Raw genomic sequence first — 57,257 nt, forward strand, 5'->3', positions numbered from 1 at the left:
CGCAGCCGCTGAGCACGAGGGCGAGCGCGGCGAGGATCGCGATGAGCCTATTCGGTCCCATGCTCGGCCTCCGCGGTGTCGACGACGATGGGGATGCTGCCCGTCTGGATCCGGACGGAGCCGTCCGAGCTGCTCGGTCCGGCGACGAGCGCCGCGCCGCGGGGCACAGCGTCCGCCGGCGGCAGCGGCAGCGGCGAGGACGGGATCTCCTGGCCCTCGCGGCGCGGCAGGGTGAGCCGGAAGCATGCACCCTCGCCCTCGCGCCCCCAGGCCTGCAGCCACCCGGAGTGAAGGTGGGCGTCCTCGAGGGAGATCGCCAGGCCCAGCCCGGAGCCGCCGAGCGTGCGGCGGCGCGAGGGGTCGGCGCGCCAGAACCGGTCGAACACGTGCTCGACGTTCTCCTCGCTCATCCCGATGCCGTGATCGCGCACGCTCACCGCGACCGCCTCGGCGTTGGCGGCGAGGTGGATGTCGATCCTCCGGCCCTCGCCGTGCTCGATCGCGTTGACGACGAGATTGCGCACGATGCGGGTGATGCGGACCCGGTCGACCTCGGCCATGACGGGTGAGGACGGGGCATGGAGGAGGAGCTCGGTGCCGGCCTGGGAGGCGACGACGGAGAGCGTGTCGAGCACCCCGGTGACGATCTCGCCGATGTCGGTGGGCTTCGTCACGAGGTTCGCGGCACCCGCGTCGTAGCGGGAGATCTCGAGGAGGTCGCCGAGCAGCAGCTCGAAGCGCTCGACCTGCGAGTTGAGGAGCTCGGCGGAGCGGGCCGTCGACTCGTCGAACTCGTCGCGCGACTCGTAGATCATGTCGGAGGCGATGTGGATCGTCGTCAGCGGCGTCCGCAGCTCGTGCGAGACGTCGGAGACGAACTGGCGCTGCAGCACGGTGAGCTGCTCCATCCGCGTGATCTGGTCCTGCAGGGTATCGGCCATCGAGTTGAAGCTCTCCGCGAGGGTCGCGATCTCGTCCTGGCCATGGACCGGCATCCGCTGGTCGAGGTCGCCCTGCGCGAGCTGCCGGGCGACGTCGGAGCCGGTGCGCACCGGGACGACGACGAGACGGGTGACGATCCAGGCGATCGCGCCGATGAGCACGGAGAGGACGATCGCGGCGACGATGAGGGCGCGGAGCACGAAGTCGAGGGTGTTCTGCTCCTCCTGGAGGTCGGCGATGACGAACAGCTCGAACTGGCCGGCGGCCGGGATCGTCACCGGCTGCGCGATGACGAGGCCGGGCGAGGCCTCCTCCCCCGGCAGGGTCACCGACTGGTAGAGCTGCTCGCCGGGCTCGGCGCGGTCGACCGCGGCGAGGAAGGCGTCGGGCAGGTCCGACACCGGGATCGACTCCTCGCCGCTGACGAGCGTGAGCAGCGGCGGAACCGCGGTCGAGCGCTCCTGCGGCTCGAGCGCGACGGACCGCAGCGGCGTCGGCGAGCGCGACAGCATGGATCGGAGCTGGGAGTTGAGCGTCTCCGACAGCGCCTCGTCGTCCTCGCCGGCCGACAGCGACTGGAGCTCGGCGGCGTAGCCGGCGGTCTGCACCGACACCGAAGAGAGCTTGGACTCGAAGAGCCCGCGCGAGATCTGCTGGGACATGTACGCGCCCACCCCGAGCACGGCGACGATGGTGAGCGCGATGGTGAGGACGACGATGCGGAACTGGAGCGAGCGGGTGAAAGCCGAGACCACCCAGCTGCCGGCTTCGCCGAGCAGCCGGACGACCGTCTCGAGGATCCCGGCGAGCGCCGGGGTGCGGCTCACGTCGCCTGACCGGCCTTGTAGCCGACGCCGCGCACGGTGACGACGATGTCGGGGGTCTCCGGGTCCTTCTCGATCTTCGACCGCAGGCGCTGCACATGGACGTTGACGAGCCGGGTGTCGGCCGCGTGGCGGTAGCCCCAGACCTCCTCGAGGAGAGTCTCGCGGGAGAACACCTGCCAGGGCTTGCGGGCGAGCGCGACGAGGAGGTCGAACTCGAGCGGGGTGAGCGAGACCGGCTCCCCCGCCTTCGTCACCGTGTGTCCGGCGACGTCGATGCTGACGTCGCCGACGGAGAGGATCTCCGGCGCGCTCGGCTCGGCCATCCGCAGCCGGGCGCGGACGCGGGCGATGAGCTCCTTGGGCTTGAAGGGCTTGGGGACGTAGTCGTCGGCCCCGGACTCGAGTCCGAGCACGACGTCGACGGTGTCGGACTTCGCGGTGAGCATGATGATCGGGACCCCGGACTCCTCCCGGATCTCGCGGCACACCTCGAGGCCGTCCTTGCCGGGGAGCATGAGATCGAGGAGGACGAGGTCCGGGTCGACCGCGCGGTAGGCGTCGAGAGCCCCGTCACCGGTGGCGCAGAAATGCGGCTCGAAGCCCTCGCTCTTGAGCACAATGCCGATCATCTCCGCGAGCGCGGTGTCATCGTCCACAACCAGAATCCGAGCATTCATGGATCCATTCTCGCCCATCGATCGGGATCGGGGGAATCCGACAGGCCGGTGGCGGGCGCCCCGGCGCGCCCGCGCGCTCCTGTTGGTATCCGGACGGGCCTTTGGAACAATGGCGGACGAGCCCGGCCGCGTCGACACCGCGTCCGGACGGAGGACACGGAGGTGGCGGCGATGGTCGATGCGCACGGCGCCGCCTGGACCGTGCGCACGGACTGGCGGACCGGGGCCCGCGTCCCCGCTCCGGCCGTGCGCCCCCGCCCGCAGTGGCAGGCCCCGCCGACCCCGGGGGTGCTCTCGCGCCGACCGCTGCGCTTCTTCGAGGGGCTCGACGGCGGCTTCCGCCTCATCCGCTTCGCCCCGGCGCTCACCGTCGGACTCTCCGCCATCGTCTTCACCCTGTGGACGCTCGCCATCACCGCGGCGATCTCCGGCATCGCGTGGGCGGGCTCCGGCTTCCTCACTGCGGTGTTCAGCGATCCCGACGCCTCGGCGGGCTTCTCGATCCTCGCCCAGTTCGGCGCCGTCGCACTCTCGATCTCCTCGCTCTCGCTCGTCCACCTCCTCGCCGGGGCGACGACGGTCGGCACCCGCGCCGCGTTCGACTCCCGCCGGATGACGCTGCGCGAGGGATGGCGGGCGCTCGCCGGGGTACGGTGGCGGCTCGTCCTCACCACCGCGCTCCTCGCCGCGGCCCATCTCGGCGCGCTCGTCGTGCTCCTCCTCCCCGCGCTCCTCGTCGCCGGGCTCGGATCCGCCACCGGCGCGCTCGTGCTCACCGGCTTCGGGCTGCTCGGCTGGATCGCCTTCACCGTCTACTTCGCTCTCCGCACCGCCTTCGTCGGGTGCGCGATCGCCCACGAGCGCCTCACCGTCCGCCGCGCCTTCGCGCGCTCGTGGCGGCTCACCGCGTCCGGGTTCTGGCGGACGCTCGGCCAGCTCCTCCTCGGCTGGTACCTGTCGAACCAGCTCGTCTCGATCATCATCAGCCCGCTCATCGTCGTCGCCTACGTCGTCCTCATCGCCATCGTCATCATCGGGGTGTCGAGCGGCGGCTCGACGACGGCGCTCCTCATCACGGCTCTCGCCGGGCTCGCCATCGCCGTCTCCTTCATCACGCTCGCCGCCACCGCCGTACTCTTCGCCTACCTCGCAGGCCTCGTGTCGGTCGTCTACTTCGACCGGCTCATGCGCGTCGAGGGCTACGATCTCGTGCTCCTCCGCCGCGCCGAGGGCGGCCCATGACCCCGGGAGCGCTCCGGGCGGCGCTCACCCCCGGGCGCGACGAGGCCCGCCGCTGGGCCGAGGAGGAGCTGTCGCGGCAGGAGTACCAGGAGGCCGATCTCACCCTCCTCCAGCGCCTCGGCGAGGCGATCTCCCGGTTCCTCTCCGATCTCGTCGCCCCCGTCGCCGAGTTCGAGTCCGCGTGGCTCTTCGTCGTCGTCGTGCTCGTCGTCGCGGCGCTCGCGGTCCTCATCGTGTGGCGGGTGCGCCGCGGGTCCGGCGGCAGCCTGAGCGATCCGTACCGCCCGCTCGACCTCCAGGTCGCCGGCATCGACCCCGCAGAGCTCCGCGCCCGCGCGGACCGGGCGGCGGCGGCGAAGGACTGGAACCGCGCGGTCCAGGAGCGGGTGCGCGCCGTCATGGCCGAGCTCGACCGCGCCGGGCTCGTCGAGATCACCACCGCGAGCACCACCGCCGAGCTCACCGCCTCCGCGGCCCGTGCCCGCCCGGACGAGGCCGCCGACCTCACCTGGGCGGGCGCCGCCTTCGACGCGGTGACCTTCGGCGACGCCGCCGCCGACGCCGCCGACCACCGGCGGATCGCGGACCTCGATCGGCGCCTGCTGAGCGGGGTGCGGTCATGAGCGCCGGGCTCGACGTCGCGGTCCGCGGGACTGCGCGTGCGAGCGCACCGAGCGGCTGGCAGCGCGCGCGGAGGGGCGCGCGCTCGGCGACCGTGTGGATCGTCGCGGCTCTCGTCCTGCTGCTCGCCGCGATCATCGGCTTCCTCTCCTCGGCGGCGGACGAGGAGACCCGGCCGCTCCACTGGGACTCGGCCGCTCCCGAGGGCGGGCGCGCCCTCGTCGAGGTGCTCCGCTCCCAGGGGATCGAGGTCCGCACCACCGAGACCCTCGCCGAGGCCCGCACGCTCGCCGCGCAGCCGGACACCGCGCTCCTCGTCTTCGACTCCGACACGCTGCTCGACACCGACGACGCCGCGGAGCTGCGCCGGACGACGATCGGGGCGGGCAACCCGCTCGTCGTCGTCGAGCCGGGCGCCCTCGCCCCCGCTTGGTCCCCCGGTGTCCAGGAGGCGTTCCAGACCCTCGAGGTGCCCGCGACCCCCGACCCGATGGCCCCGGACTGCGACTGGGAGACCGCGCAGCGCGCGGGCACGGTGACCGGCACCCTCGAGCGCTATGCCGCGACCGGGGCCTCCTCGACGGTCACCGCGTGCTACCACCATCCGTGGGATCAGGTGGGATACGGGGCGGTCACGCGCGAGGACCTCGGCCCGGCGACGGCCACCGTGCTCGGCAGCCGCGCGTGGCTCGCCAACGACGGCCTCGACCTCGGCGGCAACGCCGCGCTCGCGCTCGGGGCGCTCGGTGAGCGCGACACCCTCGTCTACTACTACCCCGACATGTCCGATCCGGCCTTCGACACCGGGGACGAACCGGTGCTCGGGCCGCTCTTCGGCACCGTCCCCCCGGCATTCTGGGCGGCGTTCCTCTGGCTCATCCCGCTCGTCCTCGCCGCCATGCTGTGGCGGGGACGCCGGCTCGGCCCGCTCGCCGTCGAGCGGCTGCCGGTCGTCGTGCCGCCGGTCGAGACCGTCATCGGCCGGGCCGGCATCCTCCAGCGCTCCGGAGCCCGGGACTCCGCTCTCGCCGGCCTGCGCACCGCCGCCCTCCTGCGGATGGCCGCGCGGCTGTCCCTGCCCCGGCACGCGCGCACCGCCGACATCTGCGACGCGATCTCCGAGCACACCGGCCGCGACCCGGTCGAGGTGCACCGGATCCTCGCTGCGGACGTCGCGCGCACCGATTCCGAACTCACGTCCATCGCCACCGCAATCGCCACTCTGGAGAGCGAGGTCTCACTCCGATGAGCCACATCCCCCCGCAGCCGCCCGGACAGCCGGACGGCCGTTTCCGGCCCCCTCCCGGACAGCCCGGACCCGCGTGGACGGAACCCGGACCGCCCGCACCCGGCGGCTCCGCTCCGCCCGGCGGCGGGCAGCCCGCCCCGGGCGGAGCGGAGCCGCCGGGTGCGGGCGGGACGGACACGCCTCCTACGCGCCCCCGACGCTCGAGGCGCGGCTCGCCGAGCAGCACCGGCTCGGCGAGCGCGACCATGCGCTGCGCGCGCGGCTCGACGCCGTGCGGTCCGAGGTCGGCAAGGCCGTGGTCGGCCAGGAGCCGGCCGTCGAGGGGATCCTCCTCGCCCTGCTGTGCCAGGGCCACGTCCTCCTCGAGGGCGTGCCCGGGGTGGCGAAGACGCTCCTCGTGCGGACCCTCGCGCAGGCGCTCGAGGTGGATTCGACGCGGGTCCAGTTCACGCCGGACCTCATGCCCGGCGACGTCACCGGATCGATGATCTACGACACCCGCTCCGGCGACTTCGAGTTCCGCGCCGGCCCGGTGTTCACCCACCTCCTCATCGCCGACGAGATCAACCGCACCCCGCCCAAGACGCAGTCGGCGCTGCTCGAGGCGATGGAGGAGCGCCAGGTGTCCGTCGACGGGACGACCCGGCGCCTGCCGAGCCCCTTCCTCGTCGCCGCCACCCAGAACCCCATCGAGTACGAGGGCACCTATCCCCTGCCCGAAGCGCAGCTCGACCGGTTCCTGTTCAAGCTCGTCCTCGACCTCCCGGGCCGCGGCACCGAGCTCGAGATCCTTCGCCGCCATGCCGAGGGCTTCGATGCGCACGATCTCGCCGAGGCCGGGGTGCGGGCGGTCGCCGACGTGCCGACCCTGCTCGAGGCGGCCGAGCGCACCGGGGACGTCCACGTCGCCCCCGAGGTGCTCGAATACGTCGTCGACATCGTGCAGGCCACCCGCATGGCGCCCTCGCTCGCTCTCGGCATCTCGCCGCGCGGCGGCACCCGCCTGCTCGCCGCGGCCCAGGCCCGGGCGTGGCTGTCGGGGCGCGGCTACGTCACCCCCGACGACGTCAAGTCCCTCATCCCGATGACCTTCCGCCACCGCGTGCTGCTGCGGCCCGAGGCGCAGATGGACGGCATCGGGGTCGACCAGGTGCTCACGTCGATCATCGACACCACCCGAGCCCCGCGCTGATGGTCCCGACCTGGCGCTTCGTCCTCCTCGTCGCGCTCGCCGGGGTGCCGGTCGTGCTCGTCCCCGGCTGGGGCACCGCCGGGCTCGCGCTCGCCGCCGTCGCCTTCGTCTCCCTCCTCGACTGGGCGCTCACCCCGCGCCCCGGGGCGGTCGCCGCCCAGCGCACCCCGGGACGCCGGGTGCGGCTGGGCGAGGAGACGCGGAGCACCCTCACCCTCGTCAACGAGGGGCGGCGCACCCGCCGGCTCGTCGTGCGCGATGCGTGGAGCCCGAGCGCCGGCGCCGTCGACGTGCGCTTCCGCGTCCGGCTGCGCGGCGGCGAGACGCACGAGCGGGAGCTCGTCCTCGTGCCCGCGCGCCGCGGCGTCCTCCACGCCGACCGCCTCACCCTCCGCTCGCTGTCGCTGCTCGGGATCATGGGGCGCCAGGCGAGCTTCGAGGTGCCCGCCCGGATCCGGGTGATGCCGCCCTTCCTGTCGCGCAAGCACCTGCCCTCGAAGCTCGCCCGGCTGCGCGAGCTCGACGGCCGCACGGCGGTCATGGTCCGCGGCCTCGGCACGGAGTTCGACTCGCTGCGCGAGTACGTCCGCGGCGACGACGTCCGCTCGATCGACTGGCGGGCCACCGCGCGCGCCCGGGAGCTCATGGTGCGCACGTGGCGGCCGGAGCGCGACCGGCGGGTCGTCATCGTCCTCGACTCCTCCCGTCTTGCGGCCCGGCGCTGCGGGACCGGCACGGTGTTCGATGCCGCGCTCGAGGCCGGGCAGCTGCTCGCCGCGCTCGCCGCCGGCGGCGGGGACCGGGTCGACCTCATTGTCGCCGACGCCCGGGTGCGCGCGACGATCGGCCCGATCACCGGCCGCGATCCGCTCGGCCGGCTGGCGAACGACCTCACCGAGGTCGAGCCCGAGCTCCTCGACGCCGACTGGTCCGCGATCACCTCGGCGGTCATGCGGGTGTCCTCGCAGCACGCGCTCGTGGTGCTCGTCACCGCGCTCGACCCGACGACGATCGCCGAGGACCTGCTCCCGGCGCTGCCGGTGCTCCGCGCCCGCAACTCGCTCGCGATCGCCTCGGTGGCCGACCCCGAGCTCACCGCGATGGCCGCGCGCGTCCACACCCCGGCGCAGGCCTACCGCGCCGCCGCGGCCGAGCGCGAGCTCCTCGAGATCCGGTCGATCATCCACGCGCTCGGCGAGATGGGCATCCGGTCGGTGCACGAGGACCCGGAGAACCTCGCCCCCGCGCTCGCCGATCTCTACATCGCCCTCAAGGCCGCCGGTCGCCTCTAGACATCGCAATTTCCGAAGGTTCCTGGGAACCGATCCGCAGATTATTGCGATCTCGACCGACTCGGCCGTCCGCCTCAGTCGACGGCGACGACCTGGTATCCCGCGCGGTCCTCGGAGAGGTCCCCGGTGTCCCCGGCGAGCAGCGCCGGCCTGCCGAGCACGATCGCGTAGACGACGATCCCCACGGTGAGCGCTGCCCCGATGCCGATCCGGACGACATCGGGCAGCGCCGACGGGGTGACGAAGCCCTCGATGATGCCGGAGAGGAAGAGGAGCACGACGAGGCCGAGGGCCACGGTGATGAGCGAGCGGGCGGCGCGGGCGAGGGCGGCGCGCCGGGGCAGCGGCCCCGGCACCACCCAGGAGACGAAGATCTTCAGCCCGGCCGCAGCGGCGATGAGGATGCAGGTGATCTCGGGGATGCCGTGGGGCAGGATGTAGCGGAAGAACTCGGCGCCGTGGCCGAACTCGAACATCACGGCCCCCGACAGCCCGACGTTGACCGCGTTGACGATGAGCCCGAGGATCACGGGGAACCCGAGGATCCCGAGTGCCACCCACTGGACGGCGATCCATGCGTTGTTCGCCCACACCCCGACGGTGAAGAAGCCGCTCGGATGCTCGAAGTAGTAGTCGACGAAGTCCTCCTCGGCGAGCTGCCGACGCATCTCCTCCGTCCCGAACGACTCGAGCGCGCCGGGCGTGTACAGCGCCCACACCGTGGTGAGGACGCTCAGGCCGACGAAGAACACGAACACCCCGAGGAACATCCAGCGCAGCGAATACAGCGCCGCCGGCAGGGACACGACCCAGAACTGCACGAGCGACCCGCGCAGCCCGAGCGGCACGCCGGTGAGCTGCATGCGGGAGCGGTGGATGATGTTCGACAGCCGGATCGACACCTCGGAGTCCGGGGCCACGGTCTGGATCCGCGACAGGTCCTTCGACGCCGACCGGTAGAGGAGGAGGAACTCCTCCGCCTCCGCCGCGGTGAGCGTGTTGCGCGAGGCGAGCGTCGACAGCCGGGCCCACGCCGGTCCGCGGAGCTCGGCGAGGAGAGCCGGATCCATGCCTCCCAGCCTAATCGACCTCCGCTGTGCCACGATAGGTCCCGTGAGCACACTCGTCACCGGTGAGGCGGTCGCCCTCGACGTACGCGCCGCCTCGCTGGCCGCGCGCGCGGTCTCCTGCGCCGTCGACGTCGTCGTCTACGGCATCGGGTACTCCGGGATCCTGTTCGCCGCGGGCTGGGTCCTCACGCGGACCGAGCTCATCGATTCGCTCCTCGGCCGGACCCTCGGCCTGCTGCTCACCGTTCTCACCTTCGTCCTCATCCCGTGCACCGTCGAGACGCTCACCCGCGGCCGCTCCCTCGGCAGGCTCATCTGCGGGCTGCGGATCGTGCGCGAGGACGGCGGCGCCATCACCTTCCGCCACGCCTTCATCCGCGCGCTGCTGTGGCAGTTCGAGGTCATCGCGACCGGCGGCGGGGTCGCCGCGCTCGTCGGCCTGCTCTCACCCCAGAGCAGGCGGCTGGGCGACTACCTCGCCGGCACCCTCGCGGTCAACGAGCGCGCCGGGATCCCCGCGACCGCGCAGATCCGCGTCCCGGCCCGCCTGGTCCCCTGGATCTCCCGGGCCGACGTCTCCGCGTTCCCCGCCGGCCTCCACTACCGGATGGTCCAGTTCCTCGTCACCGCCGACCAGCGGAGCCCGGAGTCCCGGCTCGAGCGGGCGATCGAGCTCGCCGAGGAGGTCAATCCCTACATCGCCCCCGCGCCTCCCCCGGGGACGCACCCGGAGGAGTTCATCGCCGCGATCATCGGGCACACCCGGTACGAGTTCGCCCGTCGGACGGAGCAGGCCGCGCGCACGACCCGGGACTTCCGCTCCCGGATCGGGACGCTGCCCTACGGGCAGCGCCTCTGAGCGATAGGGATCCCGAGGTGCCGGTCCCCGAAGGACCAGGCGCCGAGGTGCCAGGCTCCGAGGTGCGGATCCCCGAGGTGCCGACCGGGCCGCCGCGATCGGCGGCTCAGGCTCCCGCGAAGAGCTGGCGCTGGCGACCGAGCCCCTCGATCTCGACCTCGACGACGTCCCCGGACCGCAGGTAGGGGTACTCCCCCGACAGCGCGACCCCCTCCGGGGTGCCGGTGAGGACGACGTCGCCGGGCTCGAGCACGAGGTACTGCGAGAGGTGATGGATGATGGCCGGGACGTCGAAGATCATGTCGCTCGTCCGCGAGTCCTGGCGGGCCTCGCCGTTGACCCAGCTGCGGATCCGCAGATCGACGACGTCGATCTCGTCGGCGGACACGAGCACCGGCCCGAGCGGCGCGAATCCCGGCGCGCACTTGCCCTTCGACCACTGGCCCCCGGAGTGTGCCGTCTGGTGGTCCCGCTCCGACAGGTCGTTGCCGAGCACGTAGCCGGCCACGCAGGCGGCGGCGGACTCCCGGTCGGCGAGATAGGACGCGCGGGTGCCGATGACCACGCCGAGCTCGACCTCCCAGTCGACCTTCGTCGCGCCGGGCGGGATGAGCACGGTGTCGTCGGGCCCGGCGATGGTGTTCGGGGTCTTGAGGAAGAGGACCGGCTGCTCCGGGGGCGCCGCCCCGGTCTCCGCGGCGTGGGCGGCGTAGTTCATCCCGATGCACAGGAGGGCCTGCGGCTCGCTCACCGGTGACCCGATGCGGGCACCGGGGTCGAGCTCGTGCTCGGGCAGCTCCCCGGCGGCGCTCGCGGCGGCGAGCCGTCCCATGCCGCCGTCGGCGAAGAACCGCCGGTCGAAGCGCTCGGTCACCGCGGAGGCGTCGTACCACTGCACGGCGGTGCCGCGCGTGATGCCGACGAGCGGGATCTCCCGTCCGACCGGTCCGACCTGCATGAGCTGCATGGGTGTCTCCTTCCGCGGGCGAGCGTCAGTAGCGGTAGTGCTCGGGCTTGTACGGCCCGGCGACGTCGACGCCGATGTACTCCGCCTGCTCCTTGGTGAGCTCGGTGAGGTGCGCGCCGAGCGCCGGGAGGTGGAGGCGCGCGACCTTCTCGTCGAGGATCTTCGACAGCCGGTGCACGCCGGGCCGGTAGTCGTCGTGGTTCGTGAAGAGCTCGAGCTGCGCCATGACCTGGTTGGTGAAGGAGGCACTCATGACGAACGAGGGGTGACCGGTCGCGTTGCCGAGGTTGAGCAGCCGACCCTGGGACAGCACGATGAAGGAGGTCTCCGTGCGGTCGAGGCCGAGCTCGGCCGGGACGGGGATGGTCCACTCGTGGACCTGCGGCTTGATCTCGACGATCTCGACGCCGGGGGCCGATTCGAGACCGGCGAGGTCGATCTCGTCGTCGAAGTGGCCGACGTTGCCGATGATCGCTCCCGGCTTGAGGCGGGTGAGGAGGTCGGTGTCGACGACGCGGGTGTTCCCCGTCGTCGTGATGACGAAGTCCGCCTGACCGATCGCCTGCTGGGCGTCGACGACCTCGTAGCCGTCCATCGCGGCCTGGAGCGCGCAGATCGGATCGATCTCGACGATCTGCACCCGTGCGCCCTGGCCGCGGAGCGCCTCGGCGCTGCCCTTGCCGACGTCCCCGTAGCCGACGACGAGCGCGACCTTGCCGCCGATGAGCGCATCGGTGGCGCGGTTGATGCCGTCGGGCAGCGAGTGGCGGATGCCGTATCGGTTGTCGAACTTCGACTTCGTCACCGAGTCGTTGACGTTGATGGCGGGGAATGGCAGGCGGCCGGCCTCGGCGAGCCGGTAGAGCCGGTTGACGCCGGTCGTCGTCTCCTCGCTCACGCCGAGCAGCCCGTCGCGGATCCGGGTCAGGCGCCCGGAGTCCTCGGCGAGGGATTCGCGCAGCCGGGCGGCGAACACGCGCGCCTCGGCCGAGGCGTTCTCGCCGGGCTCGGGGACGCCGCCGGCCTGCTCGGCCTCGGCGCCCTCCATGACGAGCATCGTCGCGTCGCCGCCGTCGTCGAGGATGAGGTTCGCGCCCTCGGGGAAGCGGAAGATCTGGTCGGTGCACCACCAGTACTCCTCGAGCGTCTCGCCCTTCCAGGCGAACACGGGGACACCGGCGGGCTCCTCGACGGTGCCCGCGCCGACGACGACCGCGGCGGCGGCCTCGTCCTGGGTGGAGAAGATGTTGCACGAGGCCCAGCGGACGTCTGCACCGAGAGCGGTGAGCGTCTCGATGAGCACGGCCGTCTGCACCGTCATGTGGAGCGAGCCGGCGATCCGGGCGCCGCGCAGCGGCTGCTGCGCGCCGTACTCCTCGCGGAGGCTCATGAGTCCGGGCATCTCGCGTTCGGCGAGGCGGATCTGGTGGCGGCCTGCGGCGGCGAGGCTGATGTCGGCGATGCGGTGTTCGAGCACGAGTGTCCTAACGTCCGTGGGGTGTGCCACCAGTCTAGGGGCGATCCGTGCCCCTCACGAGTGCGAGGACGTCCGCGGTGAGCTCGGCGGTGCGGCCCGGGTCCGGGGTCTCGCAGTTGAACCGGACGAGCGGCTCGGTGTTCGAGGACCGGACGTTGCACCAGAAGTCCGCACCGGTGAGCGTGACCCCGTCGAGCTCGTCGACCTCGCCGGGACCGAACGCGCCGGCGCGGGCGGCGTCGCGGAACCGGGCGAGCGCGGCGGCCGGGTCGTCGACCGCGGAGTTGATCTCCCCGGATCCCGCATAGGGGTCGAGGTCGGCGAGCAGGGCGCTGAGCGTGCCGCCGCTCGCGGCGAGCGCGGCGATGACGTGGCAGGCGGCGAGCATGCCGCTGTCCGCGCCGTAGAAGTCGCGGAAGTAGAAGTGGGCGGAGTGCTCGCAGGCGAACACCGCGGAGTGCTCGCTCATCAGCCGTTTGATCCCGGAGTGCCCCACCGGGGTGCGGACCGGGACGCCGCCGGCGGCGACGATCTGCTCGGGCACCGCGCGCGAGGTGATGAGGTTGTGGAGCACGACCGGCGCGTCCTCCCCCGCTGCCCGGGCGCGGGCGATCTCGCGCCGGGCGACGAGGGCGCCGATCGCCGAGGCCGAGGTCGCCCGCCCGGTCTCGTCGATGACGAAGCAGCGGTCGGCGTCGCCGTCGAAGGCGAGGCCGAGATCGGCGCCGGTGGCGAGGACCTCGCGCCGGACGTCGACGAGGTTCGCCGGATCGAGCGGGTTGGCGGGGTGGTGCGGGAAGGTCCCGTCGAGCTCGGTGTACATGCCGCGCACGTCGAGCGGCAACGGAGCGGACGCGACTGCGGTGCCGAACACCTCGGGCAGGAGCTTGCCGGCCATCCCGCTGCCGCAGTCGGCGACGACGGAGAGGCGGCGCGGGAGGTCGAGGAGGCCGGTCTGCTCGCGGATCGCCTGCGCGTACCCGGCGGCGACGCGGGCGGCCGCGGCGGTGTCCGGGGCGGGCCCGGCCGGTGCGGGCACGGGTTCGGCGGGGGCGCGGACGGCCGCCTCGGCGATGTCCGCGAGACCCGTCGTGCGCGAGATGCCCGCGGCGCGGGGGCCGCACACCTTGACGCCGTTCCAGCCGCTCGGATTGTGGCTCGCGGTGACCATGAGCCCGGGCAGGCCGGTGCGCCCGGAGGCGAAATAGAGCTGATCGGTCGAGCACAGTCCGAGCAGCGTGGGCGTCGACCCCGCCGCGCTCACCCCGCGGGCGAGCGCCTGGGCGAAGCGGAGGGAGTCGGGGCGCATGTCCGCGCCGATGACGATGCCCTCGGCGGCGTGGAGCGCCGCCATCGTGCGCGCGGTGCCCCAGCCGAGGGCGAACAGCAGGTCGTCGTCGAGGTCGTCTCCGACCCGCCCGCGGAGGTCGTAGGCCTTGAGCGCGCGTGCGAGCCGGGAGGAGCGGTCGCTCATTCCTCGGGGTCCCCGACCACCCGCAGGTGACCATGGGTGCGCGCGTCGGCCGGGGGCGCGGCGGCGGGCTTGGGACGTGCGGCCTCGCGGACGGCGTCGGCGATCGCGAGGAGATCATCGCGGCTGCGCTCCGGCGGCTCCTCACCGGTGCCTAGCCGGATGAGCTGCCATCCCTGCGGTGCGGTGAGCCGCTCGGCGTGGCGGCGGCAGAGGTCGTGGGCTCCGGGCTCGGCGCGCATCGCGAGCGGACCGATGACGACGCAGGCGTCGGCGTGGACGTACGTCAGCGTCCACGCGGCGCTGCTCGCGCAGTTCATCTTGGAACACAGTCTCACTCCGGGCACACCACGGGAGTCTAATACAATCGGCCCCATGTCCCGCTCCCCGTCACGCGACCGGCACGGCCGCGGAATGCGCCGGGAGCTGTTCTCCGCGCCGGTGCCCGCCGCCCGCACCCGGGCCGCCGATTTCGACCGGCTCGCCGCGCGCATCATGGAACGCGTGCGCAGCAGGGCGGCCGGTGAGCTCGACGCGGTGGTCCTCGCCGTCGACCGGGTCCCGCCGGCCACCGGCGAGGTCGAGCTCGGCCGCGTGTTCCCCGCCACGCCCGCCCGACCGGCGACGATCGTCGTCTACCGACTGCCGATCTCCTCTCGCTGCACCGAGCGCTCGGAGCTCGTCGATCTGCTCGGCCGGATCATCGGCGAGCAGGGCGGACTCCTGTGCGGGCGCTCCGCCTCCGAGCTCTGGCCGGGCGCAGGCGACTGAGCACCCGGCGTCAGGAGCCGATGCGGATGTCGCGGTAGCCGATCCCCGAGGGGGCCGACGGGACGACGAGGGCGCCGATGCCCGCTTCCCCGGACGCCATCGCGGCGCCGCGCACTGCGGTGCCGTCGGGGGTGTCGATGTGGAGCGCCATGACGTCCTCGCCGAACAGCGCATCGGGGGTGATGACGCTCGTGCGGTCGGGCGACAGGTCGACGGTCCGCGCCTCGGTGCTCGTCCCGTCCTCGCGCAGTCCACTGACCGTGAGCGTGCCGTCGGCCGCGCCGAGCACGACGCTCGTCTCCGGACCGCGCGGCAGCACGAGGAGCTGGCCGGCCCGCAGCGGTTCCACGGCGGGCACCTCCGCGAAGTCGCCGTCGGCGGGGAGCCGGGCACCCGCATGGACGGGGTCCTCCCCGGTGACGCGGACGACGCCGGCGGGCACATCGCCGAGCGGGACCTCGACGACGCCCCGGGCGGGGATCGCCGCGGAGCTCTCCGCGATGTCGACGGGCCCGTCGTGGCCGAGGTGCTCGATGCGCACCGTGGTCGCCGTGTCCCCCGGGTTGACGACGCGGAGAGCTGCGCTGCCGGCGGCGGCGAGCGGCACCTCGGCCTCGGTGGCCGCCGGGGCGGTCGGGGCCCCGTACTCGATCCCGAGGGAGGTCAGGCCGTCGCGCTCGATCTGCTGGAGCACGCTCGTCATGAGTCCGTCGGCGGCGCTGAGCTCGATCCCGAGGACCGGTTCGTCCGGTGCGAGGGCGCCGAGCAGCACGGCGCGCTGCTCGCCCGGCTGGAGACCGATCGTGTCCTCTCCCGCGGCGGTCACCGGTCCGTGCGCCCCGACGAGGCCGATGCGCACGGTGATCGGCGCCTGGGAGGGATTGCCGATGAGCAGCCGCACATCCGAACCGGGCCCGCCCGAGGCGGCGGTGAACACCGCTCTCGTCGTCGGCCGGACGCAGCTGAGCACCGCGAGCCCGGCGTAGTCCCCGTCCGGCGCCGCGACGGTCTGGCCGGCGGAGACGAGCGCGGGGCTCTCGTCCTCCGCGAGGCCGGTGACCCGCACCGGTGCCTCCGCCCGGTCGTCGCCGCTGACGAAGCCGGGCGAGGCGCCGACGGTGAAGTTCTCGGCGCCGTCGAGGGAGGCCGAGCTCAGGCCGGCGGCCCGGCGGGTCCCGTCGGGAGCGGAGATCGGTGCGGTGGCCGCCTGCACGGTGGCCGGGGGTGCGGGATCGGTGGAGAACTCGGCATCGGTGCCGGCCGCCTCCTCGGCGGTCTGCCAGGGTCCGGGGCACACGGACACGGTGTCGGAGGCGGGGAGGCGGATCTGGTCCGCGCCGCGCTCGACCGAACCGCCGGCGAGCGGCGCGAGGAATCCGGTGGTCGCGATGAGGACCCCGGGCACCGCGATCCCGGCGAAGGTGACGAGCGAGCGGAGATTGCGGCGGTCGATCATGCGTCGTCCTCGGTGTCGGCGGTTCCTCCGGCGGGGGCGGCGGCACGGGCGCGGCCGCGGCCGTCGGCCGTCCGACCCGGGGTCACCGCGCGGCTGCCGGCGGTGCGCACCCGGGTGTCGGAGCGGCCGAAGGGCAGGGCGGTGAGCACGGCGAGGGCGAGCACCGCGGCGCCGACGATGACGAGCGCGGTGTGGCCGGCCGTGCGGTCCTCGAGCGTGCCCGACCCGCCGGCGGCCGGCACGGCGTAGGAGGTGCGCCAGTCCGATCCGGGAGCGGGCTCGAGCGCCCCGCCGTCGAGGCGGGCGGAGGTGAGACCGGTGCGCTCGGCGAGGACGAGGGTGCGGCCCTCCGCACCGGCCGGGACGGTGAAGGCCCCGTCGCGGACCTCGACGGCCTCGACCGTGCCGTCCGGGGAGTGGAGGGAGGCGAAGGAGATCGGCGCCCCGTCGGGCTCGACCTGCCACAGCCGCCCCTGCGCGGAGTCGCCGAGCCGGGTGAGACCGGTCGACACCGCGAGGTCGCGGCCGAGCGACTCGTCCGCCGAGGCGCTGACGACGACGAAGCCGACCCCGAGGCTGCGCAGAGCGGGTCGCGCATCGGAGCCGTCCCCGGCCGTGAGGCTGCCGATCGCAGTGGCGAGCGCGGTGTCAGCGTCGTCGAGCGCGGCGGGACGGCGGTCGAACGGCCCGCCGGTGATCCGGGAGGCGTGGTGGAGGGCGGAGTCGGTGAGGACCGTCCCGGTGCCGGCGCCGGCGAGGGTGCCGTACAGCTGGCCGTCCCGGGTGTCGAGGACGAGGGTGCGCTGACCGAGCGGTCCGGTGGCGCGCTCGGTGGCGAAGGCGGGGAGCACCGGGTCGGCGGCGCGTCCGACGGCGAGTCCGCCGAGCAGCCCCTGGGCGGTGAAGACGCCGAGGACGAGGAGCGCGCTCGCGGGCACGAGCACCCGCAGGGTCACCGAGCGCAGGCGCGAGGCGCGGTCGGGGTCCGCCGGCCACAGGGCGCCCGCGGTGAGGCCGACGGCGCCGAGGCCCATGAGGACGAGCGAGTCGCCGGTGAACGAGGCGACGAGGCGGTCGGGAGTGAGGCCGGCCTCGAGGGCGGACTGGACGATCCCGCCGGCGAGGCCCGCGCAGTAGAGCGCGGTCGAGGCGAGGAGGAGGCCGAGCGAGTTCCGCACCCGGGTGAGCGCGAGCGCCCCGGCGACGAGGAGCGGGAGCATGAGTACCAGGAGGATCCACGGCGTCAGCCCGTCGGGGAGGAGCCGGTCGAGCAGCGCCGACTCCGGGCGGGAGGGGTATCCGAGCGCGAGCTGGTAGCTCACCGGCGTCGCATAGTCGAGGGCGCGGCCCGGATTCGCGAGGAGGACGTCGAGGTGGCGCAGAGCGCCCGGCAGCCACGGGAGGAGCAGCCCGAGGGTGGGCAGCACGGTCCATACGAGGCCGGGCCGGCGGAGCACGCCGAGGAGGACGAGCAGTCCGAGGAGCACGGGAGCGATGAGGAAGGGGCTGCCGGCGAGGACGACGGCGATCGCGAGTCCCGCACCGGCCGCGGCGGTCGCCCGTCGCAGGCGGACCGCGCGCTCGAGGGCCCAGCACGCGACCGGCGCGCACAGCCAGGCGAGGACCGTGCCGAACCGCCCCTCGAGCAGGGACACGAGGAGGGCCGGGGAGCACGCCCAGATGAGCGCGAGGACGCCGCGGATGCCCGCCGGCGGGGCGATCCGGCCCGCGCACAGGTACATGATGAGCGCGGACCCCGGCATCGCCGCGAACCACAGGACGCGGAGCAGCAGGTCGAGGTCGCCGAGGACGAGCAGGGACGCCAGTCCGAGCACGGTGAGCACGGGGTCGGCCGCATGCCCTTCGCCGAGCCCCACCCGGTCCACCGGGGTGAGGATCCGATCGAGCACGGCCGCGGGGCCGACGTCGACGCGCGGCAGCGCCCCGCCCACGAGCGCGCCGGGACCGACGAGCGAATGGAGCATGAGGCCCGAGGCGAGGAGGGTGGCGACGAGCACCGCGGTCAGCGGGTGGAGGAGCAGGCTGCGCCGTCCGGTGACCTCGAGGCGGGAGAAGCGGGCGACCTCGCCGCGGGTCTCGAGGCCTCCGCCGGTCCGCTCGTTCTCCGGGGCCGGCCGGTCGTCCTCGTCCCGGAGCTCGCGCCGGGCGATGTCGAGAGCGTGGCGGGTCGCATACATCACCGCCGAGGCGTCGCGCCCCGAGCGGGTGCGGCGCAGCCGGGCGGTCGCGCGGGAGTCCGCCGGGAGCGCCGCGAGCGCGCGGAGCGACCACAGGGCGCGGCGGGGGGCGTTGGCGAGGAGGTACCCGAGGGCGGCGAGCAGGGCGAGGCCGCCGAGCCGGAGCAGCGTCCAGGTGGCCTGCGTGCGCGGGGCGAGTGCGAGCCGGTACCGGTGCTCGTCGCGCAGCGCCTGCGCGCTGACGAGCGGGCGGGCCGAGGAGCGATAGGGGTGTGCCGCGGGCACGTGGACCGCGGCCGCGGGGACGAGTTCGACCCGCCGGCCGGCGGCGCGGATCCGGCGGCAGTACTCGATGCCCCGGTAGGCCGGGGCGAGCGCCGGGGAGGGGACCCCGATCGACCGGACGACCTCGGCGGGCACGAGGAGGCCGGGGACGTCGACGGCGAGGACGTCCTGGCGGCGGTCGTACTGGCCGGCATCGGTCTCCCCAGGGGCCACGGGATTGACCCGCAGACCCTCGGGGGTGGTGGTGACCCCGGCGGAGACGAGGGTCTGCCGACCGGGCTCACCGGTGGTCAGCGTCGGACCGACGGCCCCGAGCGACTCCGCGGAGTTGAGCGCCTCGATGAGGCGCGGCAGGGATTCGGGCCCCGGTCGCGCACCCGGGGTGAGGAACCAGACGTACTGCGCGCGGGCGAGGACGGGGGCGTCGGCCGCCTCGGCGTGCGTGCTGACCCCGGGCCGCGAACCGTCGGCCGACAGGGCGAGGAAGCCGCTGACATCGGCGAACTCCCGGCGCAGGGAGGCGAGCCACTCCGGCTCGACGGGTCCGTCGTCGAGATCGACGACGACGGTGACGGCAAAGCTCACACCACCTGCTTCTTCAGCCGGCGGCGCTCCCTTTCCGACAGTCCGCCCCAGATCCCGAATCGCTCGTCGTTCTCGAGCGCGTACTCGAGGCACTGCGTGCGCACCTCGCACGAGGCGCAGACCTTCTTCGCCTCGCGGGTCGAGCCGCCCTTCTCCGGGAAGAACGCCTCCGGATCGGTCTGGGCGCACAGCGCCTGGTCCTGCCACGAGAGGACGCCGTCCTCGACGTCGCCGAACAGCACCGACAGCGAGGACACCGCTGCCTGGGACTCGGAGTGCGTGGGCACGGGGCGCAGATCGGTGGGATCGAGCGAGAGCGGGTCCGGGACGAACGACGGCGCGGGCCGGGTCGGGTCGACGAACCAGTCCTCGGCGGTGCGCTCGGTCACCGACGGATAGTGCGGTGCCCGCCATTCCTCTGCATGGTGTCGCGCTTCTGTCACGAGTCCTCCCCTGACGTCGTTTCCCGGTCCGGACGGGCGGATGATGCCCGTCGTCGACCGCTTTCCCCTACAGGAATTACACGCGTGTCATTCCCGATTCGTCAACCCCGCGAGTGCTATGGACGGGCCCTGCGGTCTCGCTATTCGAACAGGCGTTCCCCGGCGGCGCGGAGTGATCCACTAGATGTGGGGTCGCGGCGCCATCGCAACCACAACCTGTGGTGAATCGATCGCATCGTCAACTTTCTCGGGTGATTCCCGCCGCACTGCGGCCGGTGGGCCCGCGGGCGCGGACGGCGAAATCCTGCGACGATGGGACCATGCGAATCACCGTCCTGCCGATCACCGACACGTCCATCGACATCGTCGCCGACGTGCTCGCCTTCTCCGCCGACCGCCCCGACGACCGCCTCACCGTCATCGCCTCGACATTCACCGACGTCACGGTCCACGGCCTCCGCTTCACCCCCGACATCGACGCCTGTCTGCTCCCCCCGGGCACGGCGCAGCCCGGTGGCGCGGTCGAGGAGCTCGCGGCCTATCACGTCGATGCGGAGTGGTTCCCGATGACGGAGGCGAGCCTCGCCGCCGCGGTCCTCCGCACCCGACTGCTCGCCCTCGGCTATCCGATGTCCCAGGTGGTGCAGGCGATGGCGAGCCGGTTCTCCCCGGGGTTCACGCTCCTGCCGGCGTCCGACGACTCCGTCGAGACGCTCGTCGTCGTCGAGCGCGAGGGCCAGGAGGAGGCGTGGCCGGCGCGCCGCTTCCGGGCGGTCCCCCCGCAGCCGGTGACCCGCGTCGTGCGCACCGGGCTCGACAGGGCCACTGCCGCCCCCGGGGTGCTCCGCGCGCTGCGGCAGACCGATGCGATCATCGTCCGCGCCGACGAGTACGCCGCACTCGACACCGTGCCCTTCCTCGAGCTCCCCGGAGTGCTCGACGCCCTCACCGGCACCCGGGCGACGGTGCTCGTGTCCGGCGGGGAGCATCTGCCCGACGACCTCCGCACCCGGCTCGGCGGCCGCCCGATCACCGGCGGCGTCGCCGAGGCGCTCGCGACGGTGGGCCCCGCGGCTCCGGCGGGCACCTCGGTCTGGGACCGGCCGTGAACCGGGAGGCCGGCCGGCCGGCGCCCTCGCGCCTCCTCACCGCCTACGCGGTGTCCGGGATCGAGCGGATCTCGCCGGGCAGCGACCTGTGCGCGACGCTGTGCGCCGCGATCGACCGCAACCGGATCGAGATCAAGGACGGCGACGTGCTCGTCGTCGCCTCGAAGGTCGTCGCGAAGGCCGAGGGCCGGCTGCGCGAGGCCGCCGATCGCCGGGCCTTCGAATCCCTCGTCGACGCCGCGACGGTGCGCCCGGTGGCCGCTCGGAGCTTCACCGCCGCGGACGGCCCCGCCGTCGTCACGGTGGCCCGCACCGCCGCCGGCACGGTGCAGGCCGCGGCCGGGCTCGACCGGTCGAACGCCGAGGGCGCCGTCGTGCTCCACCCGGCGGATCCCGACGCCTCTGCCGCCGCGCTGCGCCGCGGGTTCGAGAAGTGGTTCGGGGTCGCGCTCGCGGTCATCGTGTCCGACTCGACTTCGCGGCCGTGGCGGCGCGGGGTGTTCGACTTCGCACTCGGCTCCGCCGGACTCGCCGGCCTCGACTCCCAGCGGGGCGAGCCCGACGACTCCGGCCGGGTCCAGCTCGTCACCGAGCGGGCGGTCGCCGACGAGATCGCCGCGGCCGCCGACCTCGTCAAGGGTGCGGCCCGCGGACTTCCCCTCGCCGTGGTCCGCGGGGTCGGCGATCTGCTCGCCGATTCCGCCCCGGGCGCCCGTACGCTCAACCGCCCCGAGTCCGAGGACTGGTTCCGCACCGGGCACGTCGAAGCCGTGCACGCCGCGCTCGACGCCGCGGGCCTCGCCCATCCCCCGGCCTCGGCCTCGGGGGACGACGACGTGCTCACCCGGGTCTCGCGTGCGCTCGCCGCGGCCCGCGGACGGACCGGCCGGACGCCGGGTCAGGACCACTGGCGGCTCCGCGTCGACGGCGCGGGCTCGCGGATCCTCGTCCAGCGCAGCGGTGCGCAGATCCCGCCGGAGGAGGACGGCCATCCGCTCGTCGAGTCCGCGATCGGCCTCGGCGCCCTCGTCGAGCGCCTCCACACCACCCTCCACGCGGAGGGGCTGCGCGCCCGCGTCCGCTACGACTGGGCCGCCGACGGCGCGCCGCGCGGCGCCGCGCTCGCCATCGAACTCGAACTCGCACCCGACCGAGAGTAGGACCCCCGTGCACGATCTCGTCTCCGTCCTGTCCGCCCGTTCCGAGCCCGTCCTCGTGTCGCTGTCCGAGGACGGCGAGCGCCTCGAGCTCACCGGTGCGGTCCTCGCCAACTGGGTGTACAAGTCCGCCGGGCTCCTCGCGGAGCTCGAGCTCGGGCCCGACCGCGCGCTCGGCGTCGTGTGCCCGCCGCCGGGCGCCCTCCACTGGCGGGCCCTCGCCGCGATGATCGCCGCCTGGTCCCTCGGCTCCCCCGTCCACCTCCTCGTGCCGGGTTCGCCGGAGCCCGCGATGCCCTGGGTCGGACTGCGACCGGAGGCCTGTCCGGACGGCGACGCCGCGGAGGCAGTGGACGACGGCTCCGCCGAGGAGGTGCTCGTCTTCGCGACGGCGGCGCTCGCGCTGCGCTCGGAGGCCGGCCCGGGCTGCATCGACTTCATCTCCGCCGTGCGCGCCCATCCGGACGTCGCCGCGCTCGCTCCGCGCACCGCCTTCGAGCTCGTCGACACCGACGGACGGGCCGCCCCGGTGGTCATGCGCGATCCGGACGCGGACCTGCCGGCACCGGGGTCCCGGATCGTCCTCGCCGGGCTGCCCGTTGCGGCCGAGGTGCCCGCGCTGCTCGCCGCTCTGCGCACCGGCTCCCTCGTGCTCACCGACATCGTCGACCCGGAGCGCCGCGGTGCACGGGCCGGGTCCGAGGGTGCGATCCATGGCACAATCGGGGCATGGACAAAGTAGTTGCATCGGCCGCCGAGGCAGTCGCGGACATCCCGTCCGGCGCGCAGGTCGCGGTGGGCGGATTCGGACTCGTCGGGGTGCCGCAGGTCCTCATCGCAGCGCTGCGGGAGGCGGGCACCGGTGATCTCGAGGTCATCTCGAACAATGCCGGCGCCGGGGACTTCGGCCTCGGCATGCTGCTCAACACCAAGCAGATCCGCCGGATGATCGCCTCGTACGTCGGGGAGAGCAAGGAGTTCGCCCGTCAGTACCTCGAGGGCGAGCTCGAGGTCGAGCTCACCCCGCAGGGCACCCTGGCGGAGAAGCTCCGCGCCGGCGGTGCCGGGATCCCCGCGTTCTACACCATCACCGGCTCCGGCACCCAGGTCGCCGAGGGCGGGATGCCGTGGAAGTACGCCTCCGACGGCTCGGTCGAGATCGAGTCCCCGCCCAAGGACACGCGCGTGTTCGACACCTTCGGCGAGGAGAAGACCTACGTCCTCGAGGAGTCCCTCGCGCCGGACTTCGCGCTCGTCCGCGCGGCCGTGGGCGACCGGCACGGCAATCTCGTGTTCCACCGCTCGGCCCGGAACTTCAACCCGGCGGCCGCCCAGTCGGCCCGGATCACCATCGCCGAGGTCGAGAAGCTCGTCGAGCCCGGGGAGATCGACCCCGACGACATCCACCTGCCCGGCGTGTTCGTCCACCGCGTGGTCGAGCTCACCGCGGAGCAGGCCGTGGACAAGACCATCGAGAAGCGCACCGTGAGGGAGGCCTGAGATGGCACTGACCCGCAACCAGATGGCCGCGCGTGCGGCCGCCGAGCTCGCCGACGGCTCCTACGTCAACCTCGGTATCGGCCTGCCCACGCTCGTCCCGAACCACGTTCCCGACGGCGTGCACCTCGTGCTCCAGTCGGAGAACGGGATCCTCGGCGTCGGCCCCTATCCCACCGACGATGAGGTCGACGCCGACCTCATCAACGCCGGGAAGGAGACGGTGACCGTGCTGCCCGGCGCGAGCTTCTTCGACTCCGCGACGAGCTTCGGGATGATCCGCGGCGGGAAGATCGACGCCGCGATCCTCGGCGCGATGCAGGTCGCCTCGAACGGCGACATCGCGAACTGGATGATCCCGGGCAAGATGGTCAAGGGCATGGGCGGGGCGATGGACCTCGTCCACGGCGCCCGGAAGGTCATCGTCGTCATGGAGCACGTCGCCCGCGACGGCTCCCCCAAGCTCCTCGCGACCTGCCTGCTGCCGCTCACCGGCAAGGGCGTGGTCGAGCGGATCGTCACCGACCTCGCGGTCCTCGACGTCACCGAGGAGGGGTTCCGCCTCGTCGAGCGCGCACCGGGGGTCACGGTCGAGGAGATCGTCGAGAAGACCGGCGCCCCGCTCGAGGTCGAGGGGGACATCCCGGAGATGAGCATCCCGGCCGGGGTGGAGTGAGCAGCACCGGCGTGGAGTGAGCAGAGCCTCAGACGAGCGAGCGGCACCGGTGATCCGGTGCCGCTCTCTCATGCCTCGCTCCGGGTCCTGCGCCCCGGTTCAGATCCGCCGTGCGGCGAGAAGCACCGCGCGGGCCGCGTTCACCGCCGCCCTCCCGCGCCCGCCGCCCCGGCGCTCGGCCGGGCGGCCGTCGCGTCCTCGGCGCCGGTGGGCAGACCGGTGGTCGCGATGAACAGCGCGCCGTCCCCGCTCACGTGCGGGAGCGGCTCGTCGGCGCCGACGAAGACGGCGTCCCCGGAGGAGAGCTCGGCAGCCTCCTCCCCGCTGCGGACGGCGAAGCCGCCGGCGGTGCAGAGGAGGATCGCCGCGCCGCTGCGCACGATCGGCCGGTCGACCGCGGAATCGATCCGCTGGAGAGCGAAGTCGTCCGTCGCCCCGCGCACGACCCCGGCGGAATCCGGCTGCGCGCGCTGCGGGGCGACGGTGTCGTAGCGGACGACGACGTCGAGCTCGGAGAGGTCGATGTGCTTGTTCGTGAGACCGCCCCGGAGCACGTTGTCCGAGGAGGCCATGATCTCGACCCCGAGTCCGCCGAGGTAGGCATGGAGCACCCCGGCGTCGAGCGCGAGCGATTCGCCGGCGGCCAGGTGCAGCCGGCGGAGCATGACGGCGACGAGCGCACCGGGGTCGGCCGGGAAGTCGGCGACGACCTCGCGCAGCGTCACCAGCGGGTCGACCGCGGAGCCGGCGCACGAGGGATCGTCGGCCGGCACCTCGGGCACGGAGAGGGCGGCGAGGCGGTCGGCGAGCGGGCCGTAGTCCTCCCCCTGCCCGAGCACGAGGTCGGTCGCGGCGCGCAGCGCATTGGCCTCGTCCCCGTCGGCGAGCGCGGCGTCCCAGGCGTCGACGAGCGCGGTGTCACCGGCCGCGCAGACGGAGCGGAGACGGTCGAGGGTGGCACGGATCGCAGGGATCGGCCGGAACCCGCACAGGGCGTGGAACTCGCCGAGCGCGTGGATGAGCTCGGGCTTGTGCCACGAGTCGCGGTAGCTCCGGTGGGGCGCGTCGAGCGGCACCCCGGCCTCGTCCTCCCGGGCGAACCCGGCGATCGCCTGCTCGCGGGAGGGATGCGCCTGGATCGACAGCGCCGTGCGCGCGGAGAGGATCTTGAGGAGGAACGGCAGCCGTTCGCCGTAGGCCTCGACCGAGGCCGCGCCGAGCCGTTCGGCGGGGGCGCGGGCGATCCACTCCTGCAGGTCGGTGTCGGCGATCCGCGACGGGGCTCCCGGATGGGCGCCGATCCACAGCTCCGCCGCCGGTGTGCCGTCCGGGCGGAGACCGAGGATCTCCGGGATCCCCGTGGGGCTCCCCCAGTCGTAGTCGCGCACCGTGCTGCTGAGGACATGCATGCCGTCGTTCCCGTCTGTCTCGCCGTTGTCGATCGCCAGCCTAGGGCAGGTGCCGCGCAGAACCGAAAACCGTCGGCCCCCGCTCCCGGCCCCGTGACCACGCCCGGGCGTCGACACGGAAGTGCGCGGTCGTCGACCGCGAACGTGCCCAGGGCCGGGCCCCGTGAAACAGCAATTTCCGGAGGATTCGTTCTCAGAATCCTCCGGAAATTGCCGGTTCAGGTTCAGATCACGCGGACGAACACCGCGCCCCGCTTGAGCATCCAGTCGTAGCTGCGCTTGCTCGTGTTGGTGCGGGTCGACCCCGCGTCGTACATCTGGCCCTTGGTCTCGGACACGATCCCGAGGTGGCCGGGGATCCAGATGAGGTCGCCGGGCTTCGCCTTCGAGGCCGGGATCACTTCCCCTGCCGCCTTCTGCGCCCCGGAGGAGCGCGGCAGCTTGATCCCGTTCTGCGCGTAGACGTACTGCACGTAGCCCGAGCAGTCCCAGCCGGTGCGCGGCGAGGTCCCGCCCCACCGGTACTTCACGCCGAGGTGCTTCTTGGCCGTCTTGATGACCGCGTCGCGCTTCTCCTTGTCGAGCTGCTCGGCGCTCTTCTTGGGCTTCTCCTTCTTCGGCTCGTCCTTCTTGGACTCGTCCTTCTTGGGAGTCTCCTTCTTCGGAGCCTCCTTCTTGGGCTCCTCCTGCTTCGGAGTCTCCTTCTTCGGCTCCTCCGTCTTCGGCTGCTCACTCGGAGCCGGTGCCGGAGACGGAGTCTGCGAGGGTGCCGGCGACTGCTCGGTCTCCGGATCTGCTGAACCTTCCCCGGGTCCAGCAGGCCCGGAGCCGGGCTCCGCGGACTCGTCGTCCGCGGAGCCGGGCCGGGACGCGTTGAGATCGCGCGTCCCTCCGGAGATCTCGCCGCGCGGTGAGAACTCCGTCACCCCGTAGCCTTCGGCCCAGACCAGTCGGGCCCCTTCGTAGAGCTGCTCGCACCGGCCGTCGGAGCACTGCGGTGCGGACTTCGGGTAGCCGATGTGGCCGTTCTCGTAGCCCTTCTGGGCCCAGTAGCCCTGGAGCACGCCCCAGGTCGGCTGGGCGCCGGACTTCGACGACCAGTGCATCGAGCCGCCCTGGAACTTCTGGAACGCGCCGCCGCCCTTGAGGCCGCCCTGCTCCCCGGTGACGGGGAGGCCGAGCTTGGTGCGGGTGGCGCCGTTCCAGGCCGAGGCGATCGCGCCGGTGATGACGCGCGGGCCGGTGGCCTTCGACCACGTGATGTAGCCGCGCTCGTAGTTCTTGACCTTGCCGCCTGCGAGGTCCCATTCCTGCGAGGTGGGCTTGCCGAGGACCTTCTCCTTGCCCTCGTAGTGCGTGTCGATCGCGCTCTTCTTGGGCGCGGGCTTCGGGGTCTCCTTCTCGGGAGACGCCGGGGCCCCGCCCTGCTGGAGCTTCTCGATGTCCTTGCGCATGCTGCCGAACTTCGAGTAGAAGGCCGCTCCCGGGCACGAGGTGGAGCCGAGGTCGCGGTGTCCGACGACGGCCGGGATGCTCCGGCCGCCCACGGTGGCGCGGTCCTTGACGGACACGCCGCTGCCCGAGAGCTTCCACGCGATCGCGTGGTTGACGGCGTTGATCGCCGCCTGCGGCGGGGCCGACTTCCCGTAGGAGCCCATGACGGAGATGCCGAAGGTCCCGGTGTTGTAGCCGGCCACGTGGGCGCCGATCACCGCGCGGTCGATGCCGCCGGCGCGGCCCTCCCAGAGGCGGCCGTACTTGTCGACGAGGACGTTGTAGCCCACGTCGGACCAGCCGCGGCCCTTGGTGTGGAAGCTGTAGATGCCGCGCAGGATGCCGGGCACGTCGCCGGCGCTGTAGCTGTTCGAGCCGGCGGTGTGGTGGACGACGGCGGCGCGGACCTTGGGTGCGTAGGACGCCTTGCCCTTGCGCAGGCGCTCGTTGGCGCCCCACGACTTGCGCGAGCCGATCTTGGGCTGCGAGACCTTCTTCACCGCGACGGTCTGCGCGGTGGCCGAACCGGGCGCTGCGGTCGCGGGGACCGCGGCGGCCGGCTGCGCGGCGTAGCCCTCGGCTCCGGCGGCGGCGCCCTCGGCGGCCGCCTCGTCCGATGCCTCGGCGCCCGGTGCCGGTGCGGCGACCGGGGCGTTCTGCTCGACGGCCTGCTGGTCGGCGGCGGAGTGCTTGGGGTCGATGACGAGCAGGCGCGCGTCGTCGGGAGCGGCGTCGCCGAGCACACGCATCTGCACCTCGCTCGCGCCGCTCACGACGAACGGCTCGGTGCCGGGGGTGCCCTCGCCGACGACGTCCTCCTCGAGCTCGTCCCAGGCGGACCAGCCCTCGCCGGTCCGGATGCGGACCTCGATGGTGACCTCGGTCTCGGTGTCGTAGGTGACGCCGACGACGGAGGACCGGGACTCGGGCACCTCGAGGACGTCGGAGATCGCGGCGATGTTCACGCCGTCCTCGGTCTTCTCGCGGACGCCGCCGGACATGTCCGGGGTCTCCGTGGGTGCCGGGGAGGTCTCCTCGGTCGGCGCGGGGGCCGCTCCGCTCGGGGTGCTCGACTCCGATTCCTGCAGCGAGACCGGCGAGATCGCCGTGCTGCCGGAGCCGAAGGTACCGAGCGGGGCCATGCCGAGCGCGTTCACGGCGCTCGGGGACCGCAGGAGGTTCGGCAGGTTGGTCGTGCTCGAGTTGGTGACCTGTGTGGTGACGGGCGACGACTCGCGCGCACCGGGCGCATCGAGACCGTCCTCGCTCACCTCGGTGAGCGCGTGTTCGTCGATGGTCGGTGTGACGGTGGCGGATCCTGCGGCAGCGGCGGGGACGGTCAACCCGAGGGTCGAGACCATCACCGCGGATGCGCACGATGCCACGATGGGCAGTGCAATTCTCATCGTTTCAGCCTTTTCGAGGAAGTCAGGGAAGAGAGGCTTCACGAGATGAACTCGTCATTGGAAGGATGACGAATCAGCTCAACATCTCAGAATTGTTACACACTTTTCGGCGTGTCGGACTGGATTTTTCGACGTCGAGCGGAGTTACACGGATGTCGTTCCGCGAGATCTCGCGGCGACACGCGGCTGAAAGTTTTTCGAGGAATCCGGGAGGAAACCTCAAGAATGCCGCGAAATCCTCACGGCACGTAACAGATGGCCCGGTCCTTCTCCTCGCCCTCGCCCTCGGCCGGGGCGGCCGCGGCGGCGACCTCCGGCACGGCTCCGGCGGCGGCTCCGGCACCTGCCGGGGCGGCGCCGGCGGCGAGCACGCTCGGCCCGTCCGGGGAGGCGGCGCGCGCCTCGGCGGGTTCGAGCGCACTCTGCACGATCGCGTGCACGGCGTCGAAATCCGGGTCGGAGGGGACGACCTCGGGCGGGGTGAGATTCACCGAGCGGATGTCCTGCGACTTCGTTTTGAGCGCTAGGTCGACGAACCGGTCGACCTGGATCTGCGGGATGTCGGTGGACACGACGTCGGGGGCGGCCCCGGCGATCGCCTGATAGCGGGTGAGCACGGTGGCCGGATCGAGCTGGGCGATCATCGCCTCCTGGACGCAGCGCTGGCGGACCATGCGCTCGTAGTCGCTCGCGAACTCGCGCGAGCGGGCGTACCAGAGGGCGTGGAAGCCGTCGAGATGGAGCTCCCCCGGCTCGATCCACCCGCGCACCGGGCCGTGCTCCCCCGTCGTCTTGTCGACCGGGGAGGAGATCGGGACCCGCTTGCCCGACACGAGGGAGATCCCGCCCATCGCGTCGATGAGGCTCTCGAACCCGGTGAGGTCGATCATCGCGTAGTAGTGGACCTCGACCCCGGTGACCCCGCTGATCGCGTCCTTCATCGCCTGCGCGCCCGCCGGCGCCCGGCCGTCGAAGCTCTCCGCGTTCTCCTCGCCGAGCTGGTAGACGGCATTGAGCAGGCACTCGTCGCCGCACGCGTAGCCGTGCGGGTACTCGGCACGGAGCGGGGAGTCCTCGGCGAAGGGGACGTTCTGCATGTTGCGGGGCAGTCCGATGATCACCGACTCCCCCGTCCGCGCATCGATCGACACGAGCGAGATGCTGTCGGGCCGGATCCCCTGCCGCCCCTTGCCCGCATCGGTGCCGAGCAGGGCGATGTTGAAGCGGCCGTCGGTGGGCCGCTGGCCGAGCCCGCCGGCGAAGATCTCGCTGATGAGCTGGCGCTGGCTGTTGAGCGTCGCGGTGCCCCACGCCAGTCCGCCGCCGACGACGAGCACGCTCACCAGCCCGGCGGACAGGACGCCCAGCCGGGTCCGCGGGGACAGCCCGACCGGTCGGATCCGGCGCACGGTGTCGACGAGGGCGACGATCCATACGACGCCGAGGACGATCGCCCACAGGGTGAGGACCGTGAGGATGACCGGGTTCGTCGCCACGGTGAGGATGAGCTGCCGCCGCACGAGGGCGGCGAGGCCGAGGAGGAGGACGAGCGCGAGCGTGGCGAGCGAGAGCCCGAGGGCGAACCGGCCGAAGCGCCGCACCCCGAACAGCGACTGCACGCTGCCGGGCAGGAGCACCGTGCACACGAGCAGGATCCAGCCCCGGACGTCGCGGGTGTCCTGGTCCGCGTACTGGGGGAAGCGGATCGGATCGGTGTACTTCGGGATGCGGGGCATGCTCACCTGTCGGATCTCGTCGGCGCGGGCGCGGTCTCTCCCGGGGAGAGCGGCTCAGGCGAGGAGCTTGCGCCCCATGACGAGGCGCTGCACCTGGTTCGTGCCCTCGTAGATCTGGGTGATCTTCGCGTCGCGCATCATCCGCTCGACCGGGTGGTCCTGCACGTATCCCGCACCTCCGAGGAGCTGCACCGCGTCGGTGGTGATCTCCATCGCGACGTCGGAGGCGAAGGCCTTCGCGGCCGCACCGAAGAACCCGAGGTCGGGATCGCTGCGCTCGCTCTTCGCGGCGGCGGTGTAGGTCAGCTGGCGGGCGGCCTCGAGCTTCATCCCCATGTCGGCGACCATGAACTGGATCGCCTGGAAGTCGGCGATCGACTTGCCGAACTGCTTGCGCTCCTTGATGTAGCCGATCGCGTAGTCGAGCGCGCCCTGGGCGATGCCGACGGCCTGCGCGGCGATCGTCACCCGGGTGTGGTCGAGGGTGGCGAGCGCGATCTTGAGGCCGGCGCCGACCTCGCCGACGATCCGGTCGCCGGGGATCCGGCAGTTCTCGAAGAACAGCTCCCGGGTGGGGCTGCCCTTGATCCCGAGCTTGCGCTCCTTCTCGCCGAAGGAGAAGCCCTCGTCGGACTTCTCGACGACGAACGCGGAGATGTTGCGGCCGCGCGGCCCGTCCGGATCGGTCACCGCCATGACGGTGTAGAACTCGCTCTCCCCGGCGTTGGTGATCCAGGTCTTGACCCCGTTGAGCACCCAGTCGTCCCCGTCGCGCACCGCGCGGGTCCGCATGCCCGCGGTGTCGGAGCCGGCCTCCCGCTCGGACAGGCCGTAGGAGAAGCCGCACTCCCCCGAGGCCACCCGCGGGAAGTACTTCTGCTTGATCTCCTCGCTGCCGCCGAGCTGCACCGGCATCGAGCCGAGCTTGTTCACCGCGGGGATGAGGGAGGACGAGGCGCAGCCGCGGGCGACCTCCTCGATGACGATCGCGGTCGCGAGCGCGTCCGCGCCGACCCCGCCGTACTCCTCGGGGATGTGCGGGGCGAAGAAGTCGGTGGCGACGAGCGCATCGTGCGCCTCGCGCGGATAGCGCGCCTCGGCGTCGACCTCGGCGGCGAACGGGGCGATCCGGTCGTCGACCACGGAGCGGACTGCGCGGCGCAGCTCCTCGTGGTCCTCGCTGAGCTGGTAGAGATCGAACATGCTGCTCCTTCGCACGGGTAGTGTCAGTTTTGCCGGCGCCGGTCCGCGAGGGCGCGGCCCTTCGCTTCGGCGACGGCACGGAGGTTCTCACGATAGTCGTCGAGGGCCGCGCGGATGCGCTGCGCCTCGGGATCCCGGCCGGTTCCCAGGATTCTCGCCGCCAGCAGTCCGGCGTTCTTCGCCCCGCCGATCGACACCGTGGCCACGGGCACCCCGCCGGGCATCTGGACGATCGACAGCAGGGAGTCCATGCCGTCGAGGTGGGCGAGCGGCACGGGCACGCCGATGACCGGCAGGGAGGTCACCGAGGCGATCATACCGGGCAGGTGCGCCGCTCCCCCGGCTCCGGCGATGACGACCGCGAGTCCGCGGTCGGCGGCCGAAGCGCCCCATTCGATCATGTCGTGGGGCATGCGGTGGGCGGACACGACCTCCGCCGAGCACGGGATCCCGAGCTCGTCGAGGACCTCGGCGGCGGCGGCCATGGTGGGCCAGTCGGAGTCGGATCCCATGACGATGCCGACGACAGGGGTGATCATGCTGTGTCCTCGCGATCGGGGTGCGGGTTCGTGTCGGTGCCGGCGATGAAGTCCGCGGCGTGCCGGGCCCGGGCGAGAACGGAGTCCGCGTTGTCGCCGGAGACGTTGACGTGGCCGAGCTTGCGGCCGGGGCGCACGGACTTGCCGTACATGTGGACCTTGGCCTGCGGGTCGTGGGCGAGCACGTGGAAATAGGCCCGGTAGAGATCCTCCTGGTCCGCGCCGAGCACGTTGACCATCGCGGTGGCCGCGGTGCGCGCGCTCGGATCGCCGAGCGGCAGGTCGAGCACCGCCCGCAGATGCTGCTCGAACTGCGAGGTCACCGAGCCGTCCTGCGTCCAGTGACCGGTGTTGTGCGGTCGCATCGCGAGCTCGTTGACGCGGTACCCGTCCGGGGTCTCGAACATCTCCATCGCCATGACGCCGGTGACGCCGAGGGCGCCGGCGACGGTGAGGACGTCGGCGGTGATGCGCCGGGCGAGCTCCGGGTCGAGGCCCGGCGCGGGCGCCACGGCCTCCTTGCACACGCCGTCCTGCTGGTAGGTCGCGACGACCGGCCACACCGCGGTCTGCCCCATCGGCGAGCGCGCGACCATGACGGCGAGCTCACGGCTGAAGTCGACCTTCTCCTCGGCGAGCAGCGCGGGATGCGCGGCGAGCCACTCCTCGGCCTCGGCGCCGCTGCTGACGACGCGCACGCCGTGGCCGTCGTAGCCGCCCCGCGGGGTCTTGAGGACGACGGGGAATCCCACCTCGGCGCCGAACCGGTCGAGGTCGGCCGGGGAGGTGATCTCGGCCCACCGGGGGTTGGGCAGTCCGAGCGTATCCATCCGGCGCCGCATGACGATTTTGTCCTGGGCGTGGATGAGGGCGTCGGGGCCGGGGTGGACCGCGTGCCCGGCCGCCTGGAGCGCTCGGAGGTGCTCGGGCGGCACGTGCTCGTGGTCGAAGGTGATGACGTCGACCTCGGCGGCGAACGCCTCGAGCGCGGCGAGGTCGGTGTGGTCGCCGACGGTGACGCGGCCGGCGACCTGGGCTGCGGACGAGTCGGCGGACTCGGCGAGGACATGGAAGCCGACGCCGAGCGCCTCTGCTGCGGGGGCCATCATGCGGGCCAGCTGGCCGCCGCCGATGACGCCGATCACGGGAAAACTCACCTCTCCACTCTACCGAGTCCGACCCCGCCCGTCCGCCGCGCACCGCCCGGCGCGCCGCCGCGGCCCGCGGAGGTCCCGGTCGGTGCCCGTGGGAGCTCCCGGCGGGCACCCGCGCCGCCCGCACCGCACGCGGAACCGGCCGGGTGCCGGGTCCGGCGCCCACCGGGATGTCTCGGCATTCGCCCAGGTGCGGTCCGGTACCGTGGAGCGGGGACTTCACCCGCGGTGCCGCCCGGCGCCGCCGGTCGCCCCATCACTGACGGACGACGGACGGGCGAGGCATGCGACTGCGCAAGGAAGCCGTGCGTGTCGCCAAGTTCTCCCTCGTCGGCGGCATCGCCTTCGTCATCGACTTCACGCTGTTCAACGTGCTCCGGCTCGAGGCCGTGGGGATCGGCCCGCTGTGGGCCAAGGTCATCTCCGTCACCGCCGCGACCACGGTGAGCTGGCTCGGCTCGCGGTACTGGACCTTCAAGGACGGGCGGAACCGCTCCGCTGGCCGCGAGGCGCTGTGGTTCTTCCTCGTCAACGCCGGCGGGCTGCTCATCGCGATGGCGTGCCTGTGGTTCTCCCACTACGTCCTCGGATTCCGCTCCGCTCTCGCCGACAACATCTCCGCCAACGTCATCGGGGTCGGGCTCGGCAACATCTTCCGCTACCTCATGTACCGCACGGTGATCTACCGGGTGACCCCGCGCAGGCCGGCGCAGCGCCGTGAGGTGCTCTCCTTCGAGGAGGACTGAGCACTCGCCTCCGAGCAGGGCCGAGCGCCCCGTCCGCGGCGAGGCCGACCCGTCCGAGGAGAGCCGAGCGCTCTCCTCCGAGGCGTACCGGGCTCAGCCGCGCAGCCGCAGGAGCGGGATGTCGAGCTCGCGCTCGGTGATCCCGCCGTGATGTCCCACGAGCGCGAGCGCGGCCGGGGAGTCGTGGGCGGAGTCGACGATCCCGAACCCGTCGTCGCACACGACGAGGAGATCCCCGATCCGCTCCCGGTTGGCCGAGCGCACCGGCCCGAAGAACCCCTGGGCGATCGCGTCGCCCCGGGTGAGGACGAGCGCTCGGTCCCCCACCGCGCTGCGATAGGCCGCGCACACCTCGTCCTGCGCGCCGGGTTCGGTGTAGAGGTGCACCGCCCGCGGCTCGCCGCCCACCGCGCGGACTCCGGAGCGCAGGTCGGGCTCGTCGGCGAGGTCGATGCGGGCGCCGTGCGGCACGTCGACCATGCCGTGGTCGGCGGTGACGAGGAGTTCGACGTCGGGCGGCAGCGCGGAGGCGAGCTCGGAGAGCTGCCCGTCGAGGTGCTCGAGCTCCTCGAGCCACTCCCACGAGTCGACCCCGTGGACGTGCCCGGTCCGGTCGAGGGCACCCCAGTAGAGGTAGACGAGGCGCCGGCCGGGCCGGCGCACCTCCTCGCGGGCATGGGCGATGCGCTCGGCCAGCGTCTGCGAGCCGCGGAAGCGTCCGCCGCGGAGCGAGGCCTGGTTGAGCCCGCGGCCGGCGAACTTGGGCTCCCCCAGGCTGACGACGTCGACCTCGGCCGCGGCGAGCCGCTCGAACAGCGTCGCGTCGGGCACCCAGGCCTCCGGGTCGACCTCGGGGTCCCAGGTGAGCTGGTTGAAGACGACGTCGCGCGACGGGTCGAGCAGCCGGTACCCCATGACCCCGTGCGCCCCGGGGAGCATGCCGGTGCCGAGCGAGGACAGCGAGTTCGCGGTGGTCGAGGGGAATCCCGCGCTCAGCGTCCCGGCACCGGACAGCAGCCCGCGGAGGAACGGCGCGTGGGCCGCGCGGTCGCGCAGCAGACGGGACCCCATCCCGTCGATGAGCACGACGACGGCGACCCGCGCCTCGGTGTCGAGGCCGAGGCGCGCGGCCCGGGAGCGCGCGCCGTCGTCGAGGATCCCGCCCGCCCCGAGCGCGATCGCGGCCGCGGGGACGAGGTCGGAGAGCAGCGCGGCGGAGGCGTAGTCGGGAGGCGCCGTGCGCATGTCAGGCGGTCGCCCGACGAGCGGCGAAGACGGCGCGGCGGAGGCGGTGGACGAAGTCCTCGGCGCGGTCGACCGCGTCCTGGCCCTCGGCCTGCGCGGACACGCGCAGGGTGACGTCCTCGGAGAACAGGGAGCCGCCGGTGCCGTGGTCGCCCTCGCAGTCGGGGTCGCCGCACGTCTCCGGATAGGTCTCGATGCGGCGCACCGCTCCCCAGCCCAGGGTGATCGCGACCTCGACCGGACGATCGGAGGGGCGGTAGTCCGCGGGGTCCTCGAAGGTGCGGCTGACGAGCACGGTGCGCAGCGCCTCGAGCGGGATGTCCTCGGTCGAGGTCACGCCGCGCGGCCGGCGCCCCGGAACGGGATCCGGCTCGTCGTCGACGTGGGCGAGGATGAGCCGGGTGGGCGTGACGAGGAACGCGGTGACGTGCCGGTGGATCGCATCGAGATCGACATGGGTGTCCATGTGCACGAAGTGGCTGAGGATGTCCTCGCCGAAGAGCGATTCGATGAGCATGCTGCCGGTGAGCTGCGGGTAGTACCCGGCCGCCTGGAGGTCGGTGGCGAGCGTTTTCGGAAGTGCCATGGACACCATTGTGCCGCAGGGCGCGGACACGGCCGATTCGCGGCCGGCAGGGGTGACCGGGACCGCCGCGGTCACTATGCTGGGCCCATGGAACCCTATCCTTCGTATTGGGAAGCCGATGTGGTGCTGCGCGACGGGGCGACGGCGCACGTGCGACCGATCCGCCCCTCCGATGCCGACGGCATCCAGGAGATGCACAGCAGGCAGTCCCCGGAGTCGATCTACCTGCGCTTCTTCGCGCCGCTGCCGGTGCTCCCGCAGAAGGACCTCGACCGGTTCGTTCACGTCGACCATCACGACCGGGTGGCGTTCGTCATGACGATCGGCGAGGAGATCATCGGCGTCGCCCGCTACGACCGGATCGACGACACCGCCGCCGAGGTCGCGTTCAACATCGCCGACGCGCACCAGGGCCGCGGCATCGGCTCGATCTTCCTCGAGCACCTCGCCGCGGCGGCGCGGGAGCGCGGGTTCGAGGTCTTCACCGCCGAGGTCCTGCCCCAGAACCGCTCGATGCTCCAGGTGTTCGCCGCCGCCGGCTACGAGGTCTCCCGCGAGTTCGATGACGGCGTCGTCGCCGTCCGCTTCGAGATCGACCCCACGGAGAAGTCGATCCAGGTGCAGGAGTCGCGCGAGCACCGCGCGGAGGCGAAGAGCGTCCGGTCGATCCTCCACCCGGGCTCGGTCGTCGTCATCGGCGCGAGCCGCAAGCGCAACTCGACCGGCAACCTCCTGCTCCGCAACCTCACCGCCGCCCGCTTCGCCGGGGACATCACCGTCGTCCACCCGGAGGCGGAGTCGGTCGCCGGGTTCCCCACCGTGCCCTCGCTCGATGCGGTGTCCGAGCCGATCGACCTCGCGGTCATCGCGGTGCCCGCGGAATCGTGCACCGAGGTCGTGCGCGACTGCGCGGCCCACGGGGTGAAGTCCGTCGTCGTCATCTCCTCGGGATTCGCCGAGACCGGCGAGCACGGCCTCGAGCTCCAGCGCGAGATGGTCGCCACCGCCCGTTCGCACGGCATGCGCGTGGTCGGCCCGAACTCGTTCGGCCTCGCCAACACCGCGCCCGAGGTCTCGCTCAACGCCTCGCTCGCACCCTTCCTCCCCGACGCCGGCACCCTGGGCCTGTTCAGCCAGTCGGGAGCGCTCGGCACCGCGCTCCTCGCCGCGGCGAAGACCCGCGGCCTGGGCATCTCGACGTTCGTCTCCGCGGGCAACCGCGCCGACCTCTCCGGCAACGACCTCCTCCAGTACTGGGAGGAGGATCCGGCGACCTCGACCGTCGGCCTCTACCTCGAGTCGATCGGCAATCCGCGCAAGTTCTCCCGGATCGCGCGGCGCGTGTCCCGCGTCAAGCCGGTCATCGTCATCAAGTCCGCCTTCACGGGGCGCGAGCTCCCCCCGGGCCACCAGGTGCGGGTGTCGAGCCTGTCGGCGACCGCGCTCGACCAGGTGCTGTCCCAGGCGGGCGTGATCCGCGCCGACACCATCCATCAGCTCTTCGACGTCGCACAGGTGTTCTCCACCCAGCCGCTGCCCGACGGCCGGCGGGTCGGCGTGGTCGGCAACTCCGCCGCCCTGTCGACGCTCATCGTCCAACGCGCCCGCTCCGAGGGGCTGCGGATCGACACCGCCCCGGTGTCGCTCCACCCGGAGGTCCAGGCCGAGGAGTTCGCCGCCGCGCTCCGGGACATGTACGCCGACCCCGCGGTCGACTCGGTGGTCGTGACCTTCGCCCCGTCCGCCGGCGCGGAGGAGCGCGAGATCGCCGCCGTCCTCGCCGACGAGGCCGCCCGCTCGGGGAAGACCACGGTCGCGTGCTTCCTCGGCGTCCACGGCGTCCAGGACGGGCTCACCGCCTACACCCGGACCGAGGACGGCTCCCGGCAGGCCCACACCGTGCCGAGCTACCTGGGACCCGAGGACGCCGTGTGGTCCCTCGCCCGGGCCACGGAGTACGCGATGTGGCGGAAGTCCGACCACGGCCGCTTCCCCGAGCTCGACACCGTCGACTCCCGGGCGGCCCGGGCGATCATCGAGCGCAATCTCGAGGGGGTCGAACCGGGCGAGACCGTGCTCCTCGAGCGCGACGACACCCGGGCGCTGCTCGGGGCCTACGGCCTCGAGTTCCTCCCCTACATCACCACGCACACCGTCGACGAGGCGCTCGCCGCGGCGGACACCCTCGGCTATCCGGTCGCGGTCAAGGCCGTGAACAAGCGGCTGCGCCACCGGATGGAGCTCGGCGGGGTGCGGCTCAACGTCGACGACCCCGACGAGCTCCGGCACGACTGGAACGGGATCGCCCGGGTCATCGAGACCGTGATCGGCTCCGGCGACGACCAGGGCATCGACGTCCAGGCGATGGCCCCGCCCGGCTCCGCGTGCGTGATCCGCGCCGGCGAGGACCCGCTGCTCGGCCCCATGGTGTCGTTCTCGCTCGCCGGGGACACCTCGGAGCTGCTCGACGACGTCGCGCACCGGGTCGCCCCGCTCACCGACCTCGACGCGGCGCGCATGGTGCGCTCGCTCAAGGCATCGCCGCGGCTGTTCGGCTACAAGGGGCTGCCGGTGATGAACATGGCGCCGGCGGAGGACGTCCTGCTGCGCCTGTCGGCGCTCGTCGAGGAGTTCCCCGCGATCCGCAACGTCGAGGTGCAGCCGATCGTCGTCACCGAGACCGATGCCCACCTCCTCAGCGTCAAGGTCGAGCTCGTCGCCTCGGCGGACCGGATGGACTCCCAGCGACGGCGGATGAGCGGGGGCTGACACCCCCGGCGCCTGCCCCGGTGAACCGCCGGACGACCGGCGGAGCGGATCCGGGGGCGACGGCGCTGATCAGTCCGCCGTCGGCTCCCACGCGTATTCGGTGAGCACCGACCCGGTGTCGGTCTCGACGTCGCGCACGCGGTCGAAGCCGGCCTTGCGGTACATCCCGATGCCGGGCGGATTGTCCTCCGAGGTGATGACGAAGAGCCGCTGTCCGAGCCCCTGGGCGTGGGCGAGCACGCGCGTCGCCACGCCCCGGCGGTGATGGTCGGGGCTGACGATGACGCGGGTGATGAAGAGTTCCGCCTGCCGCTCGGCGAGCACCACCGCCCCGCGGATCTCGGTGATCCGACCCGCCTCCTCGCCGAGGTCGACGATCCAGCGGAGCTGGGGGGCCATGATGTCCCGCACCGACTCGTAGAGGTACGGGATCCGGTCGTGTCCGAGGATCTCGGCCTCGATCCGGAAAGCAGCGAGCTGGATCCGCAGGAGCTCCGCGGCGTGGGCCGCCACCTCGACGGGGGTGAGTTCGCGCACAGTCATGGCCACCACTCTGCCACAGCACCGGCACCCGGCCGGCGGCAGGGCGCACCACGCCCCGCGGGCCCCGGAATCCCGGGCCCGGAGGCCCCTCGCGGGTAGGATGAGCCCGTTGTTCTTGTACGCGTGAGGAGATCCATGGCAGAGCCGGTCGCAGGCCAGATCGTCGACATCGACGTCTCCGAGGAGATGGAGACCTCCTTCCTCGAATACGCCTACTCGGTGATCTACGCCCGGGCCCTGCCGGACGCGCGCGACGGGCTCAAGCCCGTGCAGCGGCGCATCATCCACCAGATGGGCGAGATGGGGCTGCGCCCCGAGCGCGGCCACGTCAAGTCCTCCCGCATCGTCGGCGACGTCATGGGCAAGCTCCACCCGCACGGCGACACCGCGATCTACGACGCTCTCGTGCGCCTGAGCCAGGACTTCATCATGCGCGTCCCGCTCGTCGACGGCCACGGGAACTTCGGCAGCCTCGACGACGGGCCGGCCGCCCCGCGCTACACCGAGGCCAAGCTCACCCGGGCGGCGATGGCGATGATCGCCGGGCTCGACGAGGACGTCGTCGACTTCGTCCCGAACTACGACAGCACCCTGACCCAGCCGGAGATCCTCCCCGCCGCCTTCCCCAACCTCCTCATCAACGGCGCCTCGGGGATCGCCGTCGGCATGGCGACGAACATGGCGCCCCACAACCCCGGCGAGGTCATCGCCGCCGCCCGGCACCTCATCGAGAACCCCCGGGCCGAGCTCTCCGAGCTCATGCGCTTCGTGCCGGGACCCGACCTCCCCTCCGGCGGGCGGATCATCGGCCTGGCCGGGGTGCGCGAGGCCTACGAGACCGGGCGCGGAACGTTCCGCACCCGCGCGACGGTGAAGTTCGAGAACCTCACCGCGCGCCGCAAGGGCATCGTCGTCACCGAGCTGCCCTACCTCGTCGGCCCGGAGAAGGTCATCGAGAAGGTCAAGGACGCGGTGCAGGCGAAGAAGCTCACCGGCATCGCCTCGATCGACGACTTCTCCGACCGCAAGCACGGCCTCCGGCTCGTCATCGGCATCAAGAACGGCTTCAACCCCGAGGCGGTGCTGTCCGAGCTCTACCGGCTCACGCCGATGGAGGACTCCTTCGGCATCAACAACGTGTGCCTCGTCGACGGGCAGCCGCGCACCCTCGGGCTCAGGGAGCTGCTCCAGGTCTACGTCGACCACCGGCTCGGCGTCGTGCTCCGCCGCACCCGCTTCCAGCTCCGGAAGGCCGAGGACCGCCTCCACCTCGTCGAGGGCCTCCTCATCGCGATCCTCGACATCGACGAGGTCATCCAGCTCATCCGCTCCTCGGACGACGCTGCGACCGCGCGCGGCCGGCTCATGGAGGTGTTCGACCTCTCCGAGCTCCAGGCGACGTACATCCTCGACCTCCAGCTCCGCCGGCTGACGAAATTCTCCCGGCTCGAGCTCGAGGCCGAGCGCGACGAGCTGCGCGAGCGGATCGCGGAGCTGCAGAGCATCCTCGCCTCCGACGAGAAGCTCCGCGCACTCGTGTCGAAGGAGCTCGGCGAGGCCGGCGACGCGATCGACTCCGCGCGCCGCACCGCGCTCGTCGAGGGCACGCAGGAGGTCACCGGGGCGCGTCGGAAGGCCGGTTCGCCCGAGCTCACCATCGCCGACGACCCGTGCTGGGTGCTGCTGTCGACCTCGGGACGGGTCGCCCGTACGAACACGCTCGCGCCGCTGCCGACGACCGGACGGCGCGCCGCCCACGACGCGCTGCGCTCCCAGGTCGCGACGACCGCGCGCGGCACCGTCGGAGCGATCACCTCGAAGGGCCGACTCCTCACCATCGACGTCGTCGCGCTGCCCGCGCTGCCGCCGCAGGCCACCCGGCCCGGGCTCGCGGGCGGAGTGCGGATCGGCGAGTTCGTCACGCTCGACTCCGGGGAGCGGGTGCTCGGCCTCGTCGACATCGGCACCGACTTCTTCCTCGCCACCGCCGGCGGCGTCATCAAGCGGGTCGCGGGCGCTGAGGCGCCGGCGAACAAGGACGCCTGGTCGGTGATCAACCTCAAGGGCAAGGACGCGGTCGTCGGCGTCGGCCAGCTGCCCGAACCGGATGCCGCGCGGGCGGTCCTCATCGCCTCGAACGGCCAGCTGCTCACCTACGCCGCGGACCTCGTGCGGGCCCAGGGCTGGAACGCCGGCGGCGTCGCCGGGATGAAGCTCGGGGCGGACGCGCGGGTCATCGCCTTCGACCTCGTCGATCCGGCCGCGGACAACGTCGTCGTCACCGTCGCCGATGGGGTGAACTTCAACGGCGAGCCGGCGCTCTCGATCAAGCTCACCCCGCTCACCGAGTTCCCCACCAAGGGCCGTGCGACCGGCGGAGTGCGCGCCCACCGCTTTCTCAAGGGCGAGTCCGCGCTCGCTCTCGCCCACACCGGACCGGATCCCCAGGCCGCGGCCTCCGGCGGCGGTGCCCGCGCACTGCCCGGCGAGCACGGGCGGCGCGACGGCACCGGCACCCCGCTCGAGACGAAGATCGACGCCGTCGGCTCGCTCCCCCACGCCTACGGCGCCGAGGAGGGCGCGGACGAGGTCCGGGCGGCCGAGGAGCAGGCGGCGGCCGGCGCTCCCCAGGCCGAGCGGCCGGGTGCGGCGGGATCCGCCGACCTCGACCTCCCGGCGCACACCCCGCGCACGCCGGACCCGGAGCTCGCGGCACGCCGCGAGGAGATCGCGCGCGCCCGGGTGGACGAGGACGGAGCTGCGGTCATCGTCAGCCGCGACGGCGACGACGAGGAGCCCGGCGCGCTCTTCTGAGCACCCGGCCCGGCCCGGAGCGCTGAGAGTCCGGTACGCGGATCGCCGGCAACCGGACCCACGACGGGCGCGTCGCTGCCCCGTCCCGCTCAGGTGTCCTCGGACAGCTCCATGGTGAGCGGCTCGGCGGTGCCGCGGCTCATCTCCATGACCGCGACCTCGCCGAGGCCCTGGAGGTTGAGTCCGCCGCACGCGCGGAACTCGTAGTCGTCGGTGCGCTCGATGATCTGGGCGGTGTCGCGGTCGGTGACGACGGTCCCGGGGTCGGCGACGGCGGTGAGGCGCGCCGCGAGGTTGACCGTCGAGCCGAACACGTCGCCCAACCGGGACAGCACCCGCCCCCACGCGAAGCCGACGCGCGCCTTGGGCAGCTGAACGTCGTCGCGGATCTCCTCCTGGAGCCGCAGGGCGATCTCCGCGCCGGCGTGCGGGGTCTGCGCGGCGAAGAACACCTCGTCGCCGACGGTCTTGATGATCCGCCCGCAGCCCGTGGCGACGACGGCGTAGGCGACGTCCTGGAAGCGCTTGACCATGTACGCGAGCTGGCGCGGCTCCATCTGCTGGGACAGGCGGGTGTACGACACGAGATCGACGAAGCCGACCGCCCGGGCCAGCGGCATCGAGGAGTCGTACCAGCCGTGCAGGCTGTCGCCGGCCTGCCCGCTCGTGGGATCGATGTTGAGCCGGCCGAGGGCCCCGACGAGGTTCCGCTTCCACGCATAGGTGAGCACGTGCTCGAGCGGGTCGACGATCTCCTCGAAGAGGTCGAGGACGACCGCGCGGGCCTCGCCGTCGGACAGTCCGCGGACGTCGGAGAGGTATTCGACGATCGTCTCCATCTGCCACACGACGAGACGGTCGGTGGTCTGCCCGACGGCGCGCATGAGGGAGAGCACGGTCTCCTCGTCGAGCAGGTCGGTGGCGACGATCCGCGCGACCTCGGTGAGCGCCCGCGCGTCGTTGACGGTGAAGGCGACCTGCCCCTCGGGCACCCGGGCGAGTCCGAGCGTGCGCCAGAACTTGCGGGCGGAGATCGTCGACACCTCGGCGAGCTGCGCGACCTCGCGCCGGGTGAGCACGCGCTTGCCGCCGAGGAGCACCTCCTCGAGGCGCGCGGCGGCGGAGCGCATCTCGAAGATCGTGTCCTCGATCTCGGCGCGCTCCCGATCACCGATGGCGGCGGGATCGAACGGGGAGAGATCGGTGTCGTCGTCCGGGCCGGCGTCGAGGTCCGCGTATCGGCCCTCGTCGGAAGTCCGGTCCCGGTCCGCGGCTGCGGGGTCGTCGGCCGCGTCGGAGGGATGGCTCATGCCGGCCTCGCGTGGACGACGTCGCCGGCGCTCACCCGTCGACGCTCGCCGTCGACCTCGACGACGAGGGCGGCGGTCGCATCGAGCTCGACGGCGCGCCCGGTGAAGCGCTCGTCCCCGGGCAGCTCGACCCGGACGTCGGAGCCCAGGGTGATCATCGCGTCCCGGACCCCGCCGGCGGAGGCGGTGGCGCCGGCCCGCGGACCGGCGCGGAGGACCTCGGCGACGGCGGGACCGAGCCGGGAGAGCACCCCGACGAGGAGCGCCTCGCGGTCCGCGCTCCCCCCGGCGAGGGTGAGCGAGGTGGCCGTCGGGACGGGGAGCTCGCCTTCGGTGAGAGAGACGTTGATGCCGATGCCGATGATCACCGTCGTCCCCCGCTCGGGGTCGAGGTGCGCCCGGGTGAGGATGCCGCAGATCTTGCGCCCGTCGACGAGCACGTCGTTGGGCCACTTGACTCCGGCCGGGGCACCGCGCTCGGCGAGCGCCTCGGCGACGCACCACCCGGTGACGACGGGGAGCCAGCCGAGCATCTCGGCCGGGAACGCGGCGGGCACCCGGAAGGGCACGGAGAAGGTCAGGCAGGCTGCCGGCGGCACGGTCCACACCCGGTCGAGCCGGCCGCGGCCGGCGGTCTGATGGTCGGTGCCCAGCACCGAGAGGTCCGGCCAGCCGTCGGGTTCGGCGGTGAGACGGTCGGCGAGCTCCGCATTCGTCGAGCCGAGCTCGGCGGGCCATTCGCAGCGTCCGGGGGTCAGCTCCGCACGGCGGGCCAGGTCCTGGAATCGGTCGAGATCGAAGGCGGGACGGCTCGGTTCGGTGCGCACCAGATCACCCTATGGGGTTTGGCACCCGGACACAACGACTCGCCCCCGCCATTAGGCTGACACCATGAGTGAGACTTCCGTGCCGCGCACGACCGCCGACCGCATCGCCGCCTTCGAGGACCGCCGCCGGGCGGCCCACGCGGGGAGCGAGCGGGCCGTGGAGAACCAGCACAAGCGCGGCAAGCAGACCGCCCGGGAGCGCATCGACCAGCTCCTCGACGACGATTCGTTCCAGGAGATCGACGAGTTCGTCCGGCACCACAACACGCAGTTCGGGATGCAGGCCAACCGTCCCGACGGCGACGGCGTCGTGTGCGGCCTCGGCACGATCGACGGCCGCACGGTCGCGGTCTTCGCCCACGACTTCACCGTGCTCGGCGGCTCCCTCGCGGAGGCCAACGGGCGGAAGATCGTCAAGGTGCAGGAGCTCGCGCTCAAGCTCGGCTGCCCGATAATCGGCATCAACGACTCCGGAGGCGCCCGGATCCAGGAGGGCGTCGGATCGATCGCGCTGTTCGCGGAGATCTTCCGGCTCAACGTCGCCTCGTCCGGGGTCATCCCCCAGATCAGCCTCATCATGGGGCCGTCGGCCGGCGGCGCGGTGTACTCCCCCGCCCTCACCGACTTCACCATCATGGTCGACGGCACCTCGCACATGTACATCACCGGACCCGACGTCATCCGGACGGTGACCGGCGAGAATGTCGGCCACGAGGAGCTCGGCGGCGGCCGCACCCACAACTCGGTGAGCGGCAACGCCCACTACCTCGCCGCCGACGAGACCGACGCGCTCAACTACGTGTGCGACCTGCTCTCGTTCCTGCCGTCGAACAACCTCGACGAGGCGCCGCTCGTCCACGCCCCGGCCGACCTCACCCCGGACGCCGACGACGAGGCGCTCGACACCCTCATGCCCGACTCGCCCTCCCAGCCCTACGACATCCTCGATGTCGTCACCACGGTGCTCGACACCGGGGAGTTCCTCGAGGTGGCGGAGCTGTTCGCGCCCAACGTCGTCACCGGCTTCGGCCGCGTCGAGGGCCGCACCGTCGGGATCATCGCGAACCAGCCGATGCAGCTCGCCGGCACGCTCGACATCGACGCCTCGGAGAAGGCCGCCCGGTTCGTCCGGTTCTGCGACGCCTTCAACATCCCGATCCTCACCTTCGTCGACGTCCCCGGCTTCCTGCCCGGCACCGACCAGGAGCTCGGCGGGATCATCCGGCGCGGCGCCAAGCTCATCTACGCCTACGGCGAGGCCACGGTCCCGCTCATCACCCTCATCACCCGCAAGGCCTACGGCGGCGCCTACTGCGTCATGGGGTCCAAGCAGCTCGGCGCGGATCTCAATCTCGCGTGGCCGAGCGCGCAGATCGCGGTCATGGGTGCGCAGGGCGCGGCGAACATCGTCTACCGCAAGACCCTCAAGGCGGCCGAGGAGGCCGGCGAGGATGTCGATGCGAAGCGCGGCGAGCTCATCCAGGAGTACGAGGATGCGCTCCTCAACCCCTACCTCGCGGCCGAGGAGGGCTACATCGACGCCGTCATCGCCCCGCGCGAGACCCGCAACCGGATCGTCCGCGGGCTCCGCGCGCTGGCGAACAAGCACGTCGACGCGAGCAGCCGCAAGCACGGGAACATCCCCCTGTGAGCGCGGACCGCACCGCCGGCGCCCCGGATCTGCCGGTGTCCGTCGAGAGCGACGCCGGGGCCGCTCCGCTCTCCCCCGAGCGGGAGCGCGAGCTCGCCCGGGCGGCGGTCGTCGCCGCCCTCGTGGCGCTCCGCCACGTCGAGGCGCTCCATGCCGATGCCCCGGAGCCGCACGCCTCGCGCTTCGCCTCCCCCGCGCGCGCCCACCGGCGCACTCCCGCGGGATCCTGGCGCCACCGGTTCTGAGAGAGTCGGGCCGGCGGTTCCGGACCCGCCCGTACTGCGGTTCCGAGGTGGCCCGGCTCCGGCGCGGCGTGGTCGCCCGGCAGCGACGCTGCACGGCCTCCCCTTCCTCCGGGAACCCGGGTGATCAGGTGAGGGCGGTCGGGCGCCCGCCGCGGTGGCGTCCGTGGAACACGAAGTACACCCCGGCCGCGGCGACGACGAGTCCCGCGCACACGAGGTAGACCCCGGACAGCCCGAGGCCGGGCACGAGCGCCCCGAGCAGGACGGGACCGAGCCCGGTGCCGAGGTCGAGCATGATGAAGAACGTCGAGATCGCCAGACCCACCCGGTGCGGTGCGGTGACGTTGACCGCGATCGCCTGGGCCGACGGGAACAGGGATCCGAAGCCGAGCCCCATGGGCACCGCCGCGAGCACGATCATCCATCCGGCGTCGGCGAGCGCGATGAGGACGAGACCGAGGGTGAAGAGCGCGAAGATCGGGTACATGACGACGTCGTCGCCGTACCGGTCCTGGATGCGCCCGACGACGAGGCGGGCGACGAGCATGACGAGCGCGAACAGGAGGAAGAATCCGCTCGCCGCCTCCGGTGTCCCGATCCCGGCGGCATGGCCGGCGAGGAACGCGAGCACGATCGAGTAGGCCATTCCGGTGAGCAGCATGACCGCGGCGATCCGCAGCGCGCCGAGGTCGATGATCGAGGTGAGCGTGAGACGCCACTTGTCGGCGCGCTCCTCCTCCGACGGGGTCCTCTCCGGCAGCCGGAGGCCGAGCGCGAGCACGCAGCCGGCGACGGAGAACAGCGCGCAGGCGAGGAACATCGCGGCGTAGCCGAACTGCTGTGCGAGCAGCACGGCGAGGAACGGTCCGATCGCGGTGGCGAGCGTGGTCGAGGTGCCGAAGTACCCGGTGCCCTCGGCCCGCCGGGCCGGTGGGATCACCGTCTGCACGGCGGCCATGATCGCGGTGTTGCCCGCGCCGAACGCGATGCCGTGGACGACCCGGACCGCGATGACGGCCCACACCTCGGCGAGCGGGATGTAGAGGAGGCCGCAGACGACGAACACGATGAGCGCCCCGAGGATCATCCGGCGGCGTCCGATGAAGTCGAGGTACTTGCCGGCGAACACGCGCGCGACGAGGGCACCGATGATGAAGCCGCTCGACGCGAGCCCGGCGACGGTCTCCGCCGCCCCGAACCGGTCGATCGCGTAGCCGGCCATCGAGGTCATGAGGAGGTAGAAGGTCAGCGACATCGAGAGGTTGACGGCGAACGCGAGGACGAACGACCGGGTCCACAGCCGCTGCTGCTCCACTGCGCCCCCTCGAGTGCTCCTCCGCACCGGACGGACCAACTCTATCCCGCTCCTCGATAGGGTGATGCCATGACCACTGACACCCCGCACGCCTCCGTCCGCACCCCCTCGCCCATCGACGCCGTCGCCGAACGGCACACCGCGCGCCTCGTCGAGATGTCCCCGGCGCTGCGCGTCGAGCTCGGCCTGCCCGGCGACGAGACCGTCCTCGACGACTACTCCCCTGCGGGCTTCGCGGCGCGCGATGCGCTCAACGCCTCGACGCTGGCCGAGCTCGACGCGGCCGAGGCGCAGATGGCCGCCGACGGATCCGCCCCCGACGCCGTCGACGCGGTGACCCTCGACGCGATGCGCGAGCGCCTCGGCAGCGAGCGGGCGATCCATGCCGCGGGCCTCGACGTCGGGCGGCTCAATGTCATCCACTCCCCGCTCCAGGAGATCCGCGACCTGTTCGACCTCGTGCCGCAGGAGACCGCGGCCGACTGGGAGAACAGCGCCGCGAAGCTCCGTGCGGTCGGCGACGCCCTCGCCGGGTACCGGGAGAGCCTCCTCGCAGCGCGCGACGACGGCCACGCCCCGGCCGCCCGCCAGGTCGAGCGCGGCATCGAGCAGGCGCGCGAGGCCTCCCGGGCCGGCGGGCACTTCGACCGCTTCGTCGCCCGAGCCCAGGACGTGCCGGACGCTCTCGGAGCCGAGCTCGCGGAATCCGCGCAGGTCGCCCGCACCGCCTTCGCCGAGCTCGCCGAGTTCCTCGCCGCGGAGATCGCTCCGCAGGCCCGGGCCGAGGATGCGTGCGGCCGGGACGAGTACCGCCTGTTCAGCCGCGAGTTCCTGGGAGCCGAGGTCGATCTCGACGAGACCTACGCGTGGGGTCTCGCCGAGCTCGAGCGGATCGACGCCGAGCAGCGGCGCATCGCCGAGCGGATCGCTCCCGGGAAGGGCGTGTTCGAGGTCATGCGCATGCTCGACGCGGACCCCGCGCGGCAGCTCCACGGGCTCGACGCGCTCCGGACGTGGATGCAGGAGAAGGCCGACGCCGCGATCGAGGCGCTCGCCGGCACGCAGTTCGACATCCCCGAGCCCGTCCGCACGATCGAGTGCATGGTGCTGCCCGACGGCTCCGGCGGCATCTACTACACGCCTCCGACCGACGACTTCTCCCGCCCCGGCCGGATGTGGTGGTCGGTCCCGGCCGGTGTCGAGACCTTCTCCACCTGGCAGGAGCTCACCACGGTCTACCACGAGGGCGTGCCCGGCCATCACCTGCAGATCGGACAGGCCGTCGTCGTCCGCGACACGCTCAACACATGGCGCCGTCAGATCTGCTGGGTCTCCGGCCACGGCGAGGGCTGGGCGCTCTATGCCGAGAAGCTCATGGCCGAGCTCGGCTTCCTCGACGACCCCGCCGACCACCTCGGAATGCTCGATTCGCAGCGCGTGCGCGCCGCGCGCGTGTGCGTCGACATCGGCGTGCACTGCGGTCTCGCAGCACCGGAATCGGTGGGCGGCGGGACCTGGGACGCGGACAAGGCGTGGCAGTTCCTCACCGACAACGTCGCGATGGACCGGAGCTTCCTCGCCTTCGAGCTCGACCGCTACCTCGGCTGGCCGGGCCAGGCACCGAGCTATGCGATCGGCCGCCGGCTGTGGGAGGAGATCCGCGACGCGGCGCAGTCCGTCGCCCGGGCCGAGGGCCGCACGTTCGACCTCAAGGACTTCCACTCCCGTGCGCTCGACCTCGGCTCGGTCGGCCTCGACACCCTCCGCCGCGCCCTCGCCTGAGCTTCCAGGGGTCCGGGCCCCGGACTTCCGTACCCCGGGCCCCCTGGCCCCAGGCCCCCGTCGAGTGGTCAGTTCCGGTCGGATACTCGCGAGTATTCGACCGGAACTGACCACTCGACGGGTTGAGGGAGGGGGAAGAGGCGACGATGCGTCAGACGCGGCGGCGGACGAAGCGGCCGTGGACGAGGAAGTACAGCACTCCGGCGGCGAAGACGAGGCCCGCCGCGACGAGGTACATCGCCTCGTAGGTGAAGGTCCCGACGAGCGTGCCGAGCACGATCGGCCCGACGCCGAAGCCGAGGTCCATCATGAGGAAGTAGGTCGAGGTCGCCACTCCCACCCGCGCGGGGCCGGCGGCGGTGATGGTGATCGCCTGCGCGCTCGCCATGAGCGATCCGAACCCGACCCCGGCGAGCATCCCGGCGAGGACGATCATCCACACCGCCTGGGTCGCGGCGACGAGCACCATGGCCGCGAAGAAGCACAGGAAGAGCGGGTACATCACGACGTTGTCGCCGTGGCGGTCCTGGACGCGGCCGAGGGTGAGCCGGGCGATGAGGGAGAAGCACGCGAAGGACAGGAAGTAGTACGGGGCGGCGTGCGCCATCCCCATCTCCGAGGTGTAGCCGAAGAGGAAGGCCATGATCGAGGAGTAGGCGATGCCGCAGAGGAACATCACGCCGCCGATCCGCAGGCCGTCCCGGTCGAGGAGATTGCGGGGGTGGAAGGTCGCCGCGCCGACGCGTGGCACGTAGCGGCTGTCGACCTCGGGAACACGGAGGAAGAACAGGCCGAGGAAGCCGATGAGGGTGAACCCGGACGACACGACGAACAGCCAGTCGTAGCCGAAGTCGGCGATGACGGTGAGCGCGATGAACGGTCCGAGCGCGGCGGCGAGCGTCGTCGAGGTCGAGAAGTACCCGGTGCCCTCGGCACGACGGGACGGCGGGATGATCGTCTGTACGGCGGCCATGATCGCCGTGTGCCCGACGCCGAAGGTCATGCCGTGGAGGAGGCGGACGGCGATGAGCACGCCGAGGTGGTCGGCGAGGAGGTAGAGCAGCGTGGCCCCGACCGAGGCGCCGAGGGAGACGATGAGCACCCGGTACCGGCCGATGATGTCGAGGAACGCGCCGGTGAAGATCCGGGCGATGAGGGCGCCGACGACGAAGGCGCTCGCGGTGAAGCCGGCGACGGTGTCGGATGCGGCGAAGCGGAGCACCGCGTACTCGGCCATCGAGGTGACGAGGAGGTAGAAGACGAAGGAGAGGAAGATGCAGATGACGAGGGCGAGGATGAAGTCCTTCGACCACAGCCTCCGCTCCGGCTCCGCCATCACTGCACCGCACTCCTCGTCATTCCGTCCCCGCACGCCATTACATCACGGAGGCGTGACGCGCCTCACGCCGGGTCCGGGCGGGCATGCGACGGCGGGACTGCGGGGACGGGCGGCGCAGCGGTTCAGCGCTCACCGCTGAGGATGTGCTCGGCCATGCGCTCCCCGGTGACGGGTCCGAGGACGATCCCCCACATCCCGTGGCCGGTGGCCACGTATCCGCGCCGGGCGACGCGGCGCAGCACCGGTCGGCCGTCGTCGCTCACCGGGCGCGGCCCCACCCAGTGGTCGGTGGTGTCGGTGAGGTCGATGCCGGTGACGAACGGCTCCAGGGTCGCAGCGATCGAGTCGATCCGGCCCGCGCGCGGCGGGGCGTCCGGCGGCAGGAACTCCATGGTCCCGGCGACACGCACGCCCGAGCGGTACGGGGTGAGGACGATGCGCTGGGTGGGGAAGTACACGGGTCCTCCGGGCATGGCACCGGGGGCCGCGGTGGCGGTGAAGGAGTAGCCGCGGCAGCTCGTCTGCCGGGTCCGCGCACGGGCGCCGAACACCGGGCCGAGCACCGCGTCGGACCAGGCGCCCGCGGCGACGAGCACGGTGTCGGCGGTGTGCGCTTCTCCTGCGGAGTCGATGAGGCTGACCGCGGAGCTGCCCGCGTGCCCGGCGACGACCTCGACCCCCTCGCGGATCTCCACGCCGGCCGCGCGCGCCGTCCGGGCGAGCTCCGCGCAGTACGCGCCGGGATCGATGTACGCCTGCCCGGTGATGGTGAGCGCGTGGGTGACCCGCGCGGAGAAGCACGGCAGATCCGCCGCCGGGGTGCGCCGGGCGGCGAGCTCGACCCCGGTCGCGGCGAGCAGCTCGACCTCGTGCTCGAACGCGGCGATCGTCGAGGCGGACTCCGCGCCGAGGTGGTAGTCGGCGCGGATGACGGGCGACTCGACCCCGGCGGCGGCGAGCCGGTCGAAGGCGGCGAGCGCCTCGCGGGTGAGCGGGGCGTTCGCCTCGACCGCGGCGGAGAACCGCCGGGTCGTCATCTGGGCGGCGAACCGGGCGAGGAACCCGAGCACCTGCGGGGTCGGGCGCGGCACGGACAGCGGGGCGTCCGGATCGGTGAGCGCCTGGATCCCGTGGCGCCACCCGCCGGGCTCGGCGAGCGGGGCGACGAGCCCGGGGCACACCCAGCCGGCGTTGCCCCAGCTCGCCCCGGCGACCACCCGGTCGCGCTCGAGCACGGTGACCTCCGCACCCGCCCGGGCGAGGTGGAAGGCGCTCGCGAGCCCGACGATCCCGGCGCCGACGACGATGACACGCATGGTGCTCCTCTCAGAGGTGACGGCTCATCCGCTTCTCCGCAGAGTACAGGTCGCAGACCGATTCCCGGCCCCGCAGCCGAGAACCGGCCCGCGCGGCGACGATGTCCCGAGAGGTCAGAGCGCCTCGGCGCTGATGACGAAGTGGGTGCCGTCGAGTCCGTCGACGAGCATCCGCACGGCGTGCGCGCGGTCGCGGCCGCTGACGAGCCAGTTGGGCTTGAGCACCCCGCGCACCGGTGCGCCGATCTCCACCGCATAGCCCATCGCGAGCTTCCAGCGGCGCTGCACGCGGGTGCGCAGAAGGTTCCGGGCGACCTCGATCGCCTGTTCGACCGGGATCGGCTCACGCTCGAGCGCGGCGCGGAACTCCACGTCCTCGACCGACGCCCCGTGCGGTTCGAAGGCCGCGATGAAGCCCCGGCCGGAGTACACGTCGACGAGCACGTCGACGGTCTCCCCGAGGCCGTCGCCACCGGCACCCGCGCCTGCACCCGCTCCCCCGCCGGCGCCTGCGCGCACACCGAGGTCTGCACCGGCTCGGCGGAGACCGGTGCGCCGCACCTCGGCGCGCACCCACCAGTAGGGGTGGACGACGGGGGTCGCGCTCGCCTCGGCCCCGGGCAGGCGCCGGACGAGCACGCTGCGGGCCTCGGCCGCGCTGTACACAGCCGGCAGCAGCAGCGCGGCCGGGTCCGCGCTCACGCCCGGTCGGCGGATCCGTGGGTGCCGGGCACCTGACCGCCGAGCGCGGGGTTCTGCCCGGTGAGCAGGCGCGCCGGGATCGGCCCGACCCGGTCGGTCTCGACGAGCGCCTCGCGGATGTGCGCGGGCACCGGGCTGGTGCGCTGGGTGGCGAGCGAGCCGATGATCATCGCGAGCGTCGAGGCGAGGATGCCCACCCCCATGGGGTCGATCCCGGTGGCGTCGACGAGGCCGGAGAACTGCCAGGCGACGACGACCACGGTGCCGACGATCATCGAGGAGATCGCGCCGACGGTGTTCGCCTTCTTCCACCAGGCCGCGCACACGTAGGCGGGCACGAACGCCGCGCCGAGCACGGTGGTGGCGAAGATGACGACCTGGGCGACGGCCGGGGCGCCGACGATCGCGACGATGTAGCCGATGATCGCGAGCGCGAGCACGGTGATGCGGGAGACCCACACCGACTGCCGGTCGCTCATCCCCGGGCTGATGAAGCGGCGGAACAGGTCGTAGCTCGCGATCGTGCCGGACTGCAGCAGCAGGGCGTCGGCGGTGGACATTATCGCGGCCATGATCGCGGCCATGACGATGCCGATCGCGAAGGCCGGCAGCACCATGTCCGCGACTTCGAAGATCGCCATCTCCGGGTCAGCGAGGTTCGGCACGATGACGAGCGCGAGGACGCCGATGAGGTAGGGCGCGGGGATGAAGAGGAGGTTGTAGATCGTCGCGTAGAGGCCCGCCCGGCGAGCGACCGAGGGCTTCTTCATCGCCATGTGGCTCACCACGACGTGCGGCCAGCCCATGTAGCCGATGGAGAACACGAGGAGCGCGCCGATGATCACGCCCCACTGCACCCCGGCGATCCCGTCCGGCCCCCACATCGACAGGAGGTTCGGGTTGATCTCCGCGACCGCGTTGTTGCCGGCCGTGAGGCCGCCGACGGCCATGAGGGTGGCGATGAGGATCCACAGCATGCCGATGACCATGATGATCGCCTGCACGAAGTCGGTGTAGGCCACCGCGAGGTATCCGCCGAGGAAGGTGTAGGCGACGATGACGCCGATCGCGATCGCGAGCGCCCACCCGTACGGGATCCCGGTGACCATCTCGAGTCCGCGCCCGCCGGCGATGAACTGGCTCATGACGTAGAAGAAGATGCAGAACAGTGCGATCGGGGCGGCGATCAGCCGGGTCCACTTCGAGGGGTACCGGTGCTCGAGGTACTCGATCGAGGTGAGCGAGCCGAGGATCTGCGAGAGCTTGCGCATCCGGCGGCCGAGGATCGAGAGGTTGAGCACGCCGCCGCCGATGTCGCCCATCGCGTACCACATGCCGAAGTAGCCCTGGGTGTAGCCGAGCGAGCCGGCGCCGAGGAACATGTAGCCCGACATCGAGGAGCTCTGCAGGCGCAGCGCGCTGACCGCCGGGCCGAGGCTGCGGCCGCCGAGCAGGAATCCCTCGGAGTCCTGGGTGCCGCGACGCATCGCCCACACGCCGATCGCGATCATCGCGACGAAGTAGATGACGAGGAAGATCGTCTCGATGTTCATCGGACCTCACCTCCGGCGGCGCCGGCGTGACCGCCCGGCTCGGCGAGCACGTCGTCGGTGTCGATGTCCTCCCGCGCCCAGTTCCGCGAGATCACGAGGAACCCGATCGTGTAGAGGACCCAGAAGAGCGGGATCCCGATGAGGACCGCGGTGGTGACCGCCGGCAATCCGAACATGAGCGCTGGCCTTCCCGTGAGGTGTGAGCAGTTCCGAGGCGAGCGCTCGGCAGTCCACGGTGCTCCGGGTCCGCCTGTGCTCGTCCGGCTCACCCTATCCTGTGCCTGATCCAGGGGCGTGACCGGGGTCACCCGGGCGGGTCGGGGCAGCGCTCCGGACGGCGCCGCTCAGGCCAGGGCCCGGCGCAGCCCGCGGGCGATGTCGAGCGCCCGGAGGGTGACGGAGGGGGCCGCGCCGTACTCGGGCAGGCAGTCCTGGAGGAGCACGACGAGCTGATCGCCGAGCACCCGGTCGGCGAGTGCGGGGACCGGGCGGCCGTCCGCGGACAGGGCGGAGAGCGCGCTGAGCGCGCTGCGGATCTCCGTGCGCCGCCCGGCGTCGAGCTCATCGCCGCTGAGCCCGGCGATGCGAATGCGGAGGCGGCGGATCTCCGTGTGGAGATCCGCCGCCGTGTCCGGTGTCATGTGGGCCTGCGCCTCAGCCGTCCTGCGCCTCAGTTGCTCCGGAAGTACGAGAGCAGGCGCAGGATCTCGATGTAGAGCCACACCAGGGTGACCATGAGCGAGAACGCGCAGGTCCAGGAGTAGCGCTCCGGGATCCGGTGCTTGACGCCGTCCTCGATCATCTGGAAGTCGGCGACGAGGGTGAGCGAGGCGAGCACGACCGCGACGATGCCGATGAGCACGCCGAGCGGCATGGTGACGCCCATGATCGAGATCTCCACGCTGCGCGCGCCGCCGGAGCCGGTGGCGAGCACGAACACGAAGTTGACGATCGAGAACAGCGCGTAGCCGCCGACGGCGAGCATGAGGAACTTGGTGAATCCCTTGCTCATCCGGATGACGCGGAACCGGAACAGCGCGAACATCAGACCGAACACGCAGAGCGTGGCGAGCACGGCCTGCATGACGATGCCGGAGTAGCTCGCCTCGAAGATCCCGGAGATGCCGCCGAGGAACACGCCCTGGATGCCCGCGTAGAGCAGGATCAGGGCCTTGTTCGGCTCGCGCTTGAAGGCGTTGACGAGGCCGAGCACGAGCCCGACGATCGCCGCGGGCAGCGCGAGAATCGGCATGAACCAGCCGACGACCGCACCGGCGAGGAGCACCGCGAAGCAGAACGCGGTCTTCATCAGCACGTCGTCGTAGGTCATCGGCCGCTCGGCCGGTGCCGTCGGGCGCTCTGCCGAGGGCATGCGGTACATCTGGTCGAGCTGCTCGGCCGACGGGGCCGGCGTCTGGGAGCGCCCGGCCTGGATCCCCTGTTCGAGGCCGCGGCGTACAAGCGGATTGCTCATCGAATTCCTTTCGAGGGCGGATGTCGTCCGTCCACAACAGTACAGTCCGAATCTGACAGAACCCTTGAGTCCAGGGGTCCCCGAGCGGGCGTTACAGACCTGTTATGCGCAGGCCCGCGGGCGTTCAGCCCGGCAGCTCGTAGCTGATCGCCGCACCGGGTCCCCACGGGATGCCGAGCGCCCACCACACGAAGAACAGCAGACCCCACACGACGAACATGCCGATCGACAGCGGGATCGTCAGCGACAGGAGGGTGCCGATCCCGGCGTCCTTCTTGTAGCGCTGGATGAAGCCGAGGATCATGACGAAGTACGGGCTCATCGGCGAGACGATATTCGTCGTCGAGTCGCCGATCCGGTACACCGCCTGCGTGGTCTCCGGGGAGATGCCGAGCAGCATGAGCATCGGCACGAGGACCGGCGCCATGAGCGTCCACAGGCCGGAGCCCGAGGTGATGAAGAGCGCTCCGAGCGCGACGAGCAGGTAGGCGCCGAACAGGATGAGGAAGGTGCTCGCGCCGATGCTCTGGAAGAACTCCGCACCGCGGATCGCGAGGATCTCGCCGAGGGAGGACATCTTGAACAGCGCGAGGAACTGCGAGGCCGCGAAGAACAGGACGAGGACCTGGACGAACGGCGCGACGCCCTTGACGATCATCTCCGGCACGTCGTTGGGGTGCCGGATCGAGCCGGTGACGATGCCGTAGACGATGCCGATGACGAAGAACCCGAAGCCGATGATCGCGGCGATCCCGGACATGAGACCGGATTCGGGGCCGAAGCCGCCCTCGGTGTCGCGGAGGAAGGAGTTCGCGGGCCAGGCGAGCGCGACGACGATCGCGATGCACACGAGGAGGGTGATGAGTGCCGCGATCATGCCGCGCTTCTCGGTCCGCGTGACCTCCTGGGTGAGCTCGCGATCCTCACCCTCGGGCACCTCCTCCTCGGTGAGCTCGAGCTGCTCGCCGCGCTTGTTGAGGAGGAGCTCGGTGACGAGGGTGACGGCGAGTGCGACAGCGAACATCGACACGAAGTTGAAGTAGAGGTTCGCCACCGGAGTGACGGTGTAGCTCTCGTCGATGATCCCCGCAGCGGAGGTCGAGATGCCGCCGAGGATCGCGTCGAGGCTGTTGACGAAGGGGGCGGCGGAGTAGCCGCCCGAGGTCGCCGCATAGGCGACCGCGCAGCCGATCACCGGGTTCCGGCCGACCGCCTTGAAGGCGAGGCCGCCGAGCGGGATGACGATCATGTACGAGGCGTCCGAGGCGATCGAGGCCGCAGATCCGGTGAGCGCCACGATGAGGGTGATCCAGCGCGGCGAGGTCTTCGCCATCGCCGAGCGCATGAGGGTGGGGATGAGGCCCGAGCGCTCAGCGACGGCGACGCCGAAGAGCACGACGAGGACGAGGCCGAGGGCCGGGAAGGTCACGTAGTTCGTCACGACGTTCGCGACGATCTCGCGGAGGTTCTCCGGGGACAGGAGGTTGACGGCGGTGACCGTCTCCCCCGTCGCCGGGTTGACCGCCGAGGTGCCCGCGTTCGCGAGGATCCACGACAGGATCATCACGATGACGGCGAGGCTGAGGAACAGCCAGAACGGATGGGGCAGCTTGTTGCCGGCCTTCTCGATGACGACCAGCGAGCGCATCAGCCAGTTGAGATCGTCACCGGACTTGGCGGGCGGGGAGCCCTGGGTACCTGTCGCAGCAGTCGACATGCGGGAAGCCCTTCGGGATCGGGGGCGGGCGGTCACCGCCCGGGGTCGCGGACCGGTTCAGAGTACCAGCGCAGCCGGGTCCTGTCTGCCGGTGCCCGACCCCGGCGCCCGTGCGACGGGACCGGACACGACACCGGCCCGCCGCGCAGTGCGACGGGCCGGCGGGCCGGAGCAGGGTCCGAGTGCGGCGGAGCGCCTCAGCGCTCGATGTCGCCGCGGATGAACGCTTCGACCGCGGCCTTCGCCGCGTCGTCGTGCTGCTGTTCGGGCGGCGACTTCATGAAGTACGAGGAGGCGGAGATCAGGGCGCCGCCGACCC

50 protein-coding genes (2 of these 50 only partly in view) are annotated in these 57,257 nt (G+C 72.3%); 18 read left to right on the top strand and 32 right to left on the bottom strand.

Annotation, left to right across the window (positions count from 1 at the left end; genetic code table 11):
• The 3 genes in view from C1A17_RS04770 to mtrA are tightly spaced (each overlapping or abutting the next) and all read right to left on the bottom strand, a layout consistent with a single transcriptional unit that may run on beyond the window.
• Positions 1–61: the beginning of an LpqB family beta-propeller domain-containing protein gene (locus tag C1A17_RS04770; RefSeq protein WP_101651209.1), read on the bottom strand. Its footprint begins 1,640 nt before the window's first position; the window shows 61 of its 1,701 coding nt (coding positions 1–61); it begins with the start codon at positions 59–61; the stop codon falls past the left edge of the window.
• Positions 48–1,769, bottom strand: coding sequence for an MtrAB system histidine kinase MtrB (gene mtrB / locus C1A17_RS04775; protein ID WP_342750295.1), 1,722 nt, complete (start codon positions 1,767–1,769; stop codon positions 48–50). The genes C1A17_RS04770 and mtrB overlap by 14 nt, the downstream gene beginning before the upstream one ends.
• Positions 1,766–2,446: an MtrAB system response regulator MtrA gene (mtrA, locus tag C1A17_RS04780; protein WP_101651211.1), complete on the bottom strand. Its 681-nt coding sequence runs from the start codon at positions 2,444–2,446 to the stop codon at positions 1,766–1,768. Before mtrA ends, mtrB begins: the two co-directional genes overlap by 4 nt.
• Positions 2,447–2,617: 171 nt before the next feature.
• Between mtrA and C1A17_RS04785 the strand changes: the two genes are divergently transcribed.
• The 5 genes from C1A17_RS04785 (at position 2,618) to C1A17_RS04805 (ending at position 8,042) form a co-directional block, all read left to right on the top strand.
• On the top strand, positions 2,618–3,688 hold the full coding sequence (locus tag C1A17_RS04785; protein WP_146000580.1) for a hypothetical protein: 1,071 nt from the start codon (positions 2,618–2,620) through the stop codon (positions 3,686–3,688).
• Positions 3,685–4,311 (top strand): DUF4129 domain-containing protein, encoded by a 627-nt coding sequence (locus C1A17_RS04790; protein WP_101651215.1) that lies wholly within the window; start codon positions 3,685–3,687, stop codon positions 4,309–4,311. Before C1A17_RS04785 ends, C1A17_RS04790 begins: the two co-directional genes overlap by 4 nt.
• Positions 4,308–5,558, top strand: coding sequence for a DUF4350 domain-containing protein (locus C1A17_RS04795; RefSeq protein WP_101651217.1), 1,251 nt, complete (start codon positions 4,308–4,310; stop codon positions 5,556–5,558). The genes C1A17_RS04790 and C1A17_RS04795 overlap by 4 nt, the downstream gene beginning before the upstream one ends.
• Before the next feature lie 73 nt (positions 5,559–5,631).
• Entirely contained in the window at positions 5,632–6,750 is a 1,119-nt protein-coding gene (locus tag C1A17_RS04800; protein WP_101651219.1) for an AAA family ATPase, read from the top strand.
• Positions 6,750–8,042, top strand: coding sequence for a DUF58 domain-containing protein (locus C1A17_RS04805; protein WP_101651221.1), 1,293 nt, complete (start codon positions 6,750–6,752; stop codon positions 8,040–8,042). Before C1A17_RS04800 ends, C1A17_RS04805 begins: the two co-directional genes overlap by 1 nt.
• A gap of 74 nt (positions 8,043–8,116) precedes the next feature.
• Here C1A17_RS04805 and C1A17_RS04810 read toward each other — a convergent pair whose 3' ends face one another.
• Positions 8,117–9,112: a stage II sporulation protein M gene (locus tag C1A17_RS04810; RefSeq protein WP_101651223.1), complete on the bottom strand. Its 996-nt coding sequence runs from the start codon at positions 9,110–9,112 to the stop codon at positions 8,117–8,119.
• A gap of 43 nt (positions 9,113–9,155) precedes the next feature.
• Here C1A17_RS04810 and C1A17_RS04815 point away from each other — a divergent pair, with 43 nt between their 5' ends.
• Positions 9,156–9,971 (top strand): RDD family protein, encoded by an 816-nt coding sequence (locus C1A17_RS04815; RefSeq protein WP_245873437.1) that lies wholly within the window; start codon positions 9,156–9,158, stop codon positions 9,969–9,971.
• Positions 9,972–10,077: 106 nt separating this feature from the next.
• Here the strand turns inward: C1A17_RS04815 and C1A17_RS04820 are convergent, their stop codons facing one another.
• From C1A17_RS04820 to C1A17_RS04835, 4 genes are read right to left on the bottom strand one after another with little or no spacing between them, the layout of a single operon-like run.
• A complete protein-coding gene (locus C1A17_RS04820) occupies positions 10,078–10,938 on the bottom strand; it encodes a fumarylacetoacetate hydrolase family protein (RefSeq protein WP_101651227.1) in 861 nt (286 codons plus the stop codon).
• 25 nt (positions 10,939–10,963) lie between these two features.
• Positions 10,964–12,415, bottom strand: a complete 1,452-nt coding sequence (gene ahcY / locus C1A17_RS04825; RefSeq protein ID WP_245873439.1) for an adenosylhomocysteinase — start codon at positions 12,413–12,415, stop codon at positions 10,964–10,966.
• Between the two features lie 34 nt (positions 12,416–12,449).
• Positions 12,450–13,889, bottom strand: a complete 1,440-nt coding sequence (locus C1A17_RS04830) for a phosphohexomutase domain-containing protein (protein WP_101651230.1) — start codon at positions 13,887–13,889, stop codon at positions 12,450–12,452.
• Positions 13,886–14,206: a DUF3499 family protein gene (locus tag C1A17_RS04835; protein WP_245873441.1), complete on the bottom strand. Its 321-nt coding sequence runs from the start codon at positions 14,204–14,206 to the stop codon at positions 13,886–13,888. Before C1A17_RS04835 ends, C1A17_RS04830 begins: the two co-directional genes overlap by 4 nt.
• Positions 14,207–14,261: 55 nt before the next feature.
• Here C1A17_RS04835 and C1A17_RS04840 point away from each other — a divergent pair, with 55 nt between their 5' ends.
• Positions 14,262–14,657: a metallopeptidase family protein gene (locus C1A17_RS04840; RefSeq protein ID WP_146000581.1), complete on the top strand. Its 396-nt coding sequence runs from the start codon at positions 14,262–14,264 to the stop codon at positions 14,655–14,657.
• Between the two features lie 10 nt (positions 14,658–14,667).
• Here the strand turns inward: C1A17_RS04840 and C1A17_RS04845 are convergent, their stop codons facing one another.
• The 3 genes from C1A17_RS04845 to C1A17_RS04855 are packed head-to-tail and all read right to left on the bottom strand — an operon-like array spanning position 14,668 to position 19,570.
• The gene (locus C1A17_RS04845; RefSeq protein ID WP_101651234.1) at positions 14,668–16,113 is read right to left on the bottom strand and encodes a DUF5719 family protein; all 1,446 of its coding nucleotides are present in this window, start codon (positions 16,111–16,113) and stop codon (positions 14,668–14,670) included.
• Positions 16,110–19,181 carry a hypothetical protein gene (locus tag C1A17_RS04850; RefSeq protein WP_101651236.1) on the bottom strand — a complete coding sequence of 1,024 codons (3,072 nt, stop codon included), beginning with the start codon at positions 19,179–19,181 and terminating at the stop codon, positions 16,110–16,112. The genes C1A17_RS04845 and C1A17_RS04850 overlap by 4 nt, the downstream gene beginning before the upstream one ends.
• The gene (locus C1A17_RS04855) at positions 19,178–19,570 is read right to left on the bottom strand and encodes a WhiB family transcriptional regulator (RefSeq protein WP_281258673.1); all 393 of its coding nucleotides are present in this window, start codon (positions 19,568–19,570) and stop codon (positions 19,178–19,180) included. The genes C1A17_RS04850 and C1A17_RS04855 overlap by 4 nt, the downstream gene beginning before the upstream one ends.
• A 374-nt stretch (positions 19,571–19,944) precedes the next feature.
• Here C1A17_RS04855 and C1A17_RS04860 point away from each other — a divergent pair, with 374 nt between their 5' ends.
• The 5 genes from C1A17_RS04860 to C1A17_RS04880 are packed head-to-tail and all read left to right on the top strand — an operon-like array spanning position 19,945 to position 24,063.
• Positions 19,945–20,733 (top strand): 2-phospho-L-lactate transferase CofD family protein, encoded by a 789-nt coding sequence (locus C1A17_RS04860; protein WP_101651238.1) that lies wholly within the window; start codon positions 19,945–19,947, stop codon positions 20,731–20,733.
• The gene (cofE, locus tag C1A17_RS04865) at positions 20,730–21,893 is read left to right on the top strand and encodes a coenzyme F420-0:L-glutamate ligase (protein WP_101651240.1); all 1,164 of its coding nucleotides are present in this window, start codon (positions 20,730–20,732) and stop codon (positions 21,891–21,893) included. Before C1A17_RS04860 ends, cofE begins: the two co-directional genes overlap by 4 nt.
• Positions 21,894–21,900: 7 nt before the next feature.
• A complete protein-coding gene (locus C1A17_RS04870; RefSeq protein WP_101651242.1) occupies positions 21,901–22,632 on the top strand; it encodes a TIGR03089 family protein in 732 nt (243 codons plus the stop codon).
• Positions 22,620–23,390, top strand: a complete 771-nt coding sequence (locus C1A17_RS04875) for a CoA transferase subunit A (protein WP_101651244.1) — start codon at positions 22,620–22,622, stop codon at positions 23,388–23,390. The genes C1A17_RS04870 and C1A17_RS04875 overlap by 13 nt, the downstream gene beginning before the upstream one ends.
• Before the next feature lies 1 nt (position 23,391).
• Entirely contained in the window at positions 23,392–24,063 is a 672-nt protein-coding gene (locus C1A17_RS04880; RefSeq protein ID WP_101651246.1) for a 3-oxoacid CoA-transferase subunit B, read from the top strand.
• Between the two features lie 140 nt (positions 24,064–24,203).
• On the opposite strand, the gene manA is transcribed toward C1A17_RS04880, so the two are convergent.
• From manA to C1A17_RS04910, 6 genes are all read right to left on the bottom strand, one after another.
• Positions 24,204–25,472: a mannose-6-phosphate isomerase, class I gene (manA, locus tag C1A17_RS04885; RefSeq protein ID WP_101651248.1), complete on the bottom strand. Its 1,269-nt coding sequence runs from the start codon at positions 25,470–25,472 to the stop codon at positions 24,204–24,206.
• Between the two features lie 224 nt (positions 25,473–25,696).
• Positions 25,697–28,372: an NlpC/P60 family protein gene (locus tag C1A17_RS04890; RefSeq protein WP_245873442.1), complete on the bottom strand. Its 2,676-nt coding sequence runs from the start codon at positions 28,370–28,372 to the stop codon at positions 25,697–25,699.
• 239 nt (positions 28,373–28,611) lie between these two features.
• Positions 28,612–30,108 carry an LCP family protein gene (locus tag C1A17_RS04895; RefSeq protein ID WP_101651250.1) on the bottom strand — a complete coding sequence of 499 codons (1,497 nt, stop codon included), beginning with the start codon at positions 30,106–30,108 and terminating at the stop codon, positions 28,612–28,614.
• A 54-nt stretch (positions 30,109–30,162) separates the two neighbouring features.
• Complete coding sequence (locus C1A17_RS04900; RefSeq protein WP_101651252.1) at positions 30,163–31,311, bottom strand: acyl-CoA dehydrogenase family protein; 1,149 nt, start codon at positions 31,309–31,311, stop codon at positions 30,163–30,165.
• Positions 31,312–31,334: 23 nt separating this feature from the next.
• Complete coding sequence (gene purE, locus C1A17_RS04905) at positions 31,335–31,850, bottom strand: 5-(carboxyamino)imidazole ribonucleotide mutase (protein ID WP_101651254.1); 516 nt, start codon at positions 31,848–31,850, stop codon at positions 31,335–31,337.
• Positions 31,847–33,007 (bottom strand): 5-(carboxyamino)imidazole ribonucleotide synthase, encoded by a 1,161-nt coding sequence (locus tag C1A17_RS04910; protein WP_101651256.1) that lies wholly within the window; start codon positions 33,005–33,007, stop codon positions 31,847–31,849. The genes purE and C1A17_RS04910 overlap by 4 nt, the downstream gene beginning before the upstream one ends.
• A 302-nt stretch (positions 33,008–33,309) precedes the next feature.
• Between C1A17_RS04910 and C1A17_RS04915 the strand changes: the two genes are divergently transcribed.
• Positions 33,310–33,750: a GtrA family protein gene (locus C1A17_RS04915; RefSeq protein WP_245873444.1), complete on the top strand. Its 441-nt coding sequence runs from the start codon at positions 33,310–33,312 to the stop codon at positions 33,748–33,750.
• A gap of 93 nt (positions 33,751–33,843) precedes the next feature.
• Here the strand turns inward: C1A17_RS04915 and C1A17_RS04920 are convergent, their stop codons facing one another.
• The gene (locus C1A17_RS04920) at positions 33,844–34,995 is read right to left on the bottom strand and encodes an alkaline phosphatase family protein (protein WP_101651260.1); all 1,152 of its coding nucleotides are present in this window, start codon (positions 34,993–34,995) and stop codon (positions 33,844–33,846) included.
• Between the two features lies 1 nt (position 34,996).
• Positions 34,997–35,581, bottom strand: a complete 585-nt coding sequence (locus C1A17_RS04925; protein WP_101651574.1) for a DUF5998 family protein — start codon at positions 35,579–35,581, stop codon at positions 34,997–34,999.
• An 87-nt stretch (positions 35,582–35,668) separates the two neighbouring features.
• Between C1A17_RS04925 and C1A17_RS04930 the strand changes: the two genes are divergently transcribed.
• Positions 35,669–38,350 carry a bifunctional acetate--CoA ligase family protein/GNAT family N-acetyltransferase gene (locus C1A17_RS04930; RefSeq protein WP_101651262.1) on the top strand — a complete coding sequence of 894 codons (2,682 nt, stop codon included), beginning with the start codon at positions 35,669–35,671 and terminating at the stop codon, positions 38,348–38,350.
• Between the two features lie 69 nt (positions 38,351–38,419).
• Here C1A17_RS04930 and C1A17_RS04935 read toward each other — a convergent pair whose 3' ends face one another.
• Complete coding sequence (locus tag C1A17_RS04935; RefSeq protein ID WP_101651264.1) at positions 38,420–38,893, bottom strand: GNAT family N-acetyltransferase; 474 nt, start codon at positions 38,891–38,893, stop codon at positions 38,420–38,422.
• 135 nt (positions 38,894–39,028) lie between these two features.
• Between C1A17_RS04935 and C1A17_RS04940 the strand changes: the two genes are divergently transcribed.
• Positions 39,029–41,707, top strand: a complete 2,679-nt coding sequence (locus tag C1A17_RS04940; RefSeq protein ID WP_101651266.1) for a DNA gyrase/topoisomerase IV subunit A — start codon at positions 39,029–39,031, stop codon at positions 41,705–41,707.
• A gap of 89 nt (positions 41,708–41,796) precedes the next feature.
• Here C1A17_RS04940 and C1A17_RS04945 read toward each other — a convergent pair whose 3' ends face one another.
• Both C1A17_RS04945 and C1A17_RS04950 read right to left on the bottom strand, forming a co-directional pair.
• Positions 41,797–43,017, bottom strand: coding sequence for an adenylate/guanylate cyclase domain-containing protein (locus C1A17_RS04945; protein WP_101651269.1), 1,221 nt, complete (start codon positions 43,015–43,017; stop codon positions 41,797–41,799).
• On the bottom strand, positions 43,014–43,844 hold the full coding sequence (locus C1A17_RS04950; RefSeq protein ID WP_180953214.1) for a biotin--[acetyl-CoA-carboxylase] ligase: 831 nt from the start codon (positions 43,842–43,844) through the stop codon (positions 43,014–43,016). Before C1A17_RS04950 ends, C1A17_RS04945 begins: the two co-directional genes overlap by 4 nt.
• A 64-nt stretch (positions 43,845–43,908) precedes the next feature.
• On the opposite strand from C1A17_RS04950, the gene C1A17_RS04955 reads away from it, so the two are divergent.
• Positions 43,909–45,495, top strand: coding sequence for an acyl-CoA carboxylase subunit beta (locus C1A17_RS04955; protein WP_101651273.1), 1,587 nt, complete (start codon positions 43,909–43,911; stop codon positions 45,493–45,495).
• Positions 45,492–45,740 carry a hypothetical protein gene (locus tag C1A17_RS04960; protein ID WP_101651275.1) on the top strand — a complete coding sequence of 83 codons (249 nt, stop codon included), beginning with the start codon at positions 45,492–45,494 and terminating at the stop codon, positions 45,738–45,740. The genes C1A17_RS04955 and C1A17_RS04960 overlap by 4 nt, the downstream gene beginning before the upstream one ends.
• A 124-nt stretch (positions 45,741–45,864) precedes the next feature.
• Here the strand turns inward: C1A17_RS04960 and C1A17_RS04965 are convergent, their stop codons facing one another.
• Entirely contained in the window at positions 45,865–47,055 is a 1,191-nt protein-coding gene (locus tag C1A17_RS04965) for an MFS transporter (protein ID WP_101651277.1), read from the bottom strand.
• A gap of 69 nt (positions 47,056–47,124) precedes the next feature.
• Between C1A17_RS04965 and C1A17_RS04970 the strand changes: the two genes are divergently transcribed.
• A complete protein-coding gene (locus C1A17_RS04970) occupies positions 47,125–48,837 on the top strand; it encodes a DUF885 domain-containing protein (protein ID WP_101651279.1) in 1,713 nt (570 codons plus the stop codon).
• A 151-nt stretch (positions 48,838–48,988) separates the two neighbouring features.
• Here the strand turns inward: C1A17_RS04970 and C1A17_RS04975 are convergent, their stop codons facing one another.
• The 9 genes from C1A17_RS04975 to C1A17_RS05015 all read right to left on the bottom strand — a co-directional run.
• The gene (locus tag C1A17_RS04975; RefSeq protein WP_101651281.1) at positions 48,989–50,173 is read right to left on the bottom strand and encodes an MFS transporter; all 1,185 of its coding nucleotides are present in this window, start codon (positions 50,171–50,173) and stop codon (positions 48,989–48,991) included.
• 125 nt (positions 50,174–50,298) lie between these two features.
• On the bottom strand, positions 50,299–51,492 hold the full coding sequence (locus C1A17_RS04980) for an NAD(P)/FAD-dependent oxidoreductase (protein WP_101651284.1): 1,194 nt from the start codon (positions 51,490–51,492) through the stop codon (positions 50,299–50,301).
• A gap of 114 nt (positions 51,493–51,606) precedes the next feature.
• A complete protein-coding gene (locus tag C1A17_RS04985) occupies positions 51,607–52,194 on the bottom strand; it encodes a hypothetical protein (RefSeq protein WP_101651286.1) in 588 nt (195 codons plus the stop codon).
• A complete protein-coding gene (locus C1A17_RS04990) occupies positions 52,191–53,747 on the bottom strand; it encodes a sodium/proline symporter (RefSeq protein ID WP_101651288.1) in 1,557 nt (518 codons plus the stop codon). Before C1A17_RS04990 ends, C1A17_RS04985 begins: the two co-directional genes overlap by 4 nt.
• Positions 53,744–53,923 (bottom strand): hypothetical protein, encoded by a 180-nt coding sequence (locus tag C1A17_RS04995; RefSeq protein ID WP_101651289.1) that lies wholly within the window; start codon positions 53,921–53,923, stop codon positions 53,744–53,746. Before C1A17_RS04995 ends, C1A17_RS04990 begins: the two co-directional genes overlap by 4 nt.
• 168 nt (positions 53,924–54,091) lie before the next feature.
• The gene (locus C1A17_RS05000) at positions 54,092–54,388 is read right to left on the bottom strand and encodes a hypothetical protein (RefSeq protein ID WP_101651292.1); all 297 of its coding nucleotides are present in this window, start codon (positions 54,386–54,388) and stop codon (positions 54,092–54,094) included.
• A 29-nt stretch (positions 54,389–54,417) separates the two neighbouring features.
• A complete protein-coding gene (locus C1A17_RS05005; protein WP_101651294.1) occupies positions 54,418–55,221 on the bottom strand; it encodes a Bax inhibitor-1/YccA family protein in 804 nt (267 codons plus the stop codon).
• Positions 55,222–55,345: 124 nt separating this feature from the next.
• On the bottom strand, positions 55,346–56,938 hold the full coding sequence (locus C1A17_RS05010; protein ID WP_101651296.1) for an AbgT family transporter: 1,593 nt from the start codon (positions 56,936–56,938) through the stop codon (positions 55,346–55,348).
• A 197-nt stretch (positions 56,939–57,135) separates the two neighbouring features.
• Positions 57,136–57,257 carry the 3' end of an inositol-3-phosphate synthase gene (locus tag C1A17_RS05015; RefSeq protein WP_101651298.1) on the bottom strand. Its footprint extends 964 nt past the window's final position, so the window shows 122 of its 1,086 coding nt (coding positions 965–1,086); the start codon falls outside the window, past its right edge — the gene reads right to left on this strand; the stop codon is at positions 57,136–57,138.

This window comes from Brevibacterium ihuae (assembly GCF_900184225.1).
GTDB lineage: Bacteria > Actinomycetota > Actinomycetes > Actinomycetales > Brevibacteriaceae > Brevibacterium > Brevibacterium ihuae.

Excerpts from the sequence above, each read along its gene's own strand:
- mtrA (WP_101651211.1), bottom strand. The coding sequence starts at position 2,446 with ATGAATGCTCGGATTCTGGTTGTGGACGATGACACCGCGCTCGCGGAG.
- C1A17_RS04785 (WP_146000580.1), top strand. The coding sequence starts at position 2,618 with ATGGTCGATGCGCACGGCGCCGCCTGGACCGTGCGCACGGACTGGCGG.
- C1A17_RS04790 (WP_101651215.1), top strand. The coding sequence starts at position 3,685 with ATGACCCCGGGAGCGCTCCGGGCGGCGCTCACCCCCGGGCGCGACGAG.
- C1A17_RS04795 (WP_101651217.1), top strand. The coding sequence starts at position 4,308 with ATGAGCGCCGGGCTCGACGTCGCGGTCCGCGGGACTGCGCGTGCGAGC.
- C1A17_RS04805 (WP_101651221.1), top strand. The coding sequence starts at position 6,750 with ATGGTCCCGACCTGGCGCTTCGTCCTCCTCGTCGCGCTCGCCGGGGTG.
- C1A17_RS04810 (WP_101651223.1), bottom strand. The coding sequence starts at position 9,112 with ATGGATCCGGCTCTCCTCGCCGAGCTCCGCGGACCGGCGTGGGCCCGG.
- C1A17_RS04820 (WP_101651227.1), bottom strand. The coding sequence starts at position 10,938 with ATGCAGCTCATGCAGGTCGGACCGGTCGGACGGGAGATCCCGCTCGTC.
- C1A17_RS04830 (WP_101651230.1), bottom strand. The coding sequence starts at position 13,889 with ATGAGCGACCGCTCCTCCCGGCTCGCACGCGCGCTCAAGGCCTACGAC.
- C1A17_RS04835 (WP_245873441.1), bottom strand. The coding sequence starts at position 14,206 with ATGAACTGCGCGAGCAGCGCCGCGTGGACGCTGACGTACGTCCACGCC.
- C1A17_RS04840 (WP_146000581.1), top strand. The coding sequence starts at position 14,262 with ATGTCCCGCTCCCCGTCACGCGACCGGCACGGCCGCGGAATGCGCCGG.
- C1A17_RS04845 (WP_101651234.1), bottom strand. The coding sequence starts at position 16,113 with ATGATCGACCGCCGCAATCTCCGCTCGCTCGTCACCTTCGCCGGGATC.
- C1A17_RS04860 (WP_101651238.1), top strand. The coding sequence starts at position 19,945 with ATGCGAATCACCGTCCTGCCGATCACCGACACGTCCATCGACATCGTC.
- C1A17_RS04875 (WP_101651244.1), top strand. The coding sequence starts at position 22,620 with ATGGACAAAGTAGTTGCATCGGCCGCCGAGGCAGTCGCGGACATCCCG.
- C1A17_RS04880 (WP_101651246.1), top strand. The coding sequence starts at position 23,392 with ATGGCACTGACCCGCAACCAGATGGCCGCGCGTGCGGCCGCCGAGCTC.
- manA (WP_101651248.1), bottom strand. The coding sequence starts at position 25,472 with ATGCATGTCCTCAGCAGCACGGTGCGCGACTACGACTGGGGGAGCCCC.
- C1A17_RS04890 (WP_245873442.1), bottom strand. The coding sequence starts at position 28,372 with ATGAGAATTGCACTGCCCATCGTGGCATCGTGCGCATCCGCGGTGATG.
- C1A17_RS04895 (WP_101651250.1), bottom strand. The coding sequence starts at position 30,108 with ATGCCCCGCATCCCGAAGTACACCGATCCGATCCGCTTCCCCCAGTAC.
- C1A17_RS04900 (WP_101651252.1), bottom strand. The coding sequence starts at position 31,311 with ATGTTCGATCTCTACCAGCTCAGCGAGGACCACGAGGAGCTGCGCCGC.
- purE (WP_101651254.1), bottom strand. The coding sequence starts at position 31,850 with ATGATCACCCCTGTCGTCGGCATCGTCATGGGATCCGACTCCGACTGG.
- C1A17_RS04920 (WP_101651260.1), bottom strand. The coding sequence starts at position 34,995 with ATGCGCACGGCGCCTCCCGACTACGCCTCCGCCGCGCTGCTCTCCGAC.
- C1A17_RS04925 (WP_101651574.1), bottom strand. The coding sequence starts at position 35,581 with ATGGCACTTCCGAAAACGCTCGCCACCGACCTCCAGGCGGCCGGGTAC.
- C1A17_RS04930 (WP_101651262.1), top strand. The coding sequence starts at position 35,669 with ATGGAACCCTATCCTTCGTATTGGGAAGCCGATGTGGTGCTGCGCGAC.
- C1A17_RS04935 (WP_101651264.1), bottom strand. The coding sequence starts at position 38,893 with ATGACTGTGCGCGAACTCACCCCCGTCGAGGTGGCGGCCCACGCCGCG.
- C1A17_RS04940 (WP_101651266.1), top strand. The coding sequence starts at position 39,029 with ATGGCAGAGCCGGTCGCAGGCCAGATCGTCGACATCGACGTCTCCGAG.
- C1A17_RS04945 (WP_101651269.1), bottom strand. The coding sequence starts at position 43,017 with ATGAGCCATCCCTCCGACGCGGCCGACGACCCCGCAGCCGCGGACCGG.
- C1A17_RS04955 (WP_101651273.1), top strand. The coding sequence starts at position 43,909 with ATGAGTGAGACTTCCGTGCCGCGCACGACCGCCGACCGCATCGCCGCC.
- C1A17_RS04970 (WP_101651279.1), top strand. The coding sequence starts at position 47,125 with ATGACCACTGACACCCCGCACGCCTCCGTCCGCACCCCCTCGCCCATC.
- C1A17_RS04975 (WP_101651281.1), bottom strand. The coding sequence starts at position 50,173 with ATGGCGGAGCCGGAGCGGAGGCTGTGGTCGAAGGACTTCATCCTCGCC.
- C1A17_RS04980 (WP_101651284.1), bottom strand. The coding sequence starts at position 51,492 with ATGCGTGTCATCGTCGTCGGCGCCGGGATCGTCGGGCTCGCGAGCGCC.
- C1A17_RS04990 (WP_101651288.1), bottom strand. The coding sequence starts at position 53,747 with ATGAACATCGAGACGATCTTCCTCGTCATCTACTTCGTCGCGATGATC.
- C1A17_RS04995 (WP_101651289.1), bottom strand. The coding sequence starts at position 53,923 with ATGTTCGGATTGCCGGCGGTCACCACCGCGGTCCTCATCGGGATCCCG.
- C1A17_RS05000 (WP_101651292.1), bottom strand. The coding sequence starts at position 54,388 with ATGACACCGGACACGGCGGCGGATCTCCACACGGAGATCCGCCGCCTC.
- C1A17_RS05005 (WP_101651294.1), bottom strand. The coding sequence starts at position 55,221 with ATGAGCAATCCGCTTGTACGCCGCGGCCTCGAACAGGGGATCCAGGCC.
- C1A17_RS05010 (WP_101651296.1), bottom strand. The coding sequence starts at position 56,938 with ATGTCGACTGCTGCGACAGGTACCCAGGGCTCCCCGCCCGCCAAGTCC.